This is a genomic window from Jeotgalicoccus coquinae, from assembly GCF_014207425.1.
GTDB classification, from domain to species: domain Bacteria; phylum Bacillota; class Bacilli; order Staphylococcales; family Salinicoccaceae; genus Jeotgalicoccus; species Jeotgalicoccus coquinae.
The window spans coordinates 952,124-1,009,794 of the sequence record NZ_JACHFF010000001.1 but is presented as its reverse complement, the minus strand read 5'-3'; the positions used below and the strand labels follow the sequence as shown (position 1 = coordinate 1,009,794).

Here is a 57,671-nt window from a genome sequence, read left to right as displayed (position 1 = left end):
GGGTCACTTCGGCATTACTCCGGACTTAACATGCCTCGGTAAAGTAATCGGCGGCGGACTTCCGGTCGGCGCTTACGGCGGGAAAAAAGAAATCATGGAACGCATTGCACCGGCAGGAGATATTTATCAGGCTGGAACATTATCAGGTAACCCGCTCGCGATGAGTGCAGGACTTGCAACATTAAGCCAGTTAACACCGGACAGCTACGAGTACTTCGGCAAACTTGCAGATCAGCTTGAAGCGGGTCTGAAAGAAGTATTTGCGAGTCACGACACGCCGATTACGATAAATCGTGCAGGCTCAATGATCGGATTCTTCCTGACAGAAGGACCTGTGACAGATTTCGACAGTGCAAACTCAAGTGATTTAGAGTTGTTCAGAGCAATGTATCAGGCATTATTAGCAGAAGGCGTCTACCTGCCGCCGTCACAGTTTGAAGGAATGTTCCTGTCAACTAAACACACTGAAGAAGACATCCAGATGACAATTAATGCATTTGATAATGCATTAAGTAAAGTTACGGGTAAATAATTTAAATTTTGTACTTCATGAGTTATAGAATATGTGTATAATAGTGAGTGATAGTATAAATGGGGGGTAGACATAATGAGTGATAATAAAAAACGTTCACGCGGAGTAAAAGTCGATGGCCAGCCTCGCTACATCGAGAAAAATCCCGATCCGAACACTAAAGGTACTAAACACATTTACTGGTTAGTTCCTGTGCTTGTTGTATTCTTAATCGTTCCTTTACTTATTTTCCACTTAGGCAGCGGCGGCGGAAGCGACACTGCGTCTGAGGATGAAGCTGCAACAGAAGAAACAGCGGATTCAGGAGAAGAGTCAAGTGAAGAGGGCGCTTCTGAAGAAGAAGGCGAAGAAACTGCATCAAGCGGAGACGTTGATGCTGAAGGAATTGCCCGCGACAACTGTGCATCATGTCACGGTCAGGATTTCTCCGGAGCTATGGGGCCGGCTTTAGCAGGTACAAGCCTTGCTGAAGACGAGTTCACTTCAATCGTTCGTGACGGCCAGGGATCTATGCCTGCATTCAGTGCAGACCAGGTTGCTGACGAAGAGCTTACTGCAATGTACCAGTTCTTCAGCGAACAATAATAACTGAGATATAAAGACAAACTCGTATTGTATGAGTTTGTCTTTTTCTATATATAAACAGGGGATTATATGGGAATCGGGTGACAAATTATATGAACAGAAGAAAAAACAGGGGGAGTACGTCGGGGCGGAATCTCGTTATTGCGATTTTGATCGTCGGCGCATTCGTATCGATATTAAATCAGACACTGCTCGTGACGGCAGTGCCGGTTATTATGGCGGATCTTAATATTCCGTTCAGTACAGCGCAGTGGCTGACGACCGGATTCTTTTTAGTGAACGGAATTATGATTCCGATCTCTGCATTTTTAATTAATAAATTTACAACGCGGAGATTATACATGACCGCGATGATTTTATTTATGGCCGGAACGATTGTCGCCGCAATATCCACAGTATTTCCTGCTCTGTTGGCGGGGCGAATACTGCAGGCATCCGGTGCCGGAATTATGATGCCGCTGTCACAGGTCATTCTGCTGCAGATGTTCTCAGTCGAAAACCGCGGGAAAGCAATGGGGCTGTTTGGGCTGATAATAGGATTTGCACCGGCAATCGGGCCGACACTGTCAGGATACATAGTCGAATTCTGGCCGTGGCGCACACTGTTTATCATCATTGCACCGTTAGCGGGAATGAATATTCTTTTCGCATATTTCTTTATGCGGAACGTCACTGAACAGACGAACCCGAAAGTCGATGTGTTATCCATTATCATGTCGACACTCGGATTCGGCGGACTGTTATACGGCTTCTCAGTCGCGGGGGTCAGCGGCTGGACGAGCATGGAAGTTATTCTGCCGATAGTATTAGGATTAATTATTGTCGGATTTTTCGTCAGAAGACAATTTAAACTGGTGCAGCCGATTTTAGAAATCCGAGTGCTCGCGAATCCGTACTTCCTAATGGCCACACTTATTGGTATTATCGTTTTTGTGTCGATGGTCAGCGCAAACAATATCGTTCCTGTATTAATGCAGGATATGCTCGGGTTTACTGCATTCCAGTCAGGTCTTGCGCTCTTGCCCGGCGCCATTGTTATGGGCATTATGTCACTCGTTGCCGGCTGGCTGTTCGATAAGTACGGCATTAGAATACTCACATTCACCAGTCTTATACTGATATTAATCACGTCGATTTTAATGTCATTCCTCAGCACTGAAACAACATTTACGTATATTGTTGTGGTTTACACCGTGCGCTTTTTAGGCGTCGGGCTGTCGATGATGGCACTCACCACGTATGCCATGAACGCGCTCGACAATCAGATGATATCCCACGGCACGTCGCTGAACAATACGATGCGCCAAATCGGCGGGTCGCTCTTCACCGCGCTCCTGATCACAATAATGACGGGGGTCGCGTTCAACGTATCCGGCGGCACGCCCGCACCGGCAGACGAAATCACCGGCGTGAACTATACATTTATCGCCTCAGCGGTATTAACCGTGCTCGGCCTGGTATTCGCGCTCTTCCTTAAAGAACAGGAACGCGTAGTCAGTGAAAAAGACGATGCTGAACAAAACTAACAAGATAAAAACCATTGCTGAATGAGGAGGCGAGCTGCCCGTTGTTAACCAGGGTGTCTGGGATGACAACGGGCATTTCCTGTTGTGAACCGGACAGCATAAAAACGAGTATTTACAAAAAATCAGGGTATTTGAAAGTATTATTAAGTTTAAAGTACGACGTCAAAGCGGTGTCGTCCTCCAAGTGGTGTTAAAGTACGACGGCGAAGTGGTGTCGTCCTCCAAGAGGTGTTAAAGTACGACGTCAAAGCGGTGTCGTATTCCAAGAGGTGTTAAAGTACGACGGCGAAGCGGTGTCGTCCTCCAAGAGGCGTTAAAGTACGACGGCGAAGCGGTGTCGTATTCTAGAAGGTGTTGAAGTACAACGGCGAAGCGGTGTCGTATTCCAAGAGGTGTTGAAGTACGACGTCGAAGTGGTGTCGTATTCCAAGAGGTGTTGAAGTACGACGTCGAATCCCCGTCGTCCTCCAAGTGGTGTTGAAGTACGACGTCGAAGTGGTGTCGTAGTCCAAGTGGTGTTAAAGTACGCCGTCGAACCGCCGTCGTCCTCCAACCACCTGCACACACCACAACATCCACCCACACCATAATTTTCTGAATAAAGTGTAAAATGCAACTTACTTTATATCACTGGAAATATAAGTTATTATTATATATGACACTTGAATAGATAAGGTGATTTTATGAAAGTACTTCGTTTTCTGCTGCTCGTCGCTGCGGCGGCCCTGATTTCGTCAGGTCTCTCTGCAATAGGAATGATTCTGCCATGGCTCTTCGGCTCAATGATTGCGACAATTCTCTACATCAGACTGGTCAAGCGTGAACTCTTTTTCCCGCGCTGGCTCGGTAATCTCGGTGTTGCCATCATGGCCATCGAAATCGGCTCCACTCTGACTCTCGATGCTTTAATGGATATGCGGGCTGACTTGTTTAATATTTTTCTTATGACAATTCTCGTTCTTATACTCAGTCTCGTACTGTCACGGTTCTTTATATACCTGACCGGCAGTACACCGGAAACAGCGATTCTCGCTTCGGTACCGGGTGCGTTATCCCAGATGCTGATTATGGCGGAGGAGGAGAAGCGTGCGGACATACTGCTCGTGACGCTCACTCAGATGTCGCGGATTATATTAATCGTGCTGATCGTCCCGTTCGTCGCAGGTATCTTTACACCGCGTGCCGACGTCGGTGCCGAAGCGGTCGCGGTCGATTACATTTCGACAATCTTTACTCCGGAAATGCTCATTATCCCGATTGCTGCATTCGCGCTCATTTTTATTCTCGACAAGATAAAATTCCCGGCGAGTTTAATGCTCGGACCGATTATCGTTTTAATTATATGGAACTTAACGACGGGAATAGAATTCTCACTGGATCTCGTTTTTATTAATATTGCGCAAATACTGTTCGGTATCCGTATCGGACTGCAGATTGCATCATTAATGACACAGCTGAACAAACGTCTGATATTCTCAATACTGCTCCAGAACCTGCTGCTGATTTTCGGGACAATGTTTATCGTATTCGTTTTCCAGCTGTTCACATCGCATCAGTTTAACGACTTGTTCCTGAGTGCCGCACCGGGCGGACTGGGACAGATTATCGTAATTGCGATTGAAACCGGCGGGAACATTGCGATGATTTCGAGTTACCACATCTTCAGAATTTTCTTCATCATTATCGTCGTCGTACCGATCGTCGGCTACTATTTAAAATATCTCAGCAGAAAACGCGCGAAACAGGCGAAACAGTAAGCCACTTCAATCTTGACAGTTATTTAAAAGTCGCATAATATTAACTTATATAAATAATAAGAGACGTAGAAGAGTAGCTGTATGCAGGCGTAAAAGAGAGTAAACGGTTGGTGAAAGTTTACCGGTGCCTACAGTGAAAGTAACTATGATAAGTTTTGTGTGAACGCTGAGGGAACGAAGTAAAATCCGTCCCGCCAGAGGCAAGTAATCCGAAACGTGCGGTGAGCGTTAATCACCAAGTTGAGATGCAGGCAGTAATTATGCCTGAATTTAGGTGGCACCGCGGAACTCCCGTCCTATTTATGGACTGGAGTTTTTTTGTTTTTAAAATTATGAGGAGTGATCGTTATGGAAATGCCGAAAAAGTATAATCCGGCTGAAGTTGAACAAGGCAAGTACGACAAATGGGTAGAGCAGGGGTTATTTAAATCTGACGTAAACAGCGACAAAGAACCGTTCTCCATCGTTATCCCGCCCCCGAACGTCACGGGTAAACTGCACCTCGGTCACGCATGGGATACGACGCTGCAGGACATCATCACGCGCATGAAGCGTATGCAGGGCTACGATGTACTGTATCTGCCGGGCATGGACCACGCGGGCATCGCAACGCAGGCTAAAGTGGATGCACGCCTCCGTGAAGCGGGCATTAAGCCTGCTGAAATCGGCCGCGAGAAGTTTATCGAGCATGCATGGAACTGGAAAGAGGAATATGCAGGCCATATACGCGAGCAGTGGGCAAAAATGGGACTTGGTCTTGATTACGATAAAGAGCGCTTTACACTGGATGAAGGTCTGTCCAAAGCAGTCCGCAAAGTATTCGTTGATATGTACAACAAGGATTTAATTTACCGCGGTGAATATATTATTAACTGGGATCCGTTAACACAGACGGCACTCAGTGATATTGAAGTGATTCATAAAGATATCGAAGGCAGCTTCTACCATGTGAAGTATCCGTTAACTGACGGTTCAGGCTTCCTGGAGATCGCAACAACGCGTCCTGAAACAATGCTCGGTGATACTGCGGTGGTTGTGCACCCGGATGACGAACGCTATCAGGACTTTATCGGTAAGACTGTCACACTGCCAATCGTTGGCCGTGAGCTGCCGATTATTGCGGATTCCTACGTTGAGCAGGAATTCGGTTCAGGTGCAATGAAAGTGACGCCGGCACACGACCCGAATGACTTTGAAATTGGTAACCGTCACGATCTTGAGCGTATTAACGTAATGCATCCTGACGGAACAATTAATGAACTGGGCGGACAGTATGAAGGTATGGACCGTTTCGACTGCCGCAAGCAGCTGGTTAAAGATCTTGAAGAACAGGGCTTTATGATTAAGATTGAATCTCACGTGCACTCTGTCGGGCACTCTGAGCGCTCTAACGCCATTGTTGAGCCTTATCTTTCAACGCAGTGGTTTGTCAGCATGCAGCCTTTAGCTGAGAAGAGTCTTAAAAACCAGGAAACGGATAACCGTATTGACTTCGTTCCAAATCGTTTTGAACATACGTTTAACGGCTGGATGGAAAATATCCGAGACTGGGTCATTTCACGCCAGTTATGGTGGGGCCATCAGATTCCTGCCTGGTACCACAATGAAACAGGCGAACTGTACGTCGGCGAAGAAGCACCTTCGGACATTGAAAACTGGACGCAGGACGAAGATGTCCTCGATACCTGGTTCTCAAGCGCCTTATGGCCGTTCTCTACAATGGGCTGGCCGGACGACACGCCGGACCTCGCTAAGTACTTCCCGACGAATGTACTGGTTACAGGTTACGACATTATCTTCTTCTGGGTCGCGCGTATGATTTTCTCATCTTTAGAGCAGACAGGCGAGAAACCATTTGATGATGTACTGCTGCACGGTCTTGTACGTGACGAGCAGAACCGCAAGATGTCGAAATCACTCGGCAACGGTGTAGATCCGATGGATGTTATCGAGAAGTACGGTGCGGATGCACTGCGTTACTTCCTGTCTACAGGTTCAACGCCGGGTCAGGATTTACGCTATTCAGACGAGAAAGTGGAAAGCGTATGGAACTTCATTAACAAAATCTGGAACGCTTCGCGTTTTGCGTTAATGAATATCGGTGAAGACTTCACACTTGAAGACATTAACTTAGAAGGCGATAAATCACTCGCTGACAAGTGGATACTGACACGCCTAAACGAAACAATCGCAGATGTTACACGTCTGTCTGAAGACTACGAGTTCGGTGAAGTGGGACGCGCGTTATACAACTTCATCTGGGATGACTTTTGTGACTGGTATATCGAAATGGCGAAAGTGCCGATGACTCACGGTACTGATGAAGAGAAACAGATGACGCGTTCAGTACTGCTGTATACTCTGGATAAGATTCTGAAGATGCTTCACCCGTTCATGCCGTTTGTGACGGATGAAATTTATCAGACAATCAATAAAGAGACTTCAATCGTAGTCAGCGAATGGCCGGAAGTTGACGGGTCATTGAACTTCGACGACGCTTCAGCTGAAATGGAACTGCTGGTAAGTATTATTAAATCGGTCAGAACGACACGTAATGAAGTGAATACGCCGTTATCCAAACCGATCGACATTAAACTTGAAGTCAAAGATGAAAACCGCCGTGCTGCTGTTGAACGTAACAAGCATTATATCGAACGCTTCACAAATCCTGAAAACTTAACGATCGCTGCTTCAATCGATAAAGGCGACGACGATAAGACAGATGTCGTTAAAGGAGCAACAGTTGTACTGCCGCTTGCAGGATTAATTAACAAAGAAGAAGAAATTGCACGTCTTGAAAAAGAACTGGAACGTCTGTCAGGCGAACTGAAACGTGTATCAGGCAAGTTAAATAACGAGAAATTCGTGAGCAACGCTCCGGAGAAAATCGTTGATGAAGAACGTAAAAAACAAGCGGGCTACAAAGCACAGTATGAAGAAGTTGAGGCACGCCTGAACAGCATGAGAGGTGTGGAATAGCCTATGGATTATCAGGAGAGCCTGCAGTGGATACACGAACGGACGAAATTTGGAATTAAGCCCGGAGTCAAACGCATGGAATGGATGCTTGAGAAACTCGACCATCCCGAAAGAAAGATTACCGGTGTGCATATTGTCGGCACCAATGGCAAAGGCTCGACGCTGTCGTATATGCGCAGCGCTCTGAATGAAAACGGCTATACAGTGGGGACATTTACGTCCCCGTATATCGAAGTATTCAACGAGCGCATTTCGATCAACGGCAAGCCGATACCCGACGAAGACATTGCGATGCTGGCGAACATAGTGCGCCCGGTGTCAGAGCAGCTGGTAGAGGAAACGGACTTAGGCAATTCTACGGAATTTGAAATCATTACGATGATGATGTTCGTCTACTTTGGAAATGTGCACCCGGTGGATTATGTGCTGGTTGAAGCGGGTCTCGGTGCCACGCATGACTCGACGAACGTCTTCAGACCGGTAATGACTTTACTGACAAGTATCGGTATGGACCATATCGATATTCTCGGTGATACGCTGCTCGAAATTACGAAAGATAAATCGGGTGTGATTAAAGAAGGCATTCCGCTGGTCTTTAACGTAAAAGACGAAACGTGCCGCGACTATATCTATAAGGTGCTTGATGAGAAAAATGCTAAAGGCATTGAACTCGAACGCGATGTGATTTTAGTCACTGACGGTGAGGAATTCAGCTTTAAATACGGCAAATATGACTTTGACGATATTCGCCTTGAAATGCTCGGCCGCCACCAGCAGGAAAATGCATCAATCGCGATCGCAGCACTCCTTGAAATGATGGAACGTGACCTCGTTAAGCTGGATGTGAACAAAATGATCCAGGGCGTTGAGAAGACGTTCTGGACCGGGCGTATTGAGCGAATCAGCGAAGATCCGATTATCATATTGGACGGTGCGCATAACAATGAAGCGGTGGATGCGCTTGTAGATACGATGCGTGAAAATTATCCCGATAAAAAGATTACAGTGCTGTTCTCTGCAGTAAAAGGCAAGCCGCTGGACACGATGGTGTATAAAATCGGCATGCTGGCGGACACCTTTAATGTAACGGAATTCGACTTCTTTAAAGCAGAAGACGGGGAAGTGCTGTTTAACTCAATCGATCATCCGAATAAGCATTTTGTCAAAGATTATGTGGACTATGTGAAGCACTTCGATGGAGAGCTGCTGCTTGTTACAGGCAGTCTGTACTTCATCAGCGAAGTGAAACAGGGTTTAAGAGATAAATAGATTAGTATTGAAGCAGCAGGGGAGAAATCCTCTGCTGCTATTTTGCGTTCATTGGGACGAATACATCTAATTGTCTCAATGAGACGGGGACATTGAGACGATAAAGAACTATTAACCCAATGAGAACCGTACAATGAGACGAATAATACAAATCATCCCATTGAGAGGTTAACGATGGGACGAATAACTGTATTCGCCCCAATGAAGTTTCGATAGAAAGTTGAAAACTGTCGCGCTCCGCCTGGCTGCCTCCCCAAAAGACGTAAGATTAAAATTTTATATCCTTCGGGGAGGTTTATGTATACATGAGACACCGTTGCAGTAAATAAGCAATCATAATTTTCCAAAGTACAAAAAAAAGAGAGCACCCAATGTGCCCTCCCAAAAAAAATAAATAAAAATTATAAACCAGTACCATCTTTTTTGCTGTCTTCCAGACCTTTTAATGAGTCTCTCATTTCGCGTAAAAGCACAAGTGATTCGTCCTCAACTTCTTCTTCAACAAATTTGTTTTTCGTTAACTTGTTAACAACTTTAACGAATACGAATACTGCTGCACCGATAATAATGAAGTCGATGATCGCCTGAATGAACACACCGTATGTAATACCCATGTACACCCAGTCTGACGCGAAATCAGTGTCGCCGAATATTAAAGCGATTAAAGGCATGATGATGTTTTCAACCAACGCCTGTACAATCTTACCAAACGCTGCCCCGATAACTACTGCCACTGCCAGGTCCAAAACGTTCCCGCGCAGCATAAAGTCTTTAAATTCCTGCCACATAATATGACCACCTTTGTTAGTAATTATATAACTTCTTCTAATATTACATGAAAAATACTTGATTTCAAGTGTTAATTTACATATTAATATTCTTAACTCAATTTTAACACAGGCAAAATACTCATAATGTTTAGTTATGAATGTTATAATTTAAGATAAGTAAAGGTTATTCTATGTGCAAGCTTATTCATATCACAAGTTTGGGTGAAAGCATTTACTTTATTGCTGGAGTAAGTATACAATTAGGATGACTAAATTTAGAGGGGGCTTTTAATGATGTCAAAAAACGTAAAAGACAATTCACGTCAGACATTATCAGTGAATGGTAAAGATTATACTTATTACAGTCTGCAGTCACTGGCAGATTCAGGCATGAGCAATTCTGAAAAGTTACCGTATTCAATCCGTGTATTACTGGAGTCAGTATTAAGACAGTATGACGGCAGTGTTATTAATGATAAACACATTGAAGCATTGGCAAACTGGGATAAAGGGGATATTAAAGGTAAAGAAGTTCCATTTAAACCTTCCCGCGTTATTCTGCAGGATTTCACAGGGGTACCTGCGGTAGTTGACCTTGCTTCACTTCGTACAGCGATGGAAGCAGTGGGCGGAGACGTTCAGAAGATCAACCCTGAAGTACCGGTTGACTTAGTAATTGACCACTCTGTACAGGTTGATGAGTACGGCAGCATGAACGCATTACAGAAAAACATGGACCTGGAGTTCGAGCGTAACATGGAGCGTTATGAGTTCCTTCGCTGGGCAACTAAAGCGTTCGATAACTATCAGGCTGTTCCGCCTGCGACAGGTATCGTTCACCAGGTTAACCTTGAGTACCTGGCTAACGTCGTTCACGCAAGAGAAGAAGACGGCGCAGAAGTTCTGTTCCCGGATACTCTTGTAGGTACTGACTCCCACACGACAATGATCAACGGTCTTGGCGTACTGGGTTGGGGTGTCGGCGGTATCGAAGCTGAAGCAAGTATGCTTGGACAGCCTTCATACTTCCCGGTTCCTGAAGTTATCGGTGTGAAAATGATTAACTCATTACCGGAAGGAACAACTGCAACTGACCTTGCTTTACGTGTGACTGAAGAGCTGCGTAAAAAAGGTGTTGTAGGTAAATTTGTTGAGTTCTTCGGCCAGGGGGTAACAGAATTACCGCTTGCCGACCGCGCAACAATCGCAAACATGGCGCCTGAATACGGTGCAACTTGTGGTTTCTTCGCAGTTGATGATGAAACGCTTGACTACTTAACACTTACAGGACGCGACGCTGAACACGTTGAAGTGGTTCGTGAATACCTGAAAGCAAATAACTTATTCTTCGATGCGTCAGTAGAACCAACTTACACTGATGTTGTTGAACTTGATCTGTCTACAGTTGAATCATCTCTTGCAGGTCCTAAACGTCCGCAGGATTTAATCAAGCTTTCAGACATGAAAGAAGAATACAGAAAATCAGTTACAGCTGAGAGCGGTAACCACGGTCACGGCTTAACTGAAGAAGAATTCAGTAAAACCGGTACTGTGAAGTACAACGACGGCGGCGAGGACGAACTGAAAACCGGTGACCTTGTTATTGCTGCAATTACTTCATGTACAAACACATCTAACCCGTACGTTATGCTGGGTGCAGGTTTAATCGCTAAAAAAGCAGTTGAAAAAGGACTGACAGTGCCGAAGTACGTGAAGACTTCATTAGCACCGGGGTCTAAAGTTGTTACAGGATATCTTGAAGATGCAGGTCTTCAGCCGTACCTTGACCAGCTTGGATTTAACTTGGTTGGTTACGGTTGTACAACTTGTATCGGTAACTCAGGTCCGTTACGTCCTGAAGTAACGAAAACAATCGTTGATGACGACATGCTCGTATCATCTGTATTATCAGGTAACCGTAACTTCGAAGGACGTATCCACCCATTAGTTAAAGCGAACTACTTAGCTTCGCCTCAGCTTGTTGTGGCATACGCACTTGCAGGTACAGTAGATATCGATCTTCGCACTGAGCCGCTTGGCCAGGACAAAGACGGTAACGATGTATTCATGAAAGATATCTGGCCTTCAATTAAAGAGGTTAGAGACACTGTAATGTCTACAGTTACGCCTGAACTATTCAGAAAAGAATACGAAACAGTATTCGATTCAAACGAAACGTGGAACAATATTGAAGTGACTGATGCACCATTATACGACTTCGGTGACGAATCAACATATATCCAAAACCCGTCATTCTTCCAGAACTTATCTAAAGAAGCAGGTACAATCGAACCGTTAAACGGTCTGCGCGTACTTGGTAAATTTGGAGATTCTGTAACGACTGACCACATTTCACCGGCAGGTGCGATCGGTAAAGATACACCGGCAGGTAAATGGTTAATCGAACAGGGTGTGTCACCTCGTGACTTTAACTCTTACGGTTCACGACGCGGTAACCACGAAGTAATGGTACGCGGAACATTCGCAAACATCCGTATCCGCAACCAGATTGCACCGGGTACAGAGGGCGGATACACAACTCACTGGCCGACTGGTGAAGTAACAAGCATTTATGAAGCATCAGAGAAGTATCAGGAAGAAGGCACAGGCCTGATGATCGTAGCCGGAGACGACTACGGTATGGGATCAAGCCGTGACTGGGCAGCCAAAGGTACTAACTTACTTGGTGTTAAAGCAGTACTTGCTGCAAGCTACGAACGTATCCACCGTTCAAACTTAGTAATGATGGGCGTTCTGCCATTACAGTTTGTTAACGGGGAAAATGCTGAAGACCACGGCATTGACGGTTCTGAAAGCTTCGACATTAATATCGATGAAAGTGTTACAGCAGGAGAAGTGATCGATGTTGTTGCAACGAAAGAAAACGGCGACAAAGTTAACTTCAAAGCTAAAGTCCGTTTCGACTCAGACGTTGAAGCTGACTACTACAGACACGGCGGTATTTTACAGCTTGTACTTCGTAAGAAGATTGCTTCAGCTTAATATAAAAACTGGTTTGACAAATCCATCAAAGCATCGCTTTGATGGATTTATATTTTAAGGGCCGTGTTGAGACGCAGCCGGCTGCTCGTTTCAACCAGCAGCTGTCATTGAGAAGTAAACAGTTAATCATCCCAACGAGCGACCACCGTTGAGAAGTAAACGCCTAATCATCCCAATGAACGACCACCGTTGAGAAGTAAACAGCTGATTATCTCAATGAGCACCCGCCGCCACCAAAACACACAGCATCAATCAACACCAAAAAAACGGCCTGAAAGTCCGTACAGACTTCAGGCCGTTCTCTTATTGACATTTACATGAACGTAATTTTAGGCTCAGTGCCTTCTTTAATGCGCTGCATATTGGAAATATGTTTAACAATCACCATAATTCCAAGGATAATTCCAAAGCCGATGATAAACGGGTCACCCGTAAAAAAAACGCTGATTAAAAGCGAAATGGCTGCAAAGACGCTGCCGAGTGAAACGTATTTCGATACTTTTAAAGTAACTAAAAACGTCACCAGCACCACCAGAAAAATAATAGGCGCCGCAGCTAATAAAGCACCGCCGCCTGTTGCAACGGCTTTGCCGCCTTTAAATTTTAAAAATATCGAGTAGACGTGGCCGATTGCTGCCACAACCCCGAAAATAATTACAGGGAAATCCACGTCGGTACTGACGAGCAGTGCCACCCATACTGGGATCGCACCTTTCAGCAGATCGAGTACAAGGACAACGATACCGGCTTTTTTGCCGAGGATACGGAATGTGTTTGTCGTACCGACATTACCGCTCCCGTGTTCGCGCAAATCAATTTTATAAAATGTTTTGCTGATAATCAGGCCGAATGGAATAGAGCCGAAAAGGTAGCTGAAAATTAATAATAAAATAACTGTATACACTAAATAATCCCCTTTTGCTATCAGGTATTAATAGTTTACCATAAAATAATATTTTCGCACATATAATTATAAAGTGGCTTATAATATAATTATGTCAACTTTATATATTTTGTTGCAAAACTTATGAATTTATATAAAAATAGATAAGTAGATTAATTTAACGAACATACGTTTGTATTGTTTGTAGGAGGATACAGACTTGGCTAAGAAAACTGGATATACTGATGAGTCCATTCAAATACTAGAAGGCCTGGATGCTGTTAGAAAGCGTCCGGGAATGTATATCGGTTCTACAGATACGAGAGGTCTGCATCACCTCGTATATGAAATTACCGACAATGCGGTCGATGAGATTATTAACGGCCACGGAAATGAAATCAATATTACTATTAATGCAGATGAAAGTATTACAATCCGCGATAACGGGCGCGGACTGCCGACGGGAATGCACTCGTCCGGACGTCCAACTGCTGAAGTGATCTTCACAGTACTGCATGCGGGCGGTAAGTTCAGCTCGGATAACTATAAATCTGCAGGCGGACTTCACGGTGTTGGTTCTTCTGTTGTTAACGCATTAAGTGAATCTTTAAAAATACGCGTTTTCAGAAACGGTAAAATTCATGAGATATCATTTAAAGACGGCGGCAAACTGGACCAGCCCATGAAAGAAACAGGGAAGACGAAAGAATCCGGTACAGAAGTAACATTTAAAGCGGATCCTGAAATCTTTAAGCAGTCGATTGCGTTTAACTTTGAAACAATCACTGAGCGCATGCGCGAGTCTTCGTTTTTAACTAAAGGCTTAAAGATTACAATTAATGATAAACGTACTGATGAAGAGGAAGTCTTCCAGTTCGATGACGGGCTGAAATCATTCATTGAATTTTTAAATGAAGGCAAGGATGATATCGGCAATATCGTTATGTTCGAAGGCACGCATAATGAAATGCAGGCAGAGGTTGCTTTCCAGTTTAACGACCAGTACTCGGAAACGATTATTTCGTTCGTAAACAACGTCCGCACAAAAGACGGCGGAACGCATGAAGTCGGCTTTAAAACCGGATTTACACGTGCATTTAATGAATACGCACGCAAAATCGGTGAACTGAAAACGAAAGATAAAAACTTAGAAGGCAGTGATATCCGTGAAGGACTGACTGCCGTCATCTCCATTAAATTGCCCGAACACCTGCTCCAGTTCGAAGGACAGACTAAAGGGAAACTGGGTACAGCAGAAGCGCGTAACTTAATGGAAACATTATTAACGGAACAGCTGCCGTATTATTTAGAAGAAAACGGCGCCTTATCCACACAGCTTGTTAAAAAAGCAATTAAAGCCCGCCAGGTGCGTGAAGCTGCACGTAAAGCGCGTGAGGAAGCACGGAGCGGCAAAAAGAATAAATCGAGAGATACACTGCTGTCAGGTAAGTTAACACCGGCACAGAGTAAAAACGCGAAGAAAAATGAACTGTTCCTGGTAGAGGGTGACTCTGCCGGCGGTTCGGCCAAGCAGGGACGCGACAGACGTTTCCAGGCGATCTTGCCCCTGCGCGGTAAAGTAATTAATACCGAAAAAGCGAAGTTCGAAGATATCTTTAAAAACGAAGAGATCAATACAATTATTCATACAATCGGTGCCGGCGTCGGCACTGACTTTAAAGTGGATGATACGAACTACGATAAAATTATTATTATGACTGATGCGGATACGGATGGTGCGCATATCCAGGTATTGTTATTAACGTTCTTCTTTAACTATATGCGTCCGCTGTTTGAAGCAGGCAAGATTTACATTGCACTGCCGCCGCTCTTTAAACTGGAGAAAAAAGGCAAGAAAAAACAAATTAAATACGTCTGGACCGAAGACGAACTGGCAGAAGCACAGGAAGAGATGGGCAATGCCGAACTACAGCGCTACAAAGGTCTCGGTGAGATGATGGCTGAACAGCTGTGGGAAACGACAATGGATCCCGAAACGCGTACGCTGATTCAGGTAAGAATTGAAGACGAAGCATTATCGCTGAAACGTGTCACGACGCTGATGGGTGACAACGTTGAAATCAGACGTAAATGGATCGATGCAAACGTGTCATTTACGCTTGAAGAAGGCAACAGCATTCTTGATAATCAGGATGTAGAAAAATTAGCAGAGAGTGATGAAGATTATGGCAGAGCATAACCCCTTGCAGCAATTAAAATTAGAAGATGTAATCGGCGACCGCTTTGGGAGATACAGTAAATACGTCATTCAGGACCGGGCAATACCGGACGTGCGTGACGGGCTAAAACCCGTACAGCGCCGTATATTATACGCGATGTATAAAGAGGGCAATACGTTCGATAAAAACTACCGTAAAAGTGCCAAAACAGTCGGTAACGTTATCGGTAACTATCACCCGCACGGTGAAAGCAGTATATACGATGCTATGGTCCGTATGGGCCAGGACTGGAAAATGCGTGAAGAGCTTATTTTAATTCACGGTAACAAAGGGAGTGTCGACGGAGATCCGGCAGCGGCAATGCGTTATACGGAAGCTAAACTTGCTGAGATTTCAAATGAACTCTTAAGAGACTTAAACAAAAATACAGTGCCGTTTATGGATAACTTCGATGATACGGAACAGGAACCGTCTGTTCTGCCGGCTAAATACCCGAACCTGTTAGTAAACGGAGCAACAGGTATTTCTGCAGGTTACGCAACGGATATTCCGCCGCATAATTTAGGTGAAGTCATCGATGCCACACTAAAAATTATCGATAAGCCGACAGTGTCAATCGACGAATTGCTTGAAATCGTTAAAGGGCCGGATTTTCCGACAGGCGGGATTATCCAGGGTAAAAACGAGCTTAAAAAAGCATATACTTCAGGCAGAGGCCGTATTGTGGTCCGCAGTCTTGTAAATAAAGAAGAAACCCGCGGCAACAAAGTGAATATCGTTGTCACTGAAATCCCGTATGAAGTGAACAAGGCGAATATGGTTAAGAAAATGGATGAAATTCGTGCAGACAGACAGGTGGACGGCATTATCGAAGTCCGTGATGAAACGGACAGAGAAGGTATGAGAATTGTCATAGAGGCGCGTAAAGATGCCAATATCGACGCCATTATCAATTACTTCTACAAGAAGACGGATCTGCAGATTTCATATAACTTCAATATGGTAGCAATCAGCGACCGTGCACCGAAGCAGATGGGCTTAAAAGATATTCTTGAAGCGTATATTAAGCATCAGAAAATCGTTGTCACAAACCGCTCTAAATATGATCTTGAACATGCCGAAAAACGCATGCACATTATCGAAGGACTGATTAAAGCATTATCTATCCTCGATGAAGTAATCCGCACTATCAGAGAGTCACAGAACAAGCGCAACGCCAAAGAAAACCTCGTTGAACGCTACGACTTTACTGAACGTCAGGCAGAAGCCATTGTCATGCTCCAGTTATACCGTTTAACAAATACGGATATCGCAGAGCTTGAAACAGAGCAGAGCGAACTGGAATTCCAGATTAATCAGCTGACAGAAATATTAAACGACGAGAAAAAACTTAAAAAAATAATTAAATCCGAACTCAGAGACATTAAGAAAAGATATGCTTCGGAACGCTTAACGTCTGTAGAAGAAAAAATCGAAACGATTGAAATTTCCAAAGAACAGTTAATTGCAAAAGAAGATACGGTCGTATCTCTGACTAAAGAAGGTTACGTTAAACGCACGAGTCTCCGCAGCTACAACGCATCGAAACCTGAAGAACTGGGTATGCGTGAAGGAGACAGAACACTGTTTACAAGTATGTCGAATACACTGGAACAGCTGCTCGTGTTTACGAACTACGGCAACTATATGATTATTCCGGTTCACGGGCTCCAGGATACTAAATGGAAAGATATGGGGCAGCATCTGTCGTCCCGTTTCAATTTAAAACATGGAGAAGAACCGATTTTTGCAAGGACAATATCTAAATTTGATGAAAATATCAGTGTCGTGATGGCATCTAAACGCGGCCAGGTGAAACAGACACTGCTAAGTGAATTTGAAGCCACGCGTATTTCACGTCCGATTGTCAATATGAAGCTTAAAAAAGATGATGAAGTCATCGGCATCTCAATGACTGAACCTGGAAAAGAATCATTATTGTTTGTTACAGAGAAAGGCTTAACACTGAAATATCCGCTTGCTGAAGTATCAGCAACAGGCTTAAAATCACAAGGTGTTAAAGCAATGAATGTTAAAGCGGATGATAATCTCGTATTCGGTGAACTGATTCCTGAAGAAGGCAATCTGATCACAGTATCGAGCAGAGGTGCGGTCAAACGTACGAGTCTGGATACGTTTGATGCGGGTGCCAGAGCACAGGTCGGTTCAATGCTGTATAAGGATATTAAATCAAAACCGCACAGAGTGGTTGCAGCATCAGTTACAGGTGCAGGCAAAGATCAGACAATCGAATTAATATCAGAAACAAACGTTCACACACTGCGTGCCAATGAAGTGCGTCTCAGCGGGAAGTATTCGAACGGCTCGTTTGTCGTTGAAGAAGACGCTTTCGGCATCGTTGTACATGCACACTTCAGCGCGTTATAAATATAAAGAAATGCAGGATGGGTGAATCTAGATGGAACAAGCATTTAATATGTTTGAACAGGCGGTAAACTTCGCCAATGACTTACTGTGGCAGGAAATATTAATCGGGCTGTTAATTATTGCCGGATTATATTTCTCTTTCACATCGAAATTCGTTCAGTTCCGCTGGCTGAAAATTATGTTTTCTTCTCTTGGAGAAAAACGGGCGAAAATGCCGGATGGCTCGAAAGGGATTTCATCTTTCCAGGCGTTTACAATCAGTGCCGCTCAGCGTATCGGTACTGCGAATATTGCAGGGGTCGCGACAGCAATCGTTGTCGGCGGTCCAGGTGCGGTCTTCTGGATGTGGGTGGTTGCCCTCTTAGGTGCAGGGACTGCCTTCTTTGAAGCAACACTGGCTCAAGTGTATAAAGTACGCGATAAAGAATCGGGCTTCCGCGGAGGGCCGGCGTATTACATGACTAAAGGTCTCAATCAAAAAGGTATCGGCTACGTATTTGCGGTACTGATGACGATTACGTTTGGTATTGTGTTTGTTATGCTGCAGTCGAATACGATTGCGAATGCGTATGATGAAGCATTTGGTATTAACACAGCGGTCAGCGGTATTGTCGTTGCGATTGTTGTCGCGCTTGTAATATTCGGCGGTGCGAAATCGATTGCGAACGTTGCTACAGCGATTGTGCCGGTAATGGCAGGATTGTACATCATTCTAGTAACAGTGATCCTGGTGATGAATTACGATATGATTATTCCAATGCTGCAGACGATTGTCGTGAATGCTTTTGGTATTGAAGAAGTGTTCGGCGGTGCCTTAGGTGCTGCGATTATTAACGGCTTCCAGCGCGGGCTGCTGTCAAACGAAGCGGGTATGGGTTCAGCGCCTAATGCTGCGGCATCAGCTGCAGTACGTCACCCGATTCAGCAGGGGCTAATTCAGTCGCTTGGTGTGTACTTCGATACGATTATCGTGTGTACAGCAACAGCGATTGTGATTCTCTTGTACACAGACTTAAGTTTCGGTGCGGATGCACCGCAGGGAATCGCAGTTACACAAGCTGCAATGGATCAGCAGTTCTTTGGTTACGGCGGTATTATTATCGCAGTATTCATTCTGCTGTTTGCATTCTCGACGATTCTTGGTAACTATTTCTATGCACAGAGTAACTTAAGCTTTATTGTGGATAATAAAAAAGTGACATTTGCGTTTAGAGTGATTGTTGTAATTATGACAGCAGTCGGTGCGGTACTCGGCGTACAGCTGGTATGGACACTGGCCGACCTGTTTATGGCTTTCCTGGCCATCATTAACTTAATGATGGTTGTTGCCTTAAGTCCGTTAGTATTTGAACTGATGCGGGATTACAAAGAGCAGAAGGACAGAGGAGAATCTCCAATATTCTTTGCTAAAAATATTTCTTACAAACTGCCGGATGATAACGAGTGGGGCGATGACGACTACCGTATGGACGATCCTGAAGACTATAATAAGTAATATAGAGGCCAGCCGCTTGTGCTGCACCCTTAAAGTTGAACTCCAAAATTCAACTTTAAAGGTGCAGCACATATTCCAGCTGGTTTTTTGATGGAAATTTATTTAAATTATAATTAAAGTAGTATTATCAAATTTCAGAAAAAAAGAATTCAATAATAATTCACTGTTAACTTATTATTTTAATGAAGTTACAAAATAATAAGTTAGTGCTATATTGTAATTAAATAATTGTTTAGAAATGGGCGATGAATTTTTTGAATGATAAAGTATTTTTAGAATTGGAAGATTTAGCAAGTGATGATAATAAGAACGTACTTAATCCTATTAAAAACGAATTTAGAGAACCTGAACAGATATATCCCGAAGCGAATATTAAGGTAGAAAGACATCAGTACCCAATTTTCCAACTATTGAGAAAATATGAACGGAATCAAATTATACTAGATCCTGATTTTCAAAGAGAAATGGTTTGGAATAATAAGCAAAAATCAGAATTAATTGAATCAGTTTTAATGGGAATCCCTTTACCGATTTTTTATTTAAACGAAACTAAAGATGGTCAACTAGTAGTTGTGGATGGTAGACAAAGATTAACAACTTTTTTCTCTTTTCTAAATAATGAATTTAAACTTTCAGAGTTAAGAATTTTACCTAATCTTTCAAATTGTTATTTTAAAGATTTAGATGAAAAATTACAGGCTAATTTAGAAGATTTTCAGTTAATTGCACAAGTTATTAAACCACCAACTCCTGACAGAATTAAATTTGATATATTTGATCGTGTTAATAGAGGTGGTACTCCATTAAATAACCAAGAAATGAGAAATGCTTTATATCAAGGTCAGTCAACGGAATTATTAGACCGAATTTCGAAATCAAATAATTTTATTAAAGCGACTTGTAACTCTGTAAACTCTACAAGAATGAAAGACAAGTATTTGATACTTAGAGCATTAGCATTTTATCTGTGGAGGAAAGATTTACTTAATGATGCAAATGGTGAAAAGATTGAATACAGAAATGATATAGATGAATTCTTAGGATTAACTATGGAATACTTAAATTCTATATGTGATGAAAAGATTTTAGAAATAGAGAATACATTTTATAAATCTATGAATAATAACTTTATTATTTTTGAAAAAGATTCATTTAGAAGGTTTTCTGAAGAAGAACGCAGGAAGCCCATAAACATGATTTTATTTGAATCTTTTAGTTATCTATTCACACATTTCGAAAATGAATATTGCCGTAGTAATAGTAAAGAAATTAGAGATTTATGTAATAATCTATTACAAACAGAAGAATTAACACGATTATTAACGGAAGATAGAGGACGTGGCATTGTAATTCCGCAAATATTTAATATGATGGACTTATTAAAAGAGGAGCTAAAAAATGTTAACTAAAATTACAGTTAAAAATTTCAAAAGCTTTGATGAAAGTACACTGGAGCTAAGTGATTTCAATTTAATTACAGGGATGAACTCAGCTGGAAAATCCACACTTATTCAGGCTTTGCTTTTATCAATACAAAATATATCAAATGAAGGAAAAGATTATTTAAATGGTCATTTAATTTCACTAGGTATGTTCTCAGATATACGGAATTTTTTGAAAAATGCTAAAAATATATCTATTAAATTATATGACGAAGAAGATGAATATATAGAGTTATATTTTGAAGAAATTGATGGTTATGTTGCTTTAGAGATTAATAATAATAGTACTAATTTATTCGAATACCTAAATCAGAAAAATAAAAAAATTAGATACTTGTCATCTAAAAGAATCGGATTTCAAGATATATATTCTACTAACTACGATAATTTTAATGATATAGGTATCTTTGGAGAGTATGCAATTGATTTTTATGAGAATAACAAAACTTTTCCAATTGAAAAAGACTTAGTTAGAGATAAAACTATTGGAACTACGTTAGAACTACAGTTAGGTTTCTGGTTAAAATATATTATGAATAGTAGGTTATCGACAGAAAATATTAGCGGAACAGACTATATTAAAGCAGAATTTGCTCACGGTAATAATAGACTTGTAAGGCCTAAGAATATTGGATCTGGTTTAAGTTATATAATTTCAATTTTAGTCAGCGGTTTAACTTCTAAAAAGGGTGATTTAAACATTATTGAAAACCCTGAAATTCATTTGCATCCGAAGGCTCAATCGAGACTAACAGAATTTTTAACTTTTATTTCTGATAAAGGGATAAGATACATAATTGAAACACATAGTGATCATATTTTTAATGGAATGAGAAAAGCAATAAATAAAGATATTATTAATACAAAGTCATTAAATACGTATTTCTTTTCATTGGATAATAAAACATCTTGTACATATACTAAGAAAATAGAATTTGATGATAGAGGGAATGTATTAAACCATATACCAGGTTTATTTGATCAATTCGATGATGATTTAGATGAATTATTAGGGTTGAAATAAAATGGATATAGTTATAAATGAATTTTCACTTGATGGGGATTTCCATACAATAGATGATTTCTTAAACTCATTATTTGAGATTATAAGAGTAGAACTAGTAATGGAAGAACATTCTTTAAATTTATTGAAACATTATGATTTTTATTCTTCCCTAGTGACAAAGAATCATACATTACAAGATATCCTACAAGATAATAGTTACAAAACGAGATCAGAAGTTAGAAAGTTTAAAGCTTTATTAAATAATCTAATAAACAACCCCCCATTCTGGAATGATAGCCAAAAACACAGTAATAAAAATCAGTATAATTGTGAGTATACAGATAAAACATTTGACTATTCCTTAGCAGAAGCTTGTGAACGAGATCAAATGGTTCTATCCTTCTCACATGATAATTTTAAGGAAACAAGTATTAAAATTCGAAAAAACTCACACGAAATGAAACTACATAATATATTTACTTCTCGTGGATTACTTGACATATTATATAATGAAAATATGATTGAACCTACCTACTATTGTCAGAACTGGTTTATAAACTCAAAAATATCTACTGAGTATTTAGAAAAAGAATATGGGTTTGATTCTTTGGAAAAGGAAGAAATAAATATTTTTGTATCTAGACTTAAACTATTTGAACAACTTAGTTGGAATGAGATATCTTCATATGATGGACTTGACTTTAAAACTTACAAAGCAAATGCTGATAAGAATTGGTTTAAAGGTCCTAATTATAGTGGTAAAACAATATATAAGTTTCGTGCTAATGATAAGCTTAGATGTTTTGGATATAAAGAGAATGAAATTATGTATGTTTTGAGATTTGAAAGGGATCATAAACATAGCGATCATGGTTAATTTTAAATGTTTAAATATCTAGAGAGCTTCTATTATTATTTTTGAATAATAATTATATAAAGGAGAGATTACATGACCAAGTGTGCAAGCTGCAATAAGCAGTGGACCGGCATGTTATTATTTAAAGGGCATTTTGCTTCAGAGAACGGAGTGGAGTGTGATTACTGTCATGAGAAACAGTATGTATCGGAGAAATCGAAAAAACGCATGATTATTCCGATGCTGTTAGTCACGGCAATGTTATTAATAGGACTGTTTGCACCGCCGTCAATTACTCAATATTTCTGGATATACATTACAATTACAGCGGTCACAATAATATTTATGTATGTGAGTCTGGAACTGACCAACGTACCGCCTGAAGACAAGAAAAGTAAATAAATCCAGGTAACACAGGGAGATTATTTCTTACCTGTGTTATTTTTCTGAATTTTTGATATACTTCTGTGATACATAAAAAGAAGAAGGTTATTATATGTCCAATCAACTGCGTATCGGCTCAAGTATTTACATTAATTACATACTGCTCGGCATGATCAACTTAATTATCGCATTACATATGGGCTTTCTGACTGAACAGCTCAACACAGATGCAGCAGCAATCTCGGCTTTAATATCGGCTATCGGTATCGGTAAGCTGATTGCCTTATCTTTTGCAGGTAAGTTATCAGATAATCTTGGAAGAAGACCAATGCTGATTACAGCATGTTTCCTGTACGTGGTGTTTCTTGTGGCCATACCATTCGCGCCGACATATACAGTTGCATTTATGTTTGCACTGCTGGCAGGAATGGGGAATTCTATTCTCGATACGAGTTCGTATCCGGCACTGATTGAAGTGTTCAGAAAACGTTCGAGTTCAGCAACGGTGCTCGTTAAAGCATTTATGTCTGTCGGTTCAACAATTCTGCCGTTAATGATTACGTTCTTTATGGCACGTGATATGTTCTACGGCTACACGTTTTTTATAATGGCAGCAATATTCTTATTCAACGCAATACACTTATTTACTTTGAAATTCCCGGAAGCGAATGTGCTTGAGGAAGTACCGCAGACAAAAGAAGAGAAAGAGAGGAATGCTAAGCCGGTTAAAGCTGCATTGATCTTCAAAGAGAAGCCGAAGTTTATGCGTGAGGGAATTACAGTTATCGCAATTGGCTTTACGTCAGTAGGATTGTTCCTTATTATCCAAACGTGGATGGCGACATTTGCACAGGAAGTGATTGGACTTTCGGAAGCTCAGGCAATTAACCTGCTAAGTATTTACAGCTTCGGTGGATTCGTAACTGTAATCATTTTAGCGACACTGCTGGATAAATTATTCAGACCGATTACGGCATTGATTATCTATCCGATGGTGGCAATTATTGCATTGGTATCATTATTGTTCGTAGAGAGTTATGCAATACTGGTTGTGCTTGCGCTCATTCTCGGTATGGCAACGTCAGGACTGTTCCAGCTGGCAGTGACGTTAATGGCACACTTCTTCCCGGAGAAGAAGGGGACAAGTACAGCGTTTGTGACACTGTCATCGAGTATCGCATTTATTACACTGCCTTACTTAACGGGACTGATTAACCGTCATATCGGTGTATCGTATGTCTTTATGTTCGAGATTGTTATTGCAGTAATCGCAGTAGTGCTTGCAGCATTTATATCTTACAGATACCGGAAAGTGTTTGATCTTAAAAGTAAAAACAAAATATTGTGGAGAAACCCATAAGAAAGACGGCAGTAAAGGAGGATATGATGGCAAAGATATTTAATATCGTTTTAATTATTTTGGGGATCTCATCTCTGATTAATGGATTTACGCATTTACCTTCAAATATGTTTCTGGCTATAGTGAATCTCATTGCTGCGGTAATCCTTTTGTATGTTGGAGTGAAGATGCTTAAGAACAGCAAAGAAGATGTGCCTTATGAATCGAGTAAAAGAGAATAATTCATATAAAGAGATTGTCATATTGTTTGATAGGCTCCCCTAAAGCAACAGCTTAGAAAATAAGCTGGTTTAGAGGGAGCTTTTTCATACAAAACTAAAAACTTTATGTATAGACAAAATGTAAGTACATATATATATTTGATATATGAGGTGATTTAATATGAACACTGAACTGAAGATTTTTAAAAGCGGCAACAGCCAGGCTATATCAATTAAGAAAAAAACGATGGAAAAAATGGGCTTAAAAATCGGTGACAGATTAAACATCGAAAAAAGAAATGATGAAATGATTTTGACAAAAAAAGAAGAGAAAAATTTTGAAGAAGAATGGCATGAGTTTTTTAAGAATGGACATTCTTATCACAATCTTGAAGAGACAGACTGGGGGGAAGAACAGGGCAGAGAAATATGGTAAATCAATATGATGTTTTAAAGGTTGATTTAAATCCGGTTAAAGGAAACGAACAAGGGAAATACAGGCTCTGTGTAGTTGTAAGTGATACTGACTTCAATAATAAAGTTAATATTGTCTGGGTATTACCTGTAACGAGTAGAGAAAAACGGTATCCAACAGATGTTATCATTGAAACAATGGACAATAATGTTCATGGTGTGGTGGATTGTTCTCAAATGAGAGCTTTGGACCTTGGGAGCCGTTCTTATAAATTAGAAGACAAATTGCAGCAGTCATGTAAAACTAAAGTGATTGAAAGAATTAAAGCGATATTGAGTATATAATATATAGAAGCCGGAATCTTTATGAAAAGATTCCGGCCTGTTTGCTTTAAAACAATCCTTTAAAGAATTCTACGATTCTGTCCCAGAAGCTTCTGAGTGAGTCCATAAATGAACTTGCTTCTTCCGAGTTAACAATGTCGTTTCCGAGTTCTGTTGCTTTGTCTTTAGCATCCTGGAAGCTGTCGCTTGATGTGATTCTGTCAAGCAGATCTTTTGAACTGTCCACCAGTCTGTCTGCTTCTTCACCTGTAAAAAGGCCAGAATCTTTAATGTTCATAATAATGACGATGATACGGTCGATCTGCTGCTGGCTGAGCATGCCGTCGAGACCATTCTCGGCTAATTTCTCATCAACAATAGTACGGACCTGTTCTTCAGTGACATCACCGTTAAAGTTATTTACAATTTCAACTTTAACTTCAGTGATGACTTTGTTTAATTGAACTTGTGAGAAACCTTCGACGTTAGAGTTTTCTTCAGAAATATCTGTGATTGTTTCTAGTTCATCCTGTGCGTTTTGTGTTTTTGCAGGGTCAATTGCTTCGCCTTGAGCTTCAAATGCTTTGTATACACCGGCTAATGCACTTTCACCTGTAACATCCTGGGCTGCTGCGATTGTGACGTCAGCGTCTGTAATACCTGAAGTGAGTAATGCGTTCTGGTATGTTTCTTCAGAGATTAACAGTATCTGTCCCATATCTTCATTAATATCAATATTTAATCCGCTGCCTTCAGGAGTCTGGATAATACGGATACTTGATTTCAGCACCCTGTTGTCATAACTCTTGTTGATGTATTGGTTAACGTCTTCTGAGTAAACGTAATCGACGATGTCGGTATCTTCAACACCGAGTAAGTTTGCTGTTTCATTTTGTAAATTTGAATCCTGTTCCAATGCTGCACCGTAGACGGTCACTGCATTATCCCATTCACTTGCTGCGTTGGCATTTTGGGCGCCGAATGGAATCATTGCAGCGACTAATGCGATTGCAAGTATTTTTCTAATCATAATTTTAACTCCTAACTGATTTTTTCTTAGAATACTACAGATATAGTATTATCTCTATTTTATATAATATTTATTAAAGGATGATGAAAGATACATATAAATATCTGTATATATAAATGAGAGTCACTCCGTGCAGAATGACTTTGGTTTTTATTTATTCTGTCTGTTTGATAAAATCCGGGTTCTCAATAATATTTTCTTCTGTTTCAATATAAAGCAGTTCCTGATTAATTTTCTGCTGCAGTTTTTCTTTCTTCTCTTCACTTAACTCCGGTTTGCTCATTTTCTGTTCGTACTTCCAAATTTTTTCTTTAGAGTTTTCTATATTCTTTTCGTGTGCATTGATGCGTTTCTGTTCTTTCTTTTCAAGGTTAGCCATGTTTAACATCTCCTAACTGATACTTTCAATATATCAATAACAGGGTCTTTAAAACAAACTTAACGGTAAAGAATATTACATTAAATGTGAATCGAATACCTTCTATCTACTATAAATAGGTTTTGACTTTATAAAAAAATTGAGAAGGCGTACAATGAGTTCTTAAGAAAAGTTTAGGGGCATTGCAATGGACAAAAAGACGATGAGACGGACAGATAAAGAAGAGTATCATACCGTTAAGAAAACACGGGTAAGAAAAAGAGGATTTATAGTTTTAGGAATCATTGCATTTATAAGCATTTTAATACTATATATAATTTTAAGCTACAGATCGGGTTTAAATATCGCAGCTGAAAATGGTGTAGAAACGACAGGTGAGGAGTTTAATCCTGTAGACAATCATGATGGTAAGAAGACGATGATGATTATTGGTAAAGACCGGATGGACGAAGGCGCAGAGCGTACGGATGTCATTATGATTGGTCAGTATGATTATATGCAGAAAGAAATGAAACTGGTATCGGTCATGCGAGATATTTACGTAGAGATACCTGGTTATCAGAGTTATAAAATTAATGCGGTCTATTCACTTGGCGGGGTAGAACTGCTGCGTGAAGTCATGGCGCATAATTTTGATATTAATATAGAAGAGTATGTCACAGTGGATTACGATGCATTTATGGAAACAGTGAATGTTATCAATCCGGACGGTATTACGATAGATGTGGAAAAAGATATGTCAGAGAAAATCGATACGGAATTGAAACAGGGCGTTCAGCAGTTAAATGGCAAAGACCTATTAGCTTATGCACGTTTCCGTAATGATGAAGAAGGTGACTTCGGCCGTGTCCGCCGTCAGCAGCAAGTGCTTTCAGCAATACAGGATGAAGTTATCAGTATCGGTGGTATTGTGAAGATGCCTAAGATTATAGGTACTGGTATGGGATATGTGGATACTTCAATGTCGAATAAAGAAATGTACCGTATGATTATGAGTTTTATGATCAGAGGAGATAAAGATATCGCAACGATGACACTGCCGCTGGAGAATACGTATCAGTTTATGGATACGAGTCATACAGGGAATGTGATTGATATGGACTTTGAAGCGAATAATGCAGCTTTAAAAGAATTTTTAAACAGCAGCGGCAAAGACACAAATGAGAGTGAAGCGGAAAAAACAGCAGAATAAGTCAAGCAGGCAATTTTAATGAATTTTCATTAGGGTTGCTTTTTTTATATTCCGTTTGTCAAAATAAGCTAGATAATTGACCATCATCTATGTAACTCAAAAATACTTCCAACGGTGTTTGATAGTTCAAAGACTTTCTGGGTATATGATTTCTTCTGGATTTTAACTTTTAAACTAGATTCATGTAGATGCTAAACTAGACACAACAGTTTTCTCCAAATAAGTGACAACACTTCTTGGTATACTGAGACAGAGTATATTGAAAGAGAGAGGACATGGAGTGGGAAAATGGATGATTTATCGAGAGATATACTGATTTAAGTGATAATGACAAATACGATTTACGTGGTATTGTAAATCGTATTTTTATGGTAATTTAGCAACGCCTTAAGTAAAGTTTACTTTTCTGTTATTTAGGAAAAGGAGTCATGGTCTTTTTTAAGTTTTCTTAAACAACAATTTCTTTATCCAACATATCTACTGCTACTTTCATAGGAGCAGTAACTGTAAATGCAAAATCTATAATCTCATCAGGTAACTCAATACTGCTTTTACTGATGTTGGAATTATATAATTCAGATTGATTAATTATCTTTAATAAGTGACTGTCTTTACTTAGATTTTTTAAACCATCATTGTTATTGAAAAATTCTATAATCTCATCTCCAGTAAAATTTATTTTCCACTTCAGTAAAAAATGAGGTTTTCCACCTTCATATACTTCTCGGTAAACACAAAGTAAGTCCTCATTAAAATCAAAGCTTACATATGAATTATCAATTCCTAATTCATCTTTTATCTCCATCTTAATAGCATGCTCAATACCCTTTATTGATAACTTATTTTGATTATTGAGAGAGTAAATAGATTTTAATGATCCAGAAACCCCAAAGCTATATTTACTTTTTGCAGTGGAAACTTTATTAGAACTTTGTGAAAGTACGATGTTATTATCTTTATCAAAAACTAAAATATTAAAACCGATATGGTTGGAAAGAGTAGAAACATTTAAATCATTAATATATGGACCAGGTTCTAAAACATCTCTTACTGTGAGGCTTTGAGAAATATGATAGTCTATCGCTCTATTCGTAATTAAAGTATTTAAGTATGTAGTTCTCGAAGTAAATATATTTACTTCATTGTCGGATACTTCAATTTTATCCATGCGTATCATCTTATTATTTTTAAAGTGACTAGCTTTATGAGCTGTTAATATTTTATCCGTGTAGTTAGATATAATAGACGGTAGAAGATAGACTCCTGCAGAATCTTTTATAGTGATTTTCTTATCACTGTTATGACTGTATAAAATAATAATTGGCCAGAAGTGGTCCTCGTTATCTTTGTAAAAACTCGATTTTACAACTTCTAGAGGATACTGGTCTTTAATTTTTTCGAAATCATAATTTATTTTGATTTCATCTTCTACATGAACTCTTAAAATATCGATACTCTTATTAAATAGCAAGGTTACAAAGAATGTAATTAAAAATGTAGAAAGAGCTGTACCCAATGACAAAGTAAAAATAAATCCAACCACTTTAAAATAACTCACCCGATTCTCATGTGTTTTTTCTTTCAATTTAAAACCTGTGTGCTATGATAATCATTTATAAAACACAGAGAAAACCATGAAAATAAGAATAGCAGTCATTATTTTTTGTATTGCTTTAATGCTGCTTGTTGTAGCAGTTATAGACAGTTTTAACCATAGTGACATAGATACACCGGAATCAGCAGATGTGATTATTATGCTCGGCGGGGATGATGCCGGACGGATGCAAAAAGTAGCCGAACTGTATCACGCAGGCTACGCGGATTACGTTATGATTACACCGGAAAGTGCAGACATTTACCCGCAGAGTACAGAATTCGCCCTGGAACTCGGTATAGCTGAAGACGCCATTATAGAAGAACATAAGGCAACGAGCACCTATACCAATGCGGTTGAGTCTCTGAAGATAATGGATGACTACGGCTTTGACAGTGCGCTGGTTGTGACAAGCGATTATCATCTGAAGCGGTCCAAAATGATTTACGACAGAGTCAGTGACGGACAGTACGATTTGAAATATATCGCAGCACCGGGTGCTGACGGCCAGGCATGGAATGACAGAGCAGACTGGGACAGAGCCTGGTTCAGTGAATTTTATAAACTGTGGGGCTACAGACTCGGCTTATATAACTTTATAGATGAGCCGGATGAAGGATGATGAATTTGTCAGACAAAGAAAAACAGATTAAAGTGCTCCTTGGCGGCAGGGGGCGTGCTTACGACTATGCCTGTCAGACACTCGGTGTCGACAACATGATGCATCACAGCTATGCCGATGTGTTTACAGTGAGTGAAGCGGATGTCTATGACTATATACTGAAGAACGGTCTGCCTGAGAGCGAAGATACAAGCAAAGAGTCATTAAAAGAAGGCTTTCACTATTATAAAGAAGACGGCAGATGGCATACCTTCTTCAGAGAAAGAAACTATATATTTGATGAGAAAAGTTTTGAAGACGATACCGAAGCCAGGAAATACATCGCAGGCAGACTGATCAGGCTGTCGGGAACAGGGCTGTATTGAAGATAGAATATTTTTTAACACTTATGATGATTCATAGGTGTATTTTTTTACCGCTCAATACCACCTAAATCGGATAAGACATAAAAATGACTCCACATTAAGGTTATAAACTTTAATGTAGAGTCATTTGATTTTATATGAGACTTTTACCCCAATTTATTCTTATTAACATACAGAGTCATTCGATTTTGGTACGGATAACCCGAACAGGGGTCTTAAGTAAAGTGCAAGGAATGTACCGCCGATGGCCACGATACCCCAAATGTAGCCGTGCAGGCTGAATGAAGCAATGCCGCCAAAGTAAGCACCGATGTTACAGCCGAATGCAAGACGTGCACCGTAGCCCATTAACAGACCGCCGATGACTGAAGCCATGAAATTACCTTTGGTGATTTTAGTGAACTTAAACAAACCGCCTGCTGCTGATGCTATAAATGCACCCAGGATGACCCCGAAGTTCAGTACAGTCGTAGAGTCGGCAAATATTGATGCGTTTAAAGCAGTTGCCGCTTCTCCCTGCCAGTAACCCCAGCTGGCAACATCAAAGCCGATGAATTCTGCAACTTTAGATCCCCACAGCGCAAATGCTGAAGTAATTCCCCACGGTTCACCGCGCGTCATCAGCGTCAGGGCATTTAAGACCGCAAGTGCGACTGCTGCCACCATTAACGGCCAGGATCCTCTGAAAATTCTTTTCCAGCTGCGTGCACTTGGCAGCTGTGCAACTTTAGGAGAGTTTTTCTTTTTCTCAACGACTTTACTTATATAGGCGATTAAGCCGAATGTCAGTAACGAGACGACTAAAGCACCGCCGTAGCCGAGATTAGTCGATGTTGCGAGTGAAAATGTGCCGAGAGAAGGCAGGTCTTCTGTCCAGAATGGTAAATGTGCTGCACCGATTGTCGTTCCGATGATGAAGAATATCAAAGTGATGAACATGACAGAACGGCCGGCGCCGATTGAATACAGCGTACCGGATGCACAACCGCCACCGAGCTGCATGCCGATACCGAATATAAATGCACCGACAATCAGACTGACACCGATTGGTGAGACATAACCTGTGACTTCAGCACCGAAAAATGAAATGCCGAGCGCTAAAATCGGTGCGAATAATAGAGTTGCTGTACCAAGCATGACCATATGCGCCCGTATTGCTTCACCGTTGCCGACAGACATCAGCCGTCTGAAAGCGGAAGTGAAACCGAAGCGGGCATGAAATAACGTATACCCGAGCAGTAAGCCAATCACCATAAGCACCGGCTGCATGATCGACTGGGTGATGGCTAAATACATAAATAAGACTAAACTGACTATAATGCCGCCGCCAATAAGCATTTTTTGAGGATCTTTCAGTGTATTCGCATGACGATGGACCGGGTCCATTGCTTTACTCACGGTATTTATATGACTGACCAATTGAATTCTCCTATTCCTGAGTACTTTAGTATGATTTAGTCAGTATAAGAGGACTAGGGACATATGTCAAAGAAAAATTATTATGCAGATTATCTGACAGCAAAATAAAATATCATTCACTTTTAAATTGTAGTAATATTATGACAACTGACAAAGTAATTCGTAAAGGGGAACAGATATGACACTTGAAGAGATAGATTCGGTTTTACTGAAACATAAAGACAGGTATTTGAAGCAGCTGTTTAACTTTCTTAAAATTAAGAGTATCAGCACCGATACAGGGGCAATCAGACAATGTGCCGGCGTACTGAAAGACGACATGGAAGCGCTAGGGATTCGCACCCGAATTATGGAAACCGACGGCAACCCCGTCGTTTACGGCGAGCTGATGAACGATAATAACCGCTTCACCTTACTTATCTACGGGCATTACGACGTCCAGGCGGTCGAGCCACTTGGTTTATGGGAATCAGATCCATTTGAACCCGAGATTAGAGACGGCAGAATTTACGCCAGGGGAGCCGGCGACAACAAAGGACAGTTAATGGCACAGCTGCTCGGTATTAAGACGTATCAGGAACTCTACGGTGAGTTGCCAATCAATATAAAGTTTGTCTTTGAAGGCGAGGAGGAACTTGGCAGTGTGCACCTACCCGAATTTGTGGATAAGAATAAAGACTTACTTGAAGCGGATTTGGTCTACACCGCCGACGGTTCTTCCCACAACAGTGGGAACCCGTTAATACTCTTAGGCGTCAGAGGCATTCTCAACTTTGAAATGACTATCAAAACTGCGGACTTCGACAACCACTCCGGCAACACCGGGAACATTGTAGCCAATCCTGTCTGGAAGATGATTGAACTCTTAAATACGATGCGCGATGATTCTGGGAACGTATTAGTGGAAGGGTTCTACGATAACATCCGTGAACCTTCACAGACGGACATGAGACTTTTATCGTCCTTACCATACGACCAGAAAGACATCAAAGAGAAAATCGGCTATCCGGATTTAAACATGGACGGGGAGACGTACTATCGTAAGCTCACGATGGAACCGACGTTTAATATAGCGGGGATGGAAAGCGGCTATACGGGAGACAATGCGAAAACGATCATCCCGTCGACTGCCACTGTGAGTATCGATATGAGACTCGTCGCCGACCAGGATCCGGAAGATATATTTAAAAAGGTTGAGTCACACGTCCGGAAATTTAATCCGGATATCAAAGTGACTTACAAAGGTGCCATGCATCCATCGAGAACACCCTCTGACCTTGAAATTGTGCACGTGGTGACAGATGCTGTGGGGGAGACATACAAGAAGACACCGTTAGTGCAGCCGAGCATGCCGGGATCATTGCCTGACTATGTATGGACCGATTACCTGGGCACACCATCGATCATCATGCCGTACGCCAACTTCGACCAGCACAACCATTCACCCAACGAGAACCTGAAAGTGGAGAACTTTTTCGGCGGGATTAAATGTACGTGTAATCTGGTGAAGGCGCTCGGGGAGTCCAGTAAAGACTCATAACCAAGTCCGAGGGATACCTTAATTCTGGAATATAAAAAAGGAAGCGGGATTCTTATCCCGCTTCCTTTTTTGAAGTTTACTGCTTCTGTTTGACGTAAGCAGTGACCGCTTTACTGACATACTCTGCAGTGCCTGCACCAAACTGATCGATATTCTTTTTGAACCGTTCATCCTGAACATAACCCAGTCCGATGCTCTCGAATACTTCCAGCGAACAGTCGAATGAATACTCGCGTATATGCTGGTGCAGTGATTTCGCAAGTTCAATGTTCTGTGCATCTGACGGTGACATACCAGCCGAGTGATTATTCGCAAAAGCAAAGAACAACTCGTTAAAACCATCGGTCATTTCCTGTTCTTTACCCTGATGTTTCTTAGCTGCTGTATCAATCACTTCTTTACCGTATTTTTCAGCAGCTTCTTCTTTGTACTCCTCGTTATCATCATAATTTAATCCTTTAAAACGTTCCTGACTTGTCATACTAATCCCTCTTTCCTTCGCCAGAATCGTAGACTCCAGCGTATTAATGATTGTCAGTATTCTCCGGTTTTCGTCATGCATCAGTTGCAGCTGTCTTCTTAAATGAGTCAGCTGATTATCTTTACTGTCTGCAAACATCTCTTTAATTTCCTGGAGTTCAAATCCCAAATGCTTATAAGCCAGAATGATTTGAAGTTTATCGAGATCTTTATCAGTATAGTAACGATAACCATTGTCGCTCCTGTTAGCCGGTAAAAGACCAATAGAATCATAATGATGCAGCGTGCGCACGGAAACACCAGTCCATTCACTGAGTTCTTTAACATAATACATTTTTAAACCTCCTGACAAATTAAGAATAGAGTATGACGTTATGTAAGGGTCAACCGGTATTTTAATATTTTTTTGGAATGAGTCTTTAATATGTACTATAACGTGACAGAATGAATAATTCTATACATTGATTTGGTGCAGGGGCAAAGGAGTATGAAGCGGCCACTTGGGGTATAAGTAAAAGCAAAGTGTAAATTATAGAATCTGTCATCGAACGTATAAAAATGTGACGGATAACTGGGGGATATATTATGAATGCAGCATTGATGAACCAGCTTAAAGCAGTCATTGCCAGTGAGCAATTTAAAGAAATCGTTAAAGAAACAAGTATGGTTGTAGGCAGGGAAGTCATGAAGAATGCTGGTGAAAAGCTGAAAGCATATGCACAGCAAAGAATAGAAAATATGGAAGACGGTATGAACAGTGATCAGTCATTTAACCGTGAGTTAAGTCAATTTGATAATCTGGAAGAAGTATATACAGAAGGACTGGATTTATTTAATAATACTTTTTCACAGCTGGAAGATCATTTTGACTTAGCTGATAACGAGCTGTATTCAGGGTTTAAAGAATATAAAGCATATCTTGAAGGCAATATGACCGATGAAGAGGAAACGACACTGATTAATAAATTGTATCTTTTAGCAGATGAACTGCTCGACAGCCGTGATCTTGACAAAAATATCGGTGAAGATAATTACAAGATGCTGCTTACTATGATGATTAAACATAGTATGAGTGTTTCACATGCAGTGTATGAACATGGGCAGAATAAGCTCACTGAACTCCAGCTGAAAGAGAAGATGAAGCAGCTGTATGAAAATTACATTATTGCCATCATGGACTTCGTCAAGCATAATCCGCTTGTCAGAGAACATGGACTGACTATTTTAATGCTGGCATTCGGACCGAAATCAGCGCTGATACAAGGTGTTGTCATTACAGTCGCAGTGACTGCACTGGACAAAGAAAAGCGTGAAGAGATGGTCGATGCTCTGAATACAGTGAAATCTAAATTACTGATGAGAAACAGAGCATCAAAACGTAAAGAGACAAGAAAAAATAAGGAGTCGGATTATGAGAACTTTGAGTCCTAAAATTGCATTCAGAAACAATTTAATACATGACACAGCGGGCTTAATTAAATACAGAAATAAGCTTGAACTGTATGAAAAATTTAAATCGGATGATTTAAAAATTTGGGCATGTAACCACTTATCTTTAGAAGCGGCTGATGCAGACAACGGTGATAATAGTATTGAAGCGTACTATCAGTTTATTACCATGCTGGACAACAGTCTGTCTTATACTTCGGAAAAAGAGACATTTCAGCAGCTGCTATATACACTGATGGATGGAAAGAACGACGATTTTGAATCTGTCTTAACACATATAAAAAAGATTATTTTGGATTATGAGTTATTTTATTCTGAGCTTCCAGAATTTGAGAAGTCAGCACTAATTAACAGCAGTTTAAATATTTTTATCGGATTTTCAATTATTATTGATGAGTATGCTGGAGAGATTTCCGAGCAGTTTATCGATAATATTAAAGGATTCTTGTCAGAAGGGTACTGGGGTGACGATGAGACAGCAGATTTCACCGTACTTCGTGCGGATGATTTTACACAGATTACAGAAGTAAAAACTAAATTTATAATAACAGAGTGCAAAGGTCCGTTAACGCTGGAGAATCTCAGTCCGGCATATAAAAGTTCTAAAAGTGCGAAATCCTTTGTTGATATTTATAACAAAAGAAGCGAACAGCAGGTGGTCAACAGAATTTATGCACCTGGCGCTAAAATAGATTTAAAAGACTCAAGTGCTTATGCAGAATATATAGAGGTGAAATATGATGAATGATCACAAGAAATTGGAATTTGAAATTACTAAATTTGTTCAATCCAATATTCCTCTTATTTTTCTGCAGAAATTCAGTTTTGATGAAGTCGAAAAGACAATGAGAAGCTTTAAGAACAAAAATTCTGTTGAAAATGTATTTTACTTTAATGTAACGCAGGGGTTTGGTGAACAGCCCGGAGTTGAGCTGAGTGACTACGATGTACTGCTGAATGGATTGATTGATCTGTTGAAGACGGACAACGAGCAGATTGTTGTGATTCACGGCGCAGAGTCACTATTCAACGGGAATCGGACTGATGAGTCAGACAAAATGTTTGAAATCCTAAGTGTTTTTGTACATAAGGTACAGACGAATAAATACTATAATACAACGATTATTTTTAACGGCAGCCATTATGATATTCCGTCAGAGTTAAGAGACGGTGCCATGATTATTGAAAATACTCTGCCGGATGAAAATGGTATTTACAACATTATTGAGGATTTTATCAGAACGAATCATCTTGAAGCATATACCGATGCCGGTAATACTGACCCGAACTTAATAGAGAACCTTAAAGGATTATCTTATTATGAAATTACGCAGGCACTGTCATTTATATTTTATGAATTCGGCATTAAAGTGTTCAACAGTACAATAGACAGCAGCATATCGAGAGAAATATATACCATTAAAGAACAGATGCTTAAAAAAATGGGAACATTATCGATCGTTGAAACGACAGAGAATGTTGATGATATTATCGGTCTGGATCATTTAAAAGAATATATCGAAGAAGAACGGGCTGCATTTTCGAATATGAATCTGCTGGCGAAGAATGGGGTGGAGTTACCGAAAGGCATTCTTATTTTGGGTGAACCTGGGACAGGTAAGAGTATGACGGCCAAAGCCGCTGCTAATGCGCTCGGATTAAAGCTCATTAAGTTCGATATCAGTAAAATAATGGGTAAATATGTGGGTGACAGTGAAAAGAACATTATGGAAACATTGAAAGTCATTGAGCATATGAGCCCCTGTGTACTGTGGATTGATGAAATAGAGAAAGCATTCTCCGGGGCGGATGATAGCGATAACCAGGTGTTAAGAAGAGTATTCGGTATTTTGCTGAGCTGGATGAGCGACGATAACAAAGGTGCTTTTGTGGTCGGTACCGCAAATAATATTGATGGTGTGCTGCCGCCTGAATTTTTACGGAAAGGACGGTTTGATGAAATCTTCTATGTCAGTAAACCGGATGAAGATGCGAGATTGCTGCTGTTTGAGGACAAACTCGAGAAACGGGCAATCCCGTTAAAGCTGCACGATGATGAATTGGAACAGCTGGCAGGGCAATCAGCAGGATTTACCGGTGCGGATATAGAGTATATATGTAACCGTGCTGCCAGGAAGTTTCATTTATCCAAAGCAGAAATCGGTACGAACAGATACAGAGAGACAATCAGGACATTGCTCTTTAAAGAAGTACAGTTTGTGCGGGATAACAGAGAAGCGGAACTGACTGCTGAGAATTACAATGAACTGGATGCTTATTATAAAAAAATGTATGGGGAAGAATTGGAATACCTCAATAATAATGTGAAGAATAAGAATCCTTTGGAAAGTAAGATATCCGAAGTGCTTGATAGTAAAATCTCAGAGATAATCAATCAGGATATTGAAAAAATGCTGAACAGAAAACGAAACCGCAGCAAATACCGGAATGCGGATGGATAGAACGGAGGGTGTTTATGAGTGACAACAACATCAGTAATATTAAAACATTCATCAATCAGGTGGATGAATTTAACGAACTGAATAGTGCTGATCAGATTATTGCGGAACAAAACCTCCGTAATCTGCTTGGAGAATTTAATCTGATTATCGATCGTGATCTGACACAGTCAGATGACTTTCTAGGGAAGTTTTTCTCTGAGCTGCTTGGAATTGATCAGATGGAAGCCCGTAAACTCTCTGAAGCAGTTAAAAGTAAAAATGCACTTAATTTTATAAATTACCGAAGCGGCATTAAGGGCACGCAGTATTTAAATTATCATAATTTTATACAGCCGGTTAATATTCTGGTTGTCGATTTTATGGAGCTGTTAAACAGTGAAGATATCTATGCAGAACAGCGGGTGAGTGTTAAGAGTGACTCAGCAGATAAAACATTAGTTTTGCTTGCGGATTCAACTGAAACACAAAATATTTATGACAACTATATACTCCCTGACTACGGAGAGAACGTATATGTGATTGTCGTCGACAAATTCAGTTTGCCAAGTGCAGTTAAAACAATTAACAATCAAAGAAGCAGCGTGCTGATTCACGACTTTGACAGTTCATCTGTTTCACCGGTGATTGAATACGGAAAGCTTACTGATAAATATGACTCAATTTATAAAACAATCAATGAAGATATTAAAGAGAAATCAGCAAATACAAAAACGTTCAATGAACGACTGACAGATTTTGAAAAGCATATATCAGGCATTCGTGAGAAAAAAGCAATGCTGAAAACTCTGGCAGCAGAAAATAAACAGTCGATTGATCAGTTAATAAACCAGCAGCTGGATGATAATTTAACAGTAGCAAAATTACTGGAACAGATTGAAACTCAGGGAATTAAAATGAAGAAAAAAGAACAGAAAGCATTTACGGAACATGTGCTGATGGAGAAAGTGGAAATTATCAATGCTGAAGTCCGCGGTAAAATAGAACACTTCAATGAGAAAACAGACGAAGCCATTGAAAATATAGAGCATGAATTTATCAATGTTTCCGGACTTAAGTTCGGTAATAATTCAAAAAACTGGTTTGTGACCGGACTCGCAGGACTGGGGTCATCGGGCGCACTCGCTTTATATATGTCCTCATTCGGAAAACTTGGAAGCACTGCACTGCTGACTAAAGCATCCGGAATACTTGCAAGCTTCGGCATGTTAAAAGCCGGTGCAGCCGCAGCCTTTCTCGCAAGCCCATTAGGTCTTACACTGAGTGCTGCCATCGGTGCCGGCATGGTATTTAAATCCATTACAGGATGGAAAAAAGGACTCGCCAAACATATAAGGAAGACCGCAGCGAAAAAAGTTATCCCTGACTTTAAAAACTACAACCATCAGTTATGGAACGAAACAGAGGCAGCAGTTGCTGCTGGATTTAATACAATGATTGCAGAAAGCCGTGAGCACTTTATCGAGCAAAACAAAGAACTGATAGATAAAGGCAGAATGGGAGAAATAGATGGGATTACGAGTGTGTAAGTAAGTTCTGTTATAATAACAATGATTTTATATTAAATGAAGAATGAACAGCTGAAAGTTTGAAGCGGAGAATTCCTGATTTACGAGAGTGGGTTGGGGCTTTTTATATATTGTAAAAGAAAAAAATGCTTTTAATCTTCGATATTATATTGAAGAGATTTTAAGATGAAGATAGATGTATATTAGAAAAGATATTGAGTGGCAAGAGAAAGAAGAGTACTTATACGAGTAAAATTAGATTAACCATAACTGTGATAGATAATCTAAATAGTTTTAAAAGATATATTTTCTATAATCATCCGAGTAATCTTAATAAGTCATAGTTAACGTAAACCTTATTTTTAGTTTTAGCTTTATCGGTATCTAAAAGTTTCAAATCAACTAATTTACTTTTTGCTTTGACTGATGATATAATCAAATTACAAAAAGGAAATCCATTGCAACACCGAACCCCCAATCTATGACCGTAGATTGGGGGTTTTTTGGTGTGGTTTTCGCCTATCAGTCATTGCGGTTATCCAGCCAATAGACAAAGTACGCAATCAGGCACCCGGTGATTACGGGTGCTAAAATTTCTGCAAAAAGAAAATCCATTGCCTCCACCTCCTCCCGGTCAATATTTCGCCCGGGATGGATAGGCGATATTTCAATTATACCAAAAATAGAACATTCGTTCGATTTATTTAGAAATTTTAAAATATAACTCCGCTATTTTTCGCACTTATATGCTAATATAGAACATATGTTCTATATAGGGGTGATATTCATGTATGACTACAGTGTTTGTCCGCACTACGATATTCTGTGCATTGATTTAAAGAGTTTCTTTGCCAGTGTGTCATGCAGGCTGAAGGGTCTGGATCCGAAGACAACCAAGCTCGCTGTGGTAGGGGACACAAAGAGTATCGGTTCCGTCGTGCTGGCAGCAACGCCCGAGTTAAAAAAGCTCGGTATTAAAACAGGGTCGCGGCTGTTTGAGATTCCTGCGCGCAGCGATATTTACATTATCAATCCTTCCATGAAAATCTATTTGGATTACTCCATGCGTATTACGGAAATTGCACTCAAATACGTCGCACCTGAAGATTTCCATCAGTACTCCGTCGATGAGTTCTTTATGGATGTCACACACAGCTACAAACTGTTTGCCGCTTCACCGAGAGAGCTTGCCAAAAAGATAAAGGACGAAATCTATGAAACGACCTTAATCGAATCCGCTGTCGGGATCGGTGACAATCTGCTGCTCAGCAAGGTTGCACTGGATCTTGAAGCCAAGCATATGCCTGACGGAATCACCGAATGGCGGTATAAGGATGTGGTCGAGAAGATGTGGCACATTAAGCCGTTAAGCAAATTCTGGGGTATTAATAAGAAAAGTGAAAAGAAACTGAACCAAAGGGGGATTTTTAATATCGGGGATCTTGCCAACTATCCGCACGAGTACCTGAAGCGGGACTTCGGCATTATCGGAGTCGACTGGCACCTGCATGCCAACGGTATTGATTTCAGCAAAATCAGCGAAAAGCATAAAGTCCATTCGCCTTCGATTGCAAAGAGCCAGATTCTCATGCGCGACTATAAATTCAGTGAAACGTATGTCGTGCTGTTTGAACATGTCGATGAGGTGACACACCGTCTGCGGCTCATGAAGCGGCTGGTGCGTACCGTCCAGTTTTCCGTCGGCACAAAAGACGGTCATATATACCGCAAGCAGTTTACGATTAAAGAAGGCACCAACAGTGAGGACATCATTATTAAACACGTCTGGCAGCATTTAAAACAAATCGCAGACCCATATGCGCTGTACCGGACCATCAGTGTCACGTTAACGAACTTTATCCCCGACAGCCAGAAACAGGTCTCGCTGTTCCAGGATGTTGATAAGGTATTGAAAGAAGAAGCGCTGATGAAGACGATAGACGCGCTGAAAGTGAAATACGGACAGCTCAGTGTTATGCGGGCAATCAGCTGCACGGAAGCCTCTACACTGAAGCTCCGGGAAGGTTTAATCGCGGGACATAAAAGGTAGATTACAGGTGAGGAGTGATATGATGCGGATTTTGGTGCTTATTTTATCAATACTGAACTTAATCTATCTGATTACGACGATTGCCGCGAACGACGTGGGTAATATTTACCTGTCACCGATCGGTCTGCCGTATTATATTGCCATCGGTCTCGCGATATTAAGCGTGGTTATACTCTTAATAACGCAAACCGGAGAAGGCAGAGCGAAGAAACTCAGCCTGTCGGCAATACTGGTGAACGTGGTTGGAATATTTTTAGTGAGCATATTGTTTATGTAAAATAGATGAAGCGTCCGGTGAGTGAGCCGGGCGCTTATTTAATAAAATATTAAGTGGTAAAGCGTATCATAAGCAGTTATCTACTCCGGTTGCGTGTGCTTCTCCAGTAACGGTAGGATATCCAGGTAGCTGCGAGTACCGTAATCCAGGCAGTGACCAGGATGATGCCGTTAAAGAGAGACTGATTGACTGCGAAGGCACCGAGGGCGACAAGTGAAATTTGTCCCGGTATGGAAGCAATAAAGGTTGCTGACAAAAAGGCATATTGACTGACGCCTAATGCACCTGCACCGTAATTGACCGGCCAGTATGGTAAGCCGGGCATCAGTCTTGCTGTACACATGGCTAAGAAGCCTGCGTTACCCAAATACTTTTTAACCGTTGTTCCATGGCGGCCAAGGAGTTTGAATGTCAGGTCTTGACCGGTAAGTCTGGCTAACCAGTACCCAATCCAGGAGCCGATCAGTACGCCTGTAAAGGAAAACAGACTGCCGGCTATAACACCGTATAGAGAACCTGCAACTAAGGCCGGGATAGTGACAGGAATCGGTGTAATGGCAATCAGGGCTGTAATGCCGATAAAAACCAGCCAGCCAGCCCAGCCATATCCTTGAATCATCTCTCTCAGCACTTCAGGTTCCGGGATATTTACATTAAAACTCAACCATATCAATACGCCTATGAATATTACTGAGGTTAATAGGGAAACTATTGAACGGGGAGAGAAAGCATCTGTAGAATATTTTTCTGAACTCATTATGTTTCCTCTTTCCTGGACATTTTATTAAAAACTTAATTTTATCGGATGATACACTCACTTTAACTTGAACAGAGACCTTAATAAAAGGGAATGGATTTTATCTTATAAATTTGGTGATTTAAAACTATAGGGGGCAGCGATTTTATGCGTATTTATACTGTAGGACATTTTGATTATTCACTGGATAAATTTCTGGAAATGTTACAAACCGCAGATGTCACACAGGTGACTGATGTGCGCACATTTCCTAACAGTAAAAGACACCCGCAATACAACCGGCAATCATTTCAGGAATGGCTGGAAAATAATGATATAAATTACCTTCATAATAAGCTGCTGGGCGGACGAAGACAACCATCAGGGACTGTAGGAGTCTCTTTAAATGAAGGCTGGAAAAATCAATCATTCCATAATTATGCAGATTATACGCTGACTGATGAGTTCAAACAAGGTATCAATTCGTTGATGGAAGATGCCGGAAAAAAGACAGTGGCTATTTTATGTGCTGAACGTCATCCATCCAGATGCCATCGTTTAATTATCAGCAACTGGTTGGCCGCACACGATGTGGATGTAGATCATATAATAGTGAATAATAAAGAAGAAATAGAAATAGTACCGCATAAGCTGGGGCAGTGGGGCGCCATGCCGATTATAGAAGATGATGGAGAAGTTGTATATCCTAAAAAAACAACGAAATGATTGTACTATGGAGCGTCCGGGGAAACCGGACGCTCTTTTTGAAAGAATAAAATTAGCGGGAAACACTTGCACATGACGTTACGTAATATGATTTAATCAAGATAGAGGTGAAAAGCCATGCATGAAAAAATGTATACAGTTGGTGAGCTATCCAGATTATCCGGGGCAACGATCAGAACGATTCAATATTACGATAAAATCGATTTGCTTAAGGCCAATAGAGATGTAAAGAAAAATATCAGATATTATTCAAAAAACGATTTAATGACGCTTCAGCAAATCTTATTTTATAAACGCCTTGGTTTTTCATTGAAAGAGATTAAAACTAACCTGATTAATTTTGACGATGTCGCTGATATAAAAAATATATTACAAAGCCAGGCAGATATCCTGTTTCAGCAGGAGATGGATATCAAATTAAGGCTGACAATTATCCAGGCAGTGAATAATGTGCTTGAGACTGATCCGAATCAGGACCTGGAACCTTTCACGGAACTTGTACTCGGGCTGAATAAGCAAACCATTCTTGATTATGCAAATGTTGAATTCGATGAAGAAACAGAAGAATTATTTAATGATAAGTACGATGATTACAACGAGATTATTGAAATTTACTGGCAGTGGAAACAGCTTATTTTGGAAGCGGCCTCTTATAAGTTGAATAGTACAGATGAGAATAGTCAAATCAGGCTTCAATTTGGCAGGAAGTGGGATGATTTCACAAAAAGCGTCACAGCTGAAGACCCCGATGCTGCCGCAGTATTTGAAAAAGGGCTGGAAGACAGTGCTAAGTGGCCGGAGGAAGATCTCTTTTTATACAACTTTTCCAATGATTTCATAGAGGATGCACATAATTATTATCTGACAAAGGGTGATGTACATGATTAAACTGGAGAATCTGACAAAAGTATACGGGGATAAAACTGCAGTGGACGGTCTAAGCTTGACGTTTAAACCAGGTGTGGTCACAGGACTTCTCGGTCCCAATGGATCAGGCAAATCGACAACGATGAAAATGATTATATCTCTCGTCAATCCGACTGCTGGTGATGTACTGATTAATGGGAATAAATATAAAGATTATCAGGAACCATTTAAACAAGTTGGTACCCTTATCGATCCATCAGCTTTAGATAAGAATTTCACGGCAAAACAACACTTATCTATTATAGCTGAAGCGGCAAATATCAATTCAGACAGAGTGGATGACATGCTGCAAATCACGGGACTGGATAATGCGAAAGATAACAAGCTGAAATCTTTTTCCCTCGGCATGAAGCAGCGGCTCGGTGTTGCCACAGCACTGCTTAGTAATCCGGCTGCGATTATTTTGGACGAGCCATTCAACGGACTGGATGTAGACGGCATTAAATGGCTTAGAAAGCTGTTCAAAGAGCTTGCAGAAGAAGGGAAAGCTGTAGTTGTTTCGAGTCATTTAATGAGTGAAATCCAGGCAGTCGCCGACCGGGTTGTTATTATCGGTCAGGGTAAATTGCTTGCGGATATGACTATGGAAGAAATGAATGAAAAGAGTTTAAGCTCATATGTCTATGTGGAAGCGGACAATCTGGAAAAAATGAAAAAAGCGCTCGAAGAAAAACAAGCAGTCATCAAACGAAAGGATGCAGGCTTTGAAGTGCGAAATCTTGAAGCAAAAGAAATTGGCAGACTGGCTCTGGAACAGCAGCTGACGCTTCATGAGCTTAAGAGTGTGAAACCTTCCCTGGAGGAATTATTTACGGAAATCACTTCCGGCAAAGCAGATTATGTATCACAAGGGGCTGAAAATAAATGATGAACCTTATTAAATCAAATTTTAAAAAGATATTATACCTGCCGGCCTACCGGAATTTTTTAATGATGACGGTAGTTCTTAGCATCGTGTTCGGAGCCATTTTTCTGTTCACTATTAACATTACTCAGGGCAGAGCGTTCACGGATCTGACTTTTATGGAAATGATTGATATTTCATTTCTCGGGATAGATGTGACAACGATTATGCTGATTATATTTACAGCGATGTTTATTTCGAAAGATCTGGCTGCAGGCGCAGTGCATACAAATTTAGCAATCACTCCGAACCGCAGGAAATACTTTATTTCTAAAATCATTTTCCTGGCTGTGTTATTCATTCTGATTAGTATAACAGTCGCAGTATTATTGGTTATCACCAGTCAGCTCATTGCATCCGCAATTGGTGTGAGCGGGTTAAGTGCTGCAGGAAGTGCTCTTTATCAAATCATCATCGGTTCTATCGTCATGGTCTTATTTTATACGCTCTTAAGTGCAGCCGGAACATTTTATATTCAATCACCTGCAGGCGGGATTACTTTTGCATTAGCTGTCATGTTCCTTCCTGCACTCATTAAGATGTTTCCTGAGGTTGTATCAGACCCTTTACTTGTTATATTTCCTGAAAACGCACTGAATTACTTTATCGGAGTCGGCAGCGGTTCTTTCGTATTATCTGCAGCTGTACTTCTGGCATGGATTATCATTCCATCAGTAATCGCTTTGTGGATATTTAACAGAATAGACTATTAAGATACCAGTTATAATGCAAGACCCGTCCAATACATCGGACGGGTCTGTTTGTATTTGAGATTCAGTTTTAATTGAGATACTTGAATATAAGACTGCACAGAGTTAAAAACTGTTCTGTGCCCCGGATTTTATCAGCAGTAAAAATGTTTCACAATTTCGAATAGTAGTTTAACTTTATATTTTACAATGTGCTCTTTAATATTATTCTTACGATGTTATAATTATGCATGGTATTATACTTTTGTAAAAAAATTTGGAGGTAAACGAAGTGGCGGATGAAAAACAGTTTTCAAGGCGTGATTTCTTGAAAACAACAGGGGCTGCTACCGGTGGAGTTATCGGCGGCAGTCTGCTCGGCGGGCTTATTGGTTTTAACATGAATGAAGTGGACAATGGTGGAGGTAACGAAAGCGCTGATTCCGACAGTTCCGGCGGCTCACATGGCCACAGTGATCACGGTGGCGGCATTCCGGATCAGGGACGTGTATTCTTCAGCAATGATGAGGATTTCCGTATCATTGAAGCGGCTATGGAAAGAATTTTCCCTGAATCAGATGCGGGTCCGGGTGCAAAAGAACTCGGTGCAGCATACTTTTTAGACGGACAGCTTGCAGGTGCATATGGACATAATTCGAGAGAATATATGCAGGGTCCTTTCCACGAAGGAAAAGGCACACAGGGTTACCAGTCTAATTTAAACCGTGCTTCATACTTCATGCTTGGAATCAGAAAACTGCAGGAAGAAGCAGAAGAGCGACACGACACGTCGTTCGCCAAATTGGACGGTAAACAGCAGGACGAAATTTTAAAAGCGTTTGAAACAGATGAAGTAGACTTCAATGTGCCTAAAAATACAGCAACAGCAGGGTTCTTCTTTAAACTATTACATACTGCAACATTAGAAGGGGTATATTCAGACCCGATCTACAGAGGCAATAGAAATATGGCGGGCTGGAAGATGAAACAGTTCCCGGGACACCAGCATTCTTATTTAGATGTCATTGATACTGATGAATTTCAGGATATCGAACCAATACCCAATTTTGGTTAACGGGTTGAGAATTTAGGAGGAAAATGAAATGGTAAAAGAATTAGATAAAGTAGACGTTGTTACGATCGGTGCCGGCTGGACAGGCGGTATCGTTGCTGCAGAAACAGCAAAAGAAGGATTAAAAGTTAAAAGTTTAGAGCGCGGTGCATACCGTGATACAACGGACTATCAGCATGTGCATGATGAATTGAAGTACGCTCAGCGTTATGAACTGATGCAGGACACTTCAGTTGAAACTTTAACGTTTAGAAATAAACGGGACGAACTTGCACTACCTGTGCGTCGTTTAGGTTCATTTTTACCAGGAAGCGGACGAGGCGGAGCCGGTACGCACTGGAACGGCCAAACTGACCGTTACATGCCATATGATTTTGAAATTAAATCAATGACAGAAGAAAAATACGGCAAAGAAAAACTTGGAATAGATTCCGGACTTCGTTATCGTGACTGGGGTGTTACATTTGACGAGATGGAAAAGTACTATGACAAGTTCGAAAAAACTGCCGGAGTCAGCGGTGAGGAAAACCCGCTTGGTGAGGAACGTTCCAGTCCATATCCAAACCCGCCAATGCTTAAAACAAAATCGTTAAGATTATTTGAAAAAGCAGCAAATGAGCTGAATTTACACCCTATTATGATGCCGTCTGCCAACATGTCACAAAGTTATGAAAACCCTGATGGCGAAGTTTTAAATCAATGTCAGTACTGTGCATTCTGTGAACGTTTTGCATGTGAATATGATGCAAAAGCAACACCTGACATAACAGTACTAAAAACAGCAGAAAAAACCGGAAACTTTGACATTCGTTATAATTCAAACGTAACTGAAATTGTTACTGATAAAGATGATGATAAAAAAGTAACAGGTGTGAAATTCATAGACACTATAACGCGTGAAGAATATTTCCAGCCGGCGGATGTTGTTGTATTAACGAGCTTCTTATTCAATAACTATAAACTGCTCAGAGTTTCAGATATCGGGGAACAATATGATCCTGAAACAGAAAAAGGGGCACTCGGAAGTAACTATTGTTACCAGACTGGTTTAGGTGCGACCGGTTTCTTTGATGAACAGTTCAACACATTTATGGGTGCAGGTGCACTTGGTATGATTCTGGATGATTTCAACGGTGACAACTTTGATCATGAAGGTCTGGATTTTATTCACGGAGGATCAATCCACTTTACTCAGACAGGCGCCCGTCCTATTTTATCGAACACAGTTCGTAAAGATACACCTGAGTGGGGAGAAGAGTTCAAAGAAGAATCAATTAAAAACTTTACAAGAACATTAGAAGTGTATTCAATGGCGCATACAGGACCGCATAAAGATCATTACCTGGACCTGGATGATACATATAAGGATGCATTTGGAAATTCACAAGTAATGCTTACTTATAATTGGACAGAACAGGATAATGCAAGAAATAAATATCTGACAGAGAGATGTAAAGAAATTGTAGAGAAGATGGGTGCAAAACATATCGATGTATCCAATGATGACATCGGTGCATACGATATTGTTCCTTACCAATCAACAAATATTTCAGGTGGTACTCCAATGGGGACAGACCCTGAGAACAGTGTAGTTAACACTTGGCTGCAGCACTGGGATCGTGACAACCTGTTTGTTGCAGGATCCAGTACATTTGTACACAACTCAGGAAACAACCCGACAGGAACAGTCGGTGCGATAGCATACCGCTGTGCTGAAGGAATAATTAAATATCATAAAAACAACCAGAGATTAGAAGACTAAGGTAGATAGATAAACACACGCAAAATTTGCGTGTGTTTTTTTATTATATAAATGTTATTTCTACACATCGTTAATGCAGACGTATATATTATAAGTGACAGAGCGAATTCATATCAGAGAGGGAGTAGCTATGTGAAACGATTGAGTGTGTTAATGATGATTTTGTTTGTCAGTGCATGCAGTAAAAGAAAACCGGTGCCAGATTGACTGACAGCGATTTTTTTGTTTAGGAATCAGGAGCTTATAGGATTATCTTTTGTAATGATATCAAGAGAAAATCCCCCTAAAGTGTCTGCTTTAGGGGGAACATATCAAAGGACGGTCTTTCTTTTACTGTTCGCTGAAGTAAGTGTGAAGTGCAGAGAGCTCTTCATCGTTGATTTGATCTTCACTGAAAGCAGGCATCTGTCCCTGACCGTTTCTTACAATTTCATTGAAATCATCTTCGCTGAGACTCATACCTGCAAGCGCCGGACCTGCACCGCCTGAGAAGTCTGAGCCGTGACACGATGCACAAGAGCTCTGTGCGATACCTTCAGCATCGGCATCACCACTTGAAGCGCTGCTGTCTTCTTCTGTTGCAGGCTCTTCCGACCCATCTTCTTCGCCATTGCCGCAAGCGCCGAGAACGAGCACCATGGAAAGACCGCTGACCATTAACAATTTCTTTAAACTCATTAAAAGTCCCCCTCAAAATTTTTTAATACTTACTATATACCCAATACAACACAAAGTTAATGAATAATAAAAATATTTGTAATCAATTTCATAGAAAGACGCTGCCGGATTTTTCTGACAGCGTCTTTTTTGTTTATAATCTATTCAATTTCTTCGTCTTTCACTTTCATCAGTCTCAGACTGTTCAATGCTACTAATATCGTTGCGCCCATATCGGATAATATCGCAATCCACAGTGTCAGCCATCCCGGGATAACTAAGAAGAGGGCAAGAACTTTAATCGCAATGGCGAACGTAATATTCGCTTTAATAATATTGAGTGTCTTCCTGCTCAGCTTCACAGTGAAAGGCAGCTTACGCAAATCGTCTCCCATTAAAGCAACATCTGCGGTTTCCAGAGCCGTATCTGTACCGGCACCGCCCATCGCAATACCAACCGTTGAAGCGGCTAAAGCAGGCGCATCGTTCACACCGTCGCCAACCATACCCACATGTTTATACTGTTTTTTAAGTTTATTAATGACATTCAATTTATCTTCCGGCATAAGCTCTGACTGAACATCCGTTACACCAACATGCTCTGATATTGCTTTCGCTGTACTGTGGTTATCACCCGTCAGTATGACAGTCTTATCGATGCCTGCTTCATGCAGTTTCTGAATCACCCGTTTACTCGTCTCGCGGACTTCATCCGCCACTGCGATCAGTGCGAGTACTTTACTGTTTGTACCTGCAAGCATGACCGTTTTACCCTGTTCCTGAAGTGTTTTTACTTTATGGTGAACGTCTGTCGTGAAGTTTGGTGTGTCTAATTCTGTGAATAAAGCCGGGCTGCCGATGTAATATGTTTCGTTATTAATATCACCCTGAATGCCTCGTCCTGTAATGGAAGAGAAGTTATGGATTACTATATTAGTATAATCCGCATTCATGTGGTCGGCTTTGTTGATAATTGCTGAAGCCAGCGGATGCTGCGAACGGTTTTCCAGTGCGCTGATGATTGACATCAGTTCAGTTTTGTTTGTTTCGCTGTTTAAGATTTCGTAGTCCGTTAATATAGGGACACCCTTAGTCAGCGTACCTGTCTTATCAAATGCGATGGCTTTTAAGCCGCCCATTTCTTCAAGATGAATACCGCCTTTAATTAAAACCCCGTGTTTTGCCGCATTACCAATCGCAGAAACGATGGATATCGGTGTAGAAATTACTAATGCACATGGACAGCCGACAACAAGTACAGCCAGTCCCTGATACACCCAGGTCGACCATTCTGCATTAAAGAATAGTGGAGGAACAATCGCGACCAATAGTGCAATGACCATTATAGCCGGTGTATAGTACTTCGCGAACTTATCGACAAAGGCTTGCGCCGGTGCACGTTCTCCCTGTGCTTCTTCTACAAGGTGGATGATCTTTGAAATCGTTGTGTCTTCAATCAGTTTCGTAATTTTAACTTCAAGGAAACCTTCTTCGTTGAGTGTTCCTGCGAACACTTCATCGTTATTCGATTTTTCTACAGGCAGTGATTCACCTGTAATGGCGGCCTGATTGACTGAAGAGTGCCCGGATGTAATGATTCCGTCCATCGCAATCTTCTGACCTGGTTTTACAATCATCACGTCATTCACCTGGATGTCGTCGACATGGATTAACTGCGCGTGGCCGTTTCTTCTGATCAGTGCTTCTTTCGGCATGATATCCATTAATGAACTAATGGATTTTCTGGCACGTTCCATGGAAAAACGTTCGAGTGCTTCACTGATAGCGAATAACACGACAACAATCGCAACTTCCGCCCATTCGCCGATTAAGACACCACCGATAACCGCAACAGTCATCAGCGTTCTCATATCAAAATCCAGTTTCGTTAAATTGATTAATCCTGTTTTCAGCATATTGCTGCCGCCGATCAGCATGGACGCGATAAACAACAGCGGCGTTAAAATATTATCGTTGCCATTGACTGCCATGGAGATAAAACCGAAGGCAATTAAAAGAATGGAGTAGAGGAGTGTGCTGTGTTTTTTATAGAAAGGATCTACTTCTTTTTTATCCTCTGAGTTTTGACTTGTGACTCCTTTTTTAGTTTCCGGAGTCACTTTAAGGTTCTCAAATGCGCCTGCCTGTTCCAGTTCGTCTATGGTTGCTGTACCGTATACCGAAATCTTTGATGCACCGAAGTTTACTTTAGCATCGTGAACTGCAGGGAGTTTCTGGACATTACTTTCAAACTTGCCCGCACAGTTGGCACATGAAAAGCCTTGTACACGGTAAACTGTTTTATCCGCTTCAGACATTGGCCGTCACTCTTTCCCCGGACATGAGTGCAAAGGTGATCAGCTGTTTAATATTCGGATCTTTCAGCGAGTAGAACACCAGCTTGCCTTCTTTACGTGACGTCACGATACCTTCTTTATATAAGGTGCGCAGGTGATGGGATGTATTCGCGATCGTGATATCCAGTATCAATGCAATATCACATACGCATAACTCATCATCTTGACAGAGGATATATGTAATCTTTGCTCTGTTCTTATCCGCAATGGCTTTCAGTATTTGCGACATACCCATGATGTCGACAGCTTCTATTTCTTTCTGAAGTCTCTCTACCTTATCTTCGTCGTAGCAGAACACTTCACATACGTTTTTATTAGTCATGGTCCACCTCTATATTCAAATATTTACTTGATTGTAATTGTAGAGGGTTTTATCTTGTTATTCAAGTGGATACTATAATGAGTTTTCAAAAAAAGTGATAAGCGATTAATCATCACTTATCACTTTTAGTTCAGTTCGTATTGTTCGCTGACGTAATCAATAATTTCCGTCAGCTGTTTGACACGGGAAGCATGGACATGTTTCGAAATGGTCGACACAGATCGTTTTGTCAGTTTTGCGATTTCTTTCTGAGTAATACCTGTTAAATAGTACTGCATGACTTCCTGCTGCAGCGGGGTCACGGTTCTAAAAATATCAGTTGCATACATTAACGCAATTTCGATGCCCTTCGGCATATCCGGACTTGAAAAATCCTGTACTTTCGATTTTTTAATCGTTTGAAGCGATTCTCTTACTGCTTTTATGGAAGGATGATCCCAGCGATCCGGATTGTATTCAGGGTAAGAGTCATCCACAGTATGGAAGCTGCATTTTAACGGGAAGTCCGAAGCAGGCCATAATGATTTCGCATAAAACGCTAACAGAATAGTGTAATGCGGCTGTGATGATAAAATAAACAACTCTTCGCCCATACGGTAATTCATATATAATTTATTCTCATCTGAGTTTAAATCCCGCAGCTTACGTTCTATATGAGAGAGATGGTTGTATATCTCAGGCGGTGCCTTAGTACTGTTCGACACATCCAAAATCAGCATGGATATTATGAGAATCAGCTCCTTTAATATAATAGCTATATTGTATAATAATTCGCTTTAAAAGGCGAATTGAATAAATTGATTCGCCTATATAGGCGAATTTTATGGATATGAAAGTGATATAATAGAGAGGCCGGGAGGCGGCTTATATGATAACTATTGAATCTGAAATCCATAAACAAGTCGTTAAGAATTTAGAGTTCGAAGGTATAAAGCTCTAAAAAGAACAGCAAAAATTAATACTTGATGTGATTAACTCCAATAAGGAGATTACTAACGAACGCATTCGACAAATAGCATTTAACGATAATCGCGGCTAATTTATTTTGGCTGCGATTTTTATAACCAAATCTCAGGAAGATAATAATTTTGAATACTACACCGGAGCACCGTCGTACTTTAGCCGGCCCTGAAATACGACGATGAATGCGTGTCGTATTTCAATGGAGCTTTGAGTACGACGGCAAAACACTGTCGTCTTTTAAGAGAGCTTGGCCGACGACGGTGTTTTGCCGTCGTATTCGAGAGCGGCTTGGAGTACGTTGTCATTTCGGCGTCGTACTTCAACATGGTTTCAAATACGACGGGACTTGCACATAGTACTTTAAAGGTCCTTCGGATACTACAGGGATTGGCCGTCGTCCTCCAGCGCGGGCGAAGTCCAATCCCGCACCAGGCATCCCCGCGCCGGTGATGAGAATTTTATCTTTTAAAAGAATTTAGTTTGAATTGGTGCCGATACGTCTATGTAATTAGATGAAACACACGCTGAAATCTGTTACTATGTTAGAGATTGAGAATTGATGAACGGGAGTGCCATTATGCAATTTACAGAGTTAACACTGGAAGAATTCAATGACTATACAGGGAAACATTTCAGTCATTTTACCCAGACGGAACAAAACTACAAATTAAAAACTGACAGCGGTATTGAGACCTACTTAGTCGGGGTCAAAGACGGCGACGCGGTTAAAGCGGCGTGCCTTGTGACGCTGACGCCTGTGATGAAAGTATTTAAATATGCATATACGAACCGCGGGCCGGTACTCGACTACGGCGACGAATTGGTGTTTAAAACATTTTTTGACGGGCTGACGAAGTTCTTAAAACCGAAGAAAGTCATGTACCTGCGTGTGGACCCGTATGAAGTCATTAATAAGCGGAATCACGAGGGTGAAATTATCGAGAGTATGGACAACGATTATATCTTTGATAACTTTAAGTCTCTTGGTTATCACCATGATGGATTTAAAAACGGCTTTGATCCGATTGTTCAGGTTCGCTGGCATTCAGTGCTGGATCTTGCCGGTAAGGATAAGAAGACAGTGCTTGATGATATGGACACGCTCCGTAAGCGTAATATTAAAAAGGCGGAGAAGAATGGTCTTCATATTAAGTATCTGGATATCGATAATATTGATATTTTCCGCAAGTTTATGAAGGATACGTCTGAGATGAAGGCGTTCTACGACAGAGATGACAGTTTCTATATTGACCGTAAACGCTACTTTAAAGATCAGGTGATGATTCCGATGGTCTACGTGGACCTGGAAGACTACAATACGTCCATTGCACAGGATAAAAAGAAGATGGCGAAGAATCTCGAGAAAGCAGAACGTGCCCTGGAGCGCGATCCGGAGAACGTGAAGAATCAGAACAAAGTGGTGAATCTGACTGAGCAGGTGTCGAACATCGATGCGAAGCTTCAGGAGGGTAAACAGTTACTCGAGACTCACGGCAAGGAACTGCCGTTGTCGAGTGCCTACTTTATAGTCACGCCGCATGAAGTGACTTACCTGTCAGGCGGAACGGATAACGACTTCCGTCATTTTGCGGGAAGCTACTTAATTCAGTGGACAATGATTCAGTACGCCCTGGAGCAGGGTATCGACCAGTACAACTTCTACGGTATCAGCGGAGACTTTACTGAGAATGCTGAGGACTACGGTGTAATTCAGTTTAAAAAAGGATTCAACGCTGTCGTGAATGAATATATCGGGGACTTTATCAAACCGGTTAATGGTCCTGCATATAAAATCTACAACACATTAAACAATTTGCGTAATAAATAAGAGAGAGTGAATCGCATGAAGTTTTTAGAATTAACTGATGAAGAATATGCGGCATTTATAGAGGAAGGTCATGAAGCGGCATTCTTCCAGATGCTGGAAAATAAAACAAACCGTGAAATGAACGGCGAAACGGTTAAACTGCTCGGCGTTAAGGATGATGCAGGGGACGTCGTTGCCGCTTGTCTGTTTACACTGCAGCCGACAGTCATGGGCAAATATTTCTATTACTCGAACCGCGGCCCGGTACTCGATTACCATAATCTTGAGCTGGTGCGTTTCTATTTTGAAGGGTTAACGGAATACCTGAAGAAGAATAACTGTTCCTACGTTAAAGTCGATCCAAACTGGATTTACAAGAAGTATGATAAGGATGTTGTCGAGAAAGAAGATTACCCGGCGCAGGACGCCTTAATCGAGCTGCTGGGGTCGCTTGGCTACGGTCATGAAGGATTTACACGCGGTTACTCTAAGACGTCACAAGCACGCTGGATGAGCGTTCTGGATATGACGCCGTTTGAGAGTGAGAAAGAACTTGTGAAGTCATTTGACTCCCAGCGTAAGCGCAATATTAAAAAAGCGCAGAAGTACGGTGTGGAGCTGCGTTTCTTAGAGGTTGATGAAATCGATAAGTTCGTTAAGCTGTACGCCGATACATCGGAACGCCAGGGCTTCTTTACTCACCCGGATCCGAAGGGCTACTTCTCACGCTTTAAGAAAGCATACGGCGATAAAGTGCTCATTCCTTACGCCTATATCGAACTCGATAAGTATGTGGCGAATCTGACTAAAGAGCTGGATGATGTGACTCAGCGTCTTACGACAATGCAGGCGAAAGAGAATAAGAATGACAAGACATTAAACAAGATTAAAGAGATGGAAAAACAGGTTTCGAACTTAACGGGAGATCTTGAAGAGGCGCGCATCATTCATGAGAAAGAAGGCAACGTGCTGGATCTTGCTGCCGGCATTTACTTCGAAACACCGTATGAGCTTGTATATAACTCAGGCGCAAGTACATCTGAGTACCCGCAGTTTGTCGGACCGTATAAGATGCACCTGGAGATGATGAAGTATTGTATCGAACATAACATTTCACGCTATAACTTCTACGGGGTGAGCGGAGACTTCTCTGAAGACGGGGAAGACTATGGTGTTTATCGTTTTAAACGCGGATTTAATGCAGAAATTGAAGAGCTGGTCGGGGACTTTGTGAAAGTCATTGCACCATTCCAGCACAACGTCTATAAAGTAAAAGCAAAACTTGGATTGAATAAGTAAAAGACAGAAAGGTTTGATCCAGCGATGGAAGTAAAACCAATAACAGAAGACGCATTTAGATTATTTGTACAGACCTATGACGGGCATATGCACTATTTCCATGATGAGATGTTTTACGATTACATTTCACAGGTGAATGAAACACATCTGCTCGGGTTATATGATGGGGAAGAACTCGGTGGTGTGTCGCTGTTAAGTGCGACATCCGTACTGAAGAAATTCAGACTGTTTACATCACACACGGGGCCTTTGCTGCGTGATTTCTCTAATGAGCGATTGAAGTTCTTTTTAGAAGAGATTGATAAGTACGCCAAGAAGAACGGTGCCCTGCAGATGATTCATTCGCCGTATACTGTGTATCAGATGCGGGACCATGATGGTAATGTGGTTGAAGACGATGAGCGTAATAACCAGGAGATTGTATCACTGTATGAGAATCTGGGTTATAACCATCACGGCTTTACGACAGAACTGATTACAGAAGAGCTGCTCCGTTATCAGGCAGTCATTGATGTCGATAAACCCCTCGATGCCATTTTAAAGCAGATGGATGTGACGACGCGCTACAATACACGTCAGACGGAAACGATGCCGCTTGAGTTAAAGCTGCTGGATGAAGATGAGTACGATAAGTTTATCGATATATATAAAGAGACCGAAGAACGCATTGGCTTTGACCCGGTGCCGGCAGAGAAGATTAAAAATCTGCTGCACACGTTAAAAGACCGTATGTTTTTAGTGCTGACGCATGTGAATGTGGACAAGTATCTGGCTCAGCTCGAAGAAGAACGTGAAGCGGAACTCGCTAATATTGCAGAGATTGAAGAGAAAACTGCGAACGGCACAGCGACGAAGCGCGAGAAGAAACGTGTGAACGAACATAAAGAACAGCTTGCGAGTAAAGATAAGCGCATTCAGAAGATGGAAGAATTCAAAGCGGAATTCGGTACGGAGCTCGACTTATCTGCAGGAATGTATTACTACAACAACCATGAAATGGTGTACCTGTTCAGCGGAAGCTATCCGGAACTGTCGTTCTTTAAAGGCACGAACTTTGCGACGTGGGAAATGATCAAGAAGGCGCAGGAATTAGGCGTGAAGCGGTTTAACTTCTTCGGCCTGACAGGCGACTTTACAGAAGACGCACAGGACTACGGCGTTTACCGCTTCAAACGCGGCTTTACACCGTATATCGAAGAGCTGCCGGGGACGTTCGACAAAGTCTTCAACAAACCGGTATATACGATAGCGAAAAAACTCGGAAAGATATAAAGAGATAGATTTCTGAGGAACGAGGTTAGGAGCCCCATTGGATGATAGCGAGAGAAATAGTTGATTTTCTTGGATTAGTACTCAGTATTCTCAGTAATCATTATGTATTTTGGTACATCATATTTGCATCGATAATCGCGTACGGCGTTATTAAAATCCATAAAGAAGAAAATAAACCATATTTAAAACCGCTGTTGAAAATAATGGCATTGTATTACTTACTCAGGGGCACGTTTGATATATTCTTTATGTAAATAACCTGATGAACAGCTGACAGATAATCTGTCAGCTGTTTTTTTGTTTGGTGCGGGGATGGGAGTTATTGGATTTTGCAGCACAATGACCCGGCATAACGATTCCCAGGTACTTGTGGAAGTGACAATGACCCGGGAGGCCAATTCTGGGGTACTTGTGGAAGTGAC

General features: G+C 40.9%; 51 protein-coding genes, 1 pseudogene and 1 other annotated feature (1 of these 53 cut by a window edge). Of the genes and pseudogenes, 38 read left to right on the top strand and 14 right to left on the bottom strand.

The window, feature by feature from the left end; genetic code table 11:
* The 6 genes from hemL to HNR41_RS04945 all read left to right on the top strand — a co-directional run.
* On the top strand, nt 1-532 hold the end of the coding sequence (gene hemL / locus HNR41_RS04970) for a glutamate-1-semialdehyde 2,1-aminomutase (protein ID WP_184282315.1). It extends 755 nt beyond the left edge of the window; the window shows 532 of its 1,287 coding nt (coding positions 756-1,287); the start codon falls outside the window, past its left edge; the stop codon is at nt 530-532.
* A 75-nt stretch (nt 533-607) separates the two neighbouring features.
* Nucleotides 608-1,117: a c-type cytochrome gene (locus tag HNR41_RS04965; protein ID WP_184282313.1), complete on the top strand. Its 510-nt coding sequence runs from the start codon at nt 608-610 to the stop codon at nt 1,115-1,117.
* A 92-nt stretch (nt 1,118-1,209) separates the two neighbouring features.
* Nucleotides 1,210-2,643 (top strand): MDR family MFS transporter, encoded by a 1,434-nt coding sequence (locus tag HNR41_RS04960; RefSeq protein ID WP_184282311.1) that lies wholly within the window; start codon nt 1,210-1,212, stop codon nt 2,641-2,643.
* 683 nt (nt 2,644-3,326) lie between these two features.
* Complete coding sequence (locus HNR41_RS04955) at nt 3,327-4,400, top strand: AbrB family protein (protein ID WP_184282310.1); 1,074 nt, start codon at nt 3,327-3,329, stop codon at nt 4,398-4,400.
* 51 nt (nt 4,401-4,451) lie between these two features.
* Nucleotides 4,452-4,702 (top strand) — a binding site (T-box leader).
* Between the two features lie 46 nt (nt 4,703-4,748).
* A complete protein-coding gene (locus tag HNR41_RS04950; RefSeq protein WP_184282308.1) occupies nt 4,749-7,379 on the top strand; it encodes a valine--tRNA ligase in 2,631 nt (876 codons plus the stop codon).
* A gap of 3 nt (nt 7,380-7,382) precedes the next feature.
* Nucleotides 7,383-8,648 carry a bifunctional folylpolyglutamate synthase/dihydrofolate synthase gene (locus tag HNR41_RS04945; RefSeq protein WP_184282306.1) on the top strand — a complete coding sequence of 422 codons (1,266 nt, stop codon included), beginning with the start codon at nt 7,383-7,385 and terminating at the stop codon, nt 8,646-8,648.
* A gap of 401 nt (nt 8,649-9,049) precedes the next feature.
* On the opposite strand, the gene mscL is transcribed toward HNR41_RS04945, so the two are convergent.
* The gene (gene mscL, locus HNR41_RS04940; protein ID WP_184282304.1) at nt 9,050-9,436 is read right to left on the bottom strand and encodes a large conductance mechanosensitive channel protein MscL; all 387 of its coding nucleotides are present in this window, start codon (nt 9,434-9,436) and stop codon (nt 9,050-9,052) included.
* Between the two features lie 276 nt (nt 9,437-9,712).
* On the opposite strand from mscL, the gene acnA reads away from it, so the two are divergent.
* A complete protein-coding gene (acnA, locus tag HNR41_RS04935) occupies nt 9,713-12,421 on the top strand; it encodes an aconitate hydratase AcnA (protein WP_184282882.1) in 2,709 nt (902 codons plus the stop codon).
* A 313-nt stretch (nt 12,422-12,734) separates the two neighbouring features.
* On the opposite strand, the gene plsY is transcribed toward acnA, so the two are convergent.
* Entirely contained in the window at nt 12,735-13,325 is a 591-nt protein-coding gene (gene plsY / locus HNR41_RS04930) for a glycerol-3-phosphate 1-O-acyltransferase PlsY (RefSeq protein WP_184282302.1), read from the bottom strand.
* 199 nt (nt 13,326-13,524) lie between these two features.
* Here plsY and parE point away from each other — a divergent pair, with 199 nt between their 5' ends.
* The 11 genes from parE (at nt 13,525) to HNR41_RS04875 (ending at nt 25,413) form a co-directional block, all read left to right on the top strand.
* The gene (gene parE / locus HNR41_RS04925) at nt 13,525-15,504 is read left to right on the top strand and encodes a DNA topoisomerase IV subunit B (protein ID WP_184282300.1); all 1,980 of its coding nucleotides are present in this window, start codon (nt 13,525-13,527) and stop codon (nt 15,502-15,504) included.
* Nucleotides 15,491-17,911: a DNA topoisomerase IV subunit A gene (gene parC / locus HNR41_RS04920; protein ID WP_184282298.1), complete on the top strand. Its 2,421-nt coding sequence runs from the start codon at nt 15,491-15,493 to the stop codon at nt 17,909-17,911. The genes parE and parC overlap by 14 nt, the downstream gene beginning before the upstream one ends.
* Before the next feature lie 31 nt (nt 17,912-17,942).
* Nucleotides 17,943-19,406 carry an alanine/glycine:cation symporter family protein gene (locus HNR41_RS04915; RefSeq protein WP_184282296.1) on the top strand — a complete coding sequence of 488 codons (1,464 nt, stop codon included), beginning with the start codon at nt 17,943-17,945 and terminating at the stop codon, nt 19,404-19,406.
* A 254-nt stretch (nt 19,407-19,660) separates the two neighbouring features.
* On the top strand, nt 19,661-20,815 hold the full coding sequence (locus HNR41_RS04910; RefSeq protein WP_184282294.1) for a DUF262 domain-containing protein: 1,155 nt from the start codon (nt 19,661-19,663) through the stop codon (nt 20,813-20,815).
* Complete coding sequence (locus HNR41_RS04905; protein ID WP_184282292.1) at nt 20,805-21,872, top strand: AAA family ATPase; 1,068 nt, start codon at nt 20,805-20,807, stop codon at nt 21,870-21,872. The genes HNR41_RS04910 and HNR41_RS04905 overlap by 11 nt, the downstream gene beginning before the upstream one ends.
* Before the next feature lies 1 nt (nt 21,873).
* On the top strand, nt 21,874-22,731 hold the full coding sequence (locus HNR41_RS04900) for a hypothetical protein (RefSeq protein ID WP_184282290.1): 858 nt from the start codon (nt 21,874-21,876) through the stop codon (nt 22,729-22,731).
* Between the two features lie 72 nt (nt 22,732-22,803).
* Entirely contained in the window at nt 22,804-23,112 is a 309-nt protein-coding gene (locus tag HNR41_RS04895; protein WP_184282288.1) for a TIGR04104 family putative zinc finger protein, read from the top strand.
* A gap of 94 nt (nt 23,113-23,206) precedes the next feature.
* On the top strand, nt 23,207-24,454 hold the full coding sequence (locus HNR41_RS04890) for an MFS transporter (RefSeq protein WP_184282286.1): 1,248 nt from the start codon (nt 23,207-23,209) through the stop codon (nt 24,452-24,454).
* Nucleotides 24,455-24,477: 23 nt separating this feature from the next.
* The gene (locus HNR41_RS04885) at nt 24,478-24,675 is read left to right on the top strand and encodes a hypothetical protein (protein WP_184282284.1); all 198 of its coding nucleotides are present in this window, start codon (nt 24,478-24,480) and stop codon (nt 24,673-24,675) included.
* 160 nt (nt 24,676-24,835) lie between these two features.
* Nucleotides 24,836-25,090, top strand: coding sequence for an AbrB/MazE/SpoVT family DNA-binding domain-containing protein (locus tag HNR41_RS04880; protein ID WP_184282282.1), 255 nt, complete (start codon nt 24,836-24,838; stop codon nt 25,088-25,090).
* The gene (locus tag HNR41_RS04875) at nt 25,084-25,413 is read left to right on the top strand and encodes a type II toxin-antitoxin system PemK/MazF family toxin (protein ID WP_184282281.1); all 330 of its coding nucleotides are present in this window, start codon (nt 25,084-25,086) and stop codon (nt 25,411-25,413) included. The genes HNR41_RS04880 and HNR41_RS04875 overlap by 7 nt, the downstream gene beginning before the upstream one ends.
* Nucleotides 25,414-25,459: 46 nt before the next feature.
* Here the strand turns inward: HNR41_RS04875 and HNR41_RS04870 are convergent, their stop codons facing one another.
* Nucleotides 25,460-26,422 (bottom strand): DUF1002 domain-containing protein, encoded by a 963-nt coding sequence (locus tag HNR41_RS04870; RefSeq protein ID WP_184282279.1) that lies wholly within the window; start codon nt 26,420-26,422, stop codon nt 25,460-25,462.
* A 154-nt stretch (nt 26,423-26,576) separates the two neighbouring features.
* Nucleotides 26,577-26,801 (bottom strand): hypothetical protein, encoded by a 225-nt coding sequence (locus HNR41_RS04865; RefSeq protein ID WP_184282277.1) that lies wholly within the window; start codon nt 26,799-26,801, stop codon nt 26,577-26,579.
* A gap of 187 nt (nt 26,802-26,988) precedes the next feature.
* Between HNR41_RS04865 and HNR41_RS04860 the strand changes: the two genes are divergently transcribed.
* A complete protein-coding gene (locus HNR41_RS04860; RefSeq protein WP_184282275.1) occupies nt 26,989-27,993 on the top strand; it encodes an LCP family protein in 1,005 nt (334 codons plus the stop codon).
* 58 nt (nt 27,994-28,051) lie between these two features.
* On the opposite strand, the pseudogene HNR41_RS11295 reads toward HNR41_RS04860, so the two are convergent.
* Nucleotides 28,052-28,153 (bottom strand): annotated as a pseudogene (locus HNR41_RS11295) (IS30 family transposase); the annotation flags it as partial.
* 288 nt (nt 28,154-28,441) lie between these two features.
* Nucleotides 28,442-29,578, bottom strand: coding sequence for a hypothetical protein (locus HNR41_RS04855; RefSeq protein ID WP_184282273.1), 1,137 nt, complete (start codon nt 29,576-29,578; stop codon nt 28,442-28,444).
* Between the two features lie 49 nt (nt 29,579-29,627).
* Here HNR41_RS04855 and HNR41_RS04850 point away from each other — a divergent pair, with 49 nt between their 5' ends.
* Together HNR41_RS04850 and HNR41_RS04845 are read left to right on the top strand one after the other, a co-directional pair.
* Entirely contained in the window at nt 29,628-30,209 is a 582-nt protein-coding gene (locus HNR41_RS04850; RefSeq protein ID WP_184282271.1) for a YdcF family protein, read from the top strand.
* Nucleotides 30,206-30,574 carry a hypothetical protein gene (locus tag HNR41_RS04845; RefSeq protein ID WP_184282269.1) on the top strand — a complete coding sequence of 123 codons (369 nt, stop codon included), beginning with the start codon at nt 30,206-30,208 and terminating at the stop codon, nt 30,572-30,574. Before HNR41_RS04850 ends, HNR41_RS04845 begins: the two co-directional genes overlap by 4 nt.
* Nucleotides 30,575-30,739: 165 nt before the next feature.
* On the opposite strand, the gene HNR41_RS04840 is transcribed toward HNR41_RS04845, so the two are convergent.
* Nucleotides 30,740-31,960, bottom strand: a complete 1,221-nt coding sequence (locus HNR41_RS04840; RefSeq protein ID WP_184282880.1) for a YeeE/YedE family protein — start codon at nt 31,958-31,960, stop codon at nt 30,740-30,742.
* Nucleotides 31,961-32,171: 211 nt separating this feature from the next.
* Here HNR41_RS04840 and HNR41_RS04835 point away from each other — a divergent pair, with 211 nt between their 5' ends.
* Nucleotides 32,172-33,533, top strand: a complete 1,362-nt coding sequence (locus HNR41_RS04835; RefSeq protein ID WP_184282267.1) for a M20/M25/M40 family metallo-hydrolase — start codon at nt 32,172-32,174, stop codon at nt 33,531-33,533.
* Nucleotides 33,534-33,609: 76 nt separating this feature from the next.
* Here HNR41_RS04835 and HNR41_RS04830 read toward each other — a convergent pair whose 3' ends face one another.
* Nucleotides 33,610-34,347 (bottom strand): MerR family transcriptional regulator, encoded by a 738-nt coding sequence (locus HNR41_RS04830; protein ID WP_184282265.1) that lies wholly within the window; start codon nt 34,345-34,347, stop codon nt 33,610-33,612.
* 251 nt (nt 34,348-34,598) lie between these two features.
* Here HNR41_RS04830 and HNR41_RS04825 point away from each other — a divergent pair, with 251 nt between their 5' ends.
* The 4 genes from HNR41_RS04825 to HNR41_RS04810 are packed head-to-tail and all read left to right on the top strand — an operon-like array spanning nt 34,599 to nt 39,450.
* Nucleotides 34,599-35,444 carry a hypothetical protein gene (locus HNR41_RS04825; protein WP_184282263.1) on the top strand — a complete coding sequence of 282 codons (846 nt, stop codon included), beginning with the start codon at nt 34,599-34,601 and terminating at the stop codon, nt 35,442-35,444.
* Nucleotides 35,425-36,210: a hypothetical protein gene (locus HNR41_RS04820; protein ID WP_184282261.1), complete on the top strand. Its 786-nt coding sequence runs from the start codon at nt 35,425-35,427 to the stop codon at nt 36,208-36,210. The genes HNR41_RS04825 and HNR41_RS04820 overlap by 20 nt, the downstream gene beginning before the upstream one ends.
* Nucleotides 36,200-37,924, top strand: coding sequence for an ATP-binding protein (locus HNR41_RS04815; protein ID WP_184282259.1), 1,725 nt, complete (start codon nt 36,200-36,202; stop codon nt 37,922-37,924). The genes HNR41_RS04820 and HNR41_RS04815 overlap by 11 nt, the downstream gene beginning before the upstream one ends.
* Before the next feature lie 14 nt (nt 37,925-37,938).
* Entirely contained in the window at nt 37,939-39,450 is a 1,512-nt protein-coding gene (locus tag HNR41_RS04810; protein WP_184282257.1) for a hypothetical protein, read from the top strand.
* Between the two features lie 501 nt (nt 39,451-39,951).
* Here HNR41_RS04810 and HNR41_RS04805 read toward each other — a convergent pair.
* Nucleotides 39,952-40,044: a type I toxin-antitoxin system Fst family toxin gene (locus HNR41_RS04805; RefSeq protein ID WP_184282255.1), complete on the bottom strand. Its 93-nt coding sequence runs from the start codon at nt 40,042-40,044 to the stop codon at nt 39,952-39,954.
* 172 nt (nt 40,045-40,216) lie between these two features.
* On the opposite strand from HNR41_RS04805, the gene HNR41_RS04800 reads away from it, so the two are divergent.
* A complete protein-coding gene (locus HNR41_RS04800; RefSeq protein WP_184282253.1) occupies nt 40,217-41,479 on the top strand; it encodes a Y-family DNA polymerase in 1,263 nt (420 codons plus the stop codon).
* Between the two features lie 19 nt (nt 41,480-41,498).
* On the top strand, nt 41,499-41,756 hold the full coding sequence (locus HNR41_RS04795) for a hypothetical protein (RefSeq protein ID WP_184282251.1): 258 nt from the start codon (nt 41,499-41,501) through the stop codon (nt 41,754-41,756).
* A gap of 76 nt (nt 41,757-41,832) precedes the next feature.
* Here the strand turns inward: HNR41_RS04795 and HNR41_RS04790 are convergent, their stop codons facing one another.
* On the bottom strand, nt 41,833-42,513 hold the full coding sequence (locus HNR41_RS04790) for a TVP38/TMEM64 family protein (RefSeq protein WP_184282249.1): 681 nt from the start codon (nt 42,511-42,513) through the stop codon (nt 41,833-41,835).
* A 147-nt stretch (nt 42,514-42,660) separates the two neighbouring features.
* On the opposite strand from HNR41_RS04790, the gene HNR41_RS04785 reads away from it, so the two are divergent.
* The 6 genes from HNR41_RS04785 to HNR41_RS04760 all read left to right on the top strand — a co-directional run bounded on the left by HNR41_RS04785 (nt 42,661) and on the right by HNR41_RS04760 (nt 48,572).
* Nucleotides 42,661-43,218, top strand: coding sequence for a DUF488 family protein (locus HNR41_RS04785; protein WP_184282247.1), 558 nt, complete (start codon nt 42,661-42,663; stop codon nt 43,216-43,218).
* A 117-nt stretch (nt 43,219-43,335) separates the two neighbouring features.
* Nucleotides 43,336-44,106, top strand: coding sequence for a MerR family transcriptional regulator (locus HNR41_RS04780; protein ID WP_184282245.1), 771 nt, complete (start codon nt 43,336-43,338; stop codon nt 44,104-44,106).
* Nucleotides 44,099-45,013 (top strand): ABC transporter ATP-binding protein, encoded by a 915-nt coding sequence (locus tag HNR41_RS04775; RefSeq protein ID WP_184282243.1) that lies wholly within the window; start codon nt 44,099-44,101, stop codon nt 45,011-45,013. Before HNR41_RS04780 ends, HNR41_RS04775 begins: the two co-directional genes overlap by 8 nt.
* Nucleotides 45,010-45,762, top strand: coding sequence for a hypothetical protein (locus tag HNR41_RS04770; RefSeq protein ID WP_184282241.1), 753 nt, complete (start codon nt 45,010-45,012; stop codon nt 45,760-45,762). The genes HNR41_RS04775 and HNR41_RS04770 overlap by 4 nt, the downstream gene beginning before the upstream one ends.
* A 268-nt stretch (nt 45,763-46,030) precedes the next feature.
* A complete protein-coding gene (locus tag HNR41_RS04765; RefSeq protein WP_184282239.1) occupies nt 46,031-46,813 on the top strand; it encodes a gluconate 2-dehydrogenase subunit 3 family protein in 783 nt (260 codons plus the stop codon).
* Between the two features lie 28 nt (nt 46,814-46,841).
* Nucleotides 46,842-48,572, top strand: a complete 1,731-nt coding sequence (locus tag HNR41_RS04760) for a GMC family oxidoreductase (RefSeq protein WP_184282237.1) — start codon at nt 46,842-46,844, stop codon at nt 48,570-48,572.
* A gap of 330 nt (nt 48,573-48,902) precedes the next feature.
* Here the strand turns inward: HNR41_RS04760 and HNR41_RS04755 are convergent, their stop codons facing one another.
* From HNR41_RS04755 to HNR41_RS04740, 4 genes are all read right to left on the bottom strand, one after another.
* Nucleotides 48,903-49,250 carry a c-type cytochrome gene (locus HNR41_RS04755; RefSeq protein WP_184282234.1) on the bottom strand — a complete coding sequence of 116 codons (348 nt, stop codon included), beginning with the start codon at nt 49,248-49,250 and terminating at the stop codon, nt 48,903-48,905.
* A gap of 140 nt (nt 49,251-49,390) precedes the next feature.
* A complete protein-coding gene (locus tag HNR41_RS04750; protein WP_184282232.1) occupies nt 49,391-51,547 on the bottom strand; it encodes a heavy metal translocating P-type ATPase in 2,157 nt (718 codons plus the stop codon).
* Nucleotides 51,540-51,908: an ArsR/SmtB family transcription factor gene (locus HNR41_RS04745; protein WP_184282230.1), complete on the bottom strand. Its 369-nt coding sequence runs from the start codon at nt 51,906-51,908 to the stop codon at nt 51,540-51,542. Before HNR41_RS04745 ends, HNR41_RS04750 begins: the two co-directional genes overlap by 8 nt.
* A gap of 125 nt (nt 51,909-52,033) precedes the next feature.
* Nucleotides 52,034-52,627: a helix-turn-helix transcriptional regulator gene (locus HNR41_RS04740; protein ID WP_081962350.1), complete on the bottom strand. Its 594-nt coding sequence runs from the start codon at nt 52,625-52,627 to the stop codon at nt 52,034-52,036.
* 821 nt (nt 52,628-53,448) lie between these two features.
* Between HNR41_RS04740 and HNR41_RS04735 the strand changes: the two genes are divergently transcribed.
* From HNR41_RS04735 to HNR41_RS04720, 4 genes are read left to right on the top strand one after another with little or no spacing between them, the layout of a single operon-like run.
* A complete protein-coding gene (locus HNR41_RS04735; RefSeq protein ID WP_184282228.1) occupies nt 53,449-54,699 on the top strand; it encodes an aminoacyltransferase in 1,251 nt (416 codons plus the stop codon).
* Nucleotides 54,700-54,714: 15 nt separating this feature from the next.
* Nucleotides 54,715-55,977 (top strand): aminoacyltransferase, encoded by a 1,263-nt coding sequence (locus HNR41_RS04730; protein ID WP_184282226.1) that lies wholly within the window; start codon nt 54,715-54,717, stop codon nt 55,975-55,977.
* A 24-nt stretch (nt 55,978-56,001) separates the two neighbouring features.
* The gene (locus HNR41_RS04725) at nt 56,002-57,249 is read left to right on the top strand and encodes a peptidoglycan bridge formation glycyltransferase FemA/FemB family protein (protein ID WP_184282224.1); all 1,248 of its coding nucleotides are present in this window, start codon (nt 56,002-56,004) and stop codon (nt 57,247-57,249) included.
* A 41-nt stretch (nt 57,250-57,290) separates the two neighbouring features.
* Nucleotides 57,291-57,503, top strand: a complete 213-nt coding sequence (locus HNR41_RS04720; protein WP_184282222.1) for a hypothetical protein — start codon at nt 57,291-57,293, stop codon at nt 57,501-57,503.
* The last annotated feature ends 168 nt before the right edge of the window (nt 57,504-57,671 follow it).

What these genes read in the sequence shown, in the direction of transcription:
- HNR41_RS04870 (WP_184282279.1), bottom strand. Translation starts at nt 26,422, where the DNA reads ATGATTAGAAAAATACTTGCAATCGCATTAGTCGCTGCAATGATTCCA.
- HNR41_RS04770 (WP_184282241.1), top strand. Translation starts at nt 45,010, where the DNA reads ATGATGAACCTTATTAAATCAAATTTTAAAAAGATATTATACCTGCCG.
- HNR41_RS04805 (WP_184282255.1), bottom strand. Translation starts at nt 40,044, where the DNA reads ATGGATTTTCTTTTTGCAGAAATTTTAGCACCCGTAATCACCGGGTGC.
- HNR41_RS04740 (WP_081962350.1), bottom strand. Translation starts at nt 52,627, where the DNA reads ATGCTGATTTTGGATGTGTCGAACAGTACTAAGGCACCGCCTGAGATA.
- HNR41_RS04955 (WP_184282310.1), top strand. Translation starts at nt 3,327, where the DNA reads ATGAAAGTACTTCGTTTTCTGCTGCTCGTCGCTGCGGCGGCCCTGATT.
- HNR41_RS04755 (WP_184282234.1), bottom strand. Translation starts at nt 49,250, where the DNA reads ATGAGTTTAAAGAAATTGTTAATGGTCAGCGGTCTTTCCATGGTGCTC.
- mscL (WP_184282304.1), bottom strand. Translation starts at nt 9,436, where the DNA reads ATGTGGCAGGAATTTAAAGACTTTATGCTGCGCGGGAACGTTTTGGAC.
- HNR41_RS04785 (WP_184282247.1), top strand. Translation starts at nt 42,661, where the DNA reads ATGCGTATTTATACTGTAGGACATTTTGATTATTCACTGGATAAATTT.
- HNR41_RS04950 (WP_184282308.1), top strand. Translation starts at nt 4,749, where the DNA reads ATGGAAATGCCGAAAAAGTATAATCCGGCTGAAGTTGAACAAGGCAAG.
- HNR41_RS04915 (WP_184282296.1), top strand. Translation starts at nt 17,943, where the DNA reads ATGGAACAAGCATTTAATATGTTTGAACAGGCGGTAAACTTCGCCAAT.
- HNR41_RS04815 (WP_184282259.1), top strand. Translation starts at nt 36,200, where the DNA reads ATGATGAATGATCACAAGAAATTGGAATTTGAAATTACTAAATTTGTT.
- HNR41_RS04880 (WP_184282282.1), top strand. Translation starts at nt 24,836, where the DNA reads ATGAACACTGAACTGAAGATTTTTAAAAGCGGCAACAGCCAGGCTATA.
- HNR41_RS04750 (WP_184282232.1), bottom strand. Translation starts at nt 51,547, where the DNA reads ATGTCTGAAGCGGATAAAACAGTTTACCGTGTACAAGGCTTTTCATGT.
- HNR41_RS04825 (WP_184282263.1), top strand. Translation starts at nt 34,599, where the DNA reads ATGAATGCAGCATTGATGAACCAGCTTAAAGCAGTCATTGCCAGTGAG.
- HNR41_RS04760 (WP_184282237.1), top strand. Translation starts at nt 46,842, where the DNA reads ATGGTAAAAGAATTAGATAAAGTAGACGTTGTTACGATCGGTGCCGGC.
- HNR41_RS04780 (WP_184282245.1), top strand. Translation starts at nt 43,336, where the DNA reads ATGCATGAAAAAATGTATACAGTTGGTGAGCTATCCAGATTATCCGGG.
- HNR41_RS04895 (WP_184282288.1), top strand. Translation starts at nt 22,804, where the DNA reads ATGACCAAGTGTGCAAGCTGCAATAAGCAGTGGACCGGCATGTTATTA.
- HNR41_RS04820 (WP_184282261.1), top strand. Translation starts at nt 35,425, where the DNA reads ATGAGAACTTTGAGTCCTAAAATTGCATTCAGAAACAATTTAATACAT.
- HNR41_RS04960 (WP_184282311.1), top strand. Translation starts at nt 1,210, where the DNA reads ATGAACAGAAGAAAAAACAGGGGGAGTACGTCGGGGCGGAATCTCGTT.
- HNR41_RS04875 (WP_184282281.1), top strand. Translation starts at nt 25,084, where the DNA reads ATGGTAAATCAATATGATGTTTTAAAGGTTGATTTAAATCCGGTTAAA.
- HNR41_RS04850 (WP_184282271.1), top strand. Translation starts at nt 29,628, where the DNA reads ATGAAAATAAGAATAGCAGTCATTATTTTTTGTATTGCTTTAATGCTG.
- HNR41_RS04810 (WP_184282257.1), top strand. Translation starts at nt 37,939, where the DNA reads ATGAGTGACAACAACATCAGTAATATTAAAACATTCATCAATCAGGTG.
- parC (WP_184282298.1), top strand. Translation starts at nt 15,491, where the DNA reads ATGGCAGAGCATAACCCCTTGCAGCAATTAAAATTAGAAGATGTAATC.
- HNR41_RS04730 (WP_184282226.1), top strand. Translation starts at nt 54,715, where the DNA reads ATGAAGTTTTTAGAATTAACTGATGAAGAATATGCGGCATTTATAGAG.
- HNR41_RS04945 (WP_184282306.1), top strand. Translation starts at nt 7,383, where the DNA reads ATGGATTATCAGGAGAGCCTGCAGTGGATACACGAACGGACGAAATTT.
- HNR41_RS04830 (WP_184282265.1), bottom strand. Translation starts at nt 34,347, where the DNA reads ATGTATTATGTTAAAGAACTCAGTGAATGGACTGGTGTTTCCGTGCGC.
- HNR41_RS04745 (WP_184282230.1), bottom strand. Translation starts at nt 51,908, where the DNA reads ATGACTAATAAAAACGTATGTGAAGTGTTCTGCTACGACGAAGATAAG.
- HNR41_RS04790 (WP_184282249.1), bottom strand. Translation starts at nt 42,513, where the DNA reads ATGAGTTCAGAAAAATATTCTACAGATGCTTTCTCTCCCCGTTCAATA.
- HNR41_RS04845 (WP_184282269.1), top strand. Translation starts at nt 30,206, where the DNA reads ATGATGAATTTGTCAGACAAAGAAAAACAGATTAAAGTGCTCCTTGGC.
- HNR41_RS04865 (WP_184282277.1), bottom strand. Translation starts at nt 26,801, where the DNA reads ATGGCTAACCTTGAAAAGAAAGAACAGAAACGCATCAATGCACACGAA.
- HNR41_RS04725 (WP_184282224.1), top strand. Translation starts at nt 56,002, where the DNA reads ATGGAAGTAAAACCAATAACAGAAGACGCATTTAGATTATTTGTACAG.
- HNR41_RS04905 (WP_184282292.1), top strand. Translation starts at nt 20,805, where the DNA reads ATGTTAACTAAAATTACAGTTAAAAATTTCAAAAGCTTTGATGAAAGT.
- HNR41_RS04735 (WP_184282228.1), top strand. Translation starts at nt 53,449, where the DNA reads ATGCAATTTACAGAGTTAACACTGGAAGAATTCAATGACTATACAGGG.
- HNR41_RS04775 (WP_184282243.1), top strand. Translation starts at nt 44,099, where the DNA reads ATGATTAAACTGGAGAATCTGACAAAAGTATACGGGGATAAAACTGCA.
- HNR41_RS04795 (WP_184282251.1), top strand. Translation starts at nt 41,499, where the DNA reads ATGATGCGGATTTTGGTGCTTATTTTATCAATACTGAACTTAATCTAT.
- acnA (WP_184282882.1), top strand. Translation starts at nt 9,713, where the DNA reads ATGTCAAAAAACGTAAAAGACAATTCACGTCAGACATTATCAGTGAAT.
- HNR41_RS04885 (WP_184282284.1), top strand. Translation starts at nt 24,478, where the DNA reads ATGATGGCAAAGATATTTAATATCGTTTTAATTATTTTGGGGATCTCA.
- HNR41_RS04840 (WP_184282880.1), bottom strand. Translation starts at nt 31,960, where the DNA reads ATGGACCCGGTCCATCGTCATGCGAATACACTGAAAGATCCTCAAAAA.
- HNR41_RS04965 (WP_184282313.1), top strand. Translation starts at nt 608, where the DNA reads ATGAGTGATAATAAAAAACGTTCACGCGGAGTAAAAGTCGATGGCCAG.
- HNR41_RS04890 (WP_184282286.1), top strand. Translation starts at nt 23,207, where the DNA reads ATGTCCAATCAACTGCGTATCGGCTCAAGTATTTACATTAATTACATA.
- HNR41_RS04720 (WP_184282222.1), top strand. Translation starts at nt 57,291, where the DNA reads ATGATAGCGAGAGAAATAGTTGATTTTCTTGGATTAGTACTCAGTATT.
- HNR41_RS04835 (WP_184282267.1), top strand. Translation starts at nt 32,172, where the DNA reads ATGACACTTGAAGAGATAGATTCGGTTTTACTGAAACATAAAGACAGG.
- HNR41_RS04800 (WP_184282253.1), top strand. Translation starts at nt 40,217, where the DNA reads ATGTATGACTACAGTGTTTGTCCGCACTACGATATTCTGTGCATTGAT.
- HNR41_RS04860 (WP_184282275.1), top strand. Translation starts at nt 26,989, where the DNA reads ATGGACAAAAAGACGATGAGACGGACAGATAAAGAAGAGTATCATACC.
- HNR41_RS04900 (WP_184282290.1), top strand. Translation starts at nt 21,874, where the DNA reads ATGGATATAGTTATAAATGAATTTTCACTTGATGGGGATTTCCATACA.